This window comes from Pantoea sp. Ap-870 (assembly GCF_011752515.1).
Classification (GTDB): Bacteria; Pseudomonadota; Gammaproteobacteria; order Enterobacterales; family Enterobacteriaceae; genus Pantoea; species Pantoea dispersa.
The window spans coordinates 57,672-114,442 of sequence record NZ_VWXG01000004.1 but is presented as its reverse complement, the minus strand read 5'-3'; the positions used below and the strand labels follow the sequence as shown (position 1 = coordinate 114,442).

At 57.9% G+C, this 56,771-nt stretch carries 53 protein-coding genes (2 of these 53 cut by a window edge); 24 read left to right on the top strand and 29 right to left on the bottom strand.

The window, feature by feature from the left end:
* The 6 genes from ftsQ to secA form a co-directional block, all read left to right on the top strand.
* Positions 1 to 704 carry the 3' portion of a cell division protein FtsQ gene (gene ftsQ, locus F3J41_RS11720; protein ID WP_104094005.1) on the top strand. 136 nt of this gene lie to the left of the window's left edge, so the window shows 704 of its 840 coding nt (coding positions 137–840); the start codon falls outside the window, past its left edge; the stop codon is at positions 702 to 704.
* Complete coding sequence (gene ftsA / locus F3J41_RS11715) at positions 701 to 1,957, top strand: cell division protein FtsA (RefSeq protein ID WP_013507861.1); 1,257 nt, start codon at positions 701 to 703, stop codon at positions 1,955 to 1,957. The genes ftsQ and ftsA overlap by 4 nt, the downstream gene beginning before the upstream one ends.
* A 71-nt stretch (positions 1,958 to 2,028) precedes the next feature.
* Positions 2,029 to 3,183, top strand: a complete 1,155-nt coding sequence (gene ftsZ / locus F3J41_RS11710) for a cell division protein FtsZ (protein WP_021507556.1) — start codon at positions 2,029 to 2,031, stop codon at positions 3,181 to 3,183.
* Between the two features lie 101 nt (positions 3,184 to 3,284).
* Positions 3,285 to 4,202 (top strand): UDP-3-O-acyl-N-acetylglucosamine deacetylase, encoded by a 918-nt coding sequence (gene lpxC, locus F3J41_RS11705; RefSeq protein ID WP_031279703.1) that lies wholly within the window; start codon positions 3,285 to 3,287, stop codon positions 4,200 to 4,202.
* Positions 4,203 to 4,474: 272 nt separating this feature from the next.
* Positions 4,475 to 4,981 carry a secA translation cis-regulator SecM gene (gene secM, locus F3J41_RS11700; RefSeq protein WP_058774823.1) on the top strand — a complete coding sequence of 169 codons (507 nt, stop codon included), beginning with the start codon at positions 4,475 to 4,477 and terminating at the stop codon, positions 4,979 to 4,981.
* Between the two features lie 71 nt (positions 4,982 to 5,052).
* Positions 5,053 to 7,758, top strand: a complete 2,706-nt coding sequence (gene secA / locus F3J41_RS11695) for a preprotein translocase subunit SecA (RefSeq protein WP_058780441.1) — start codon at positions 5,053 to 5,055, stop codon at positions 7,756 to 7,758.
* A gap of 40 nt (positions 7,759 to 7,798) precedes the next feature.
* Here the strand turns inward: secA and F3J41_RS11690 are convergent, their stop codons facing one another.
* The gene (locus tag F3J41_RS11690) at positions 7,799 to 8,185 is read right to left on the bottom strand and encodes a transcriptional regulator (RefSeq protein ID WP_021507552.1); all 387 of its coding nucleotides are present in this window, start codon (positions 8,183 to 8,185) and stop codon (positions 7,799 to 7,801) included.
* A gap of 185 nt (positions 8,186 to 8,370) precedes the next feature.
* Here F3J41_RS11690 and mutT point away from each other — a divergent pair, with 185 nt between their 5' ends.
* Positions 8,371 to 8,766 carry an 8-oxo-dGTP diphosphatase MutT gene (gene mutT / locus F3J41_RS11685; RefSeq protein WP_058774821.1) on the top strand — a complete coding sequence of 132 codons (396 nt, stop codon included), beginning with the start codon at positions 8,371 to 8,373 and terminating at the stop codon, positions 8,764 to 8,766.
* A gap of 26 nt (positions 8,767 to 8,792) precedes the next feature.
* Here mutT and yacG read toward each other — a convergent pair whose 3' ends face one another.
* Genes yacG through coaE form a run of 3 tightly spaced genes read right to left on the bottom strand, consistent with a single transcriptional unit; the run spans position 8,793 to position 10,355 of the window.
* Complete coding sequence (gene yacG, locus F3J41_RS11680) at positions 8,793 to 8,990, bottom strand: DNA gyrase inhibitor YacG (protein ID WP_058770616.1); 198 nt, start codon at positions 8,988 to 8,990, stop codon at positions 8,793 to 8,795.
* An 8-nt stretch (positions 8,991 to 8,998) separates the two neighbouring features.
* Positions 8,999 to 9,742 (bottom strand): cell division protein ZapD, encoded by a 744-nt coding sequence (gene zapD / locus F3J41_RS11675; RefSeq protein WP_058759493.1) that lies wholly within the window; start codon positions 9,740 to 9,742, stop codon positions 8,999 to 9,001.
* A gap of 4 nt (positions 9,743 to 9,746) precedes the next feature.
* Positions 9,747 to 10,355 (bottom strand): dephospho-CoA kinase, encoded by a 609-nt coding sequence (coaE, locus tag F3J41_RS11670; protein ID WP_021507549.1) that lies wholly within the window; start codon positions 10,353 to 10,355, stop codon positions 9,747 to 9,749.
* A 208-nt stretch (positions 10,356 to 10,563) separates the two neighbouring features.
* Between coaE and F3J41_RS11665 the strand changes: the two genes are divergently transcribed.
* Positions 10,564 to 11,604 (top strand): GMP reductase, encoded by a 1,041-nt coding sequence (locus F3J41_RS11665; RefSeq protein WP_021507548.1) that lies wholly within the window; start codon positions 10,564 to 10,566, stop codon positions 11,602 to 11,604.
* Positions 11,605 to 11,634: 30 nt separating this feature from the next.
* Here the strand turns inward: F3J41_RS11665 and hofC are convergent, their stop codons facing one another.
* The 4 genes from hofC to nadC all read right to left on the bottom strand — a co-directional run bounded on the left by hofC (position 11,635) and on the right by nadC (position 15,730).
* Complete coding sequence (hofC, locus tag F3J41_RS11660) at positions 11,635 to 12,834, bottom strand: protein transport protein HofC (RefSeq protein ID WP_021507547.1); 1,200 nt, start codon at positions 12,832 to 12,834, stop codon at positions 11,635 to 11,637.
* Complete coding sequence (gene gspE, locus F3J41_RS11655) at positions 12,827 to 14,215, bottom strand: type II secretion system protein GspE (RefSeq protein ID WP_058770613.1); 1,389 nt, start codon at positions 14,213 to 14,215, stop codon at positions 12,827 to 12,829. Before gspE ends, hofC begins: the two co-directional genes overlap by 8 nt.
* On the bottom strand, positions 14,208 to 14,657 hold the full coding sequence (gene ppdD / locus F3J41_RS11650) for a prepilin peptidase-dependent pilin (protein ID WP_058759497.1): 450 nt from the start codon (positions 14,655 to 14,657) through the stop codon (positions 14,208 to 14,210). The genes gspE and ppdD overlap by 8 nt, the downstream gene beginning before the upstream one ends.
* Before the next feature lie 176 nt (positions 14,658 to 14,833).
* Entirely contained in the window at positions 14,834 to 15,730 is an 897-nt protein-coding gene (nadC, locus tag F3J41_RS11645) for a carboxylating nicotinate-nucleotide diphosphorylase (RefSeq protein ID WP_059010285.1), read from the bottom strand.
* A gap of 182 nt (positions 15,731 to 15,912) precedes the next feature.
* On the opposite strand from nadC, the gene ampD reads away from it, so the two are divergent.
* Together ampD and ampE are read left to right on the top strand one after the other, a co-directional pair.
* Entirely contained in the window at positions 15,913 to 16,464 is a 552-nt protein-coding gene (gene ampD, locus F3J41_RS11640) for a 1,6-anhydro-N-acetylmuramyl-L-alanine amidase AmpD (protein ID WP_010618114.1), read from the top strand.
* A gap of 16 nt (positions 16,465 to 16,480) precedes the next feature.
* On the top strand, positions 16,481 to 17,335 hold the full coding sequence (ampE, locus tag F3J41_RS11635) for a beta-lactamase regulator AmpE (protein WP_058780446.1): 855 nt from the start codon (positions 16,481 to 16,483) through the stop codon (positions 17,333 to 17,335).
* Here ampE and F3J41_RS11630 read toward each other — a convergent pair.
* The 3 genes from F3J41_RS11630 to aroP all read right to left on the bottom strand — a co-directional run bounded on the left by F3J41_RS11630 (position 17,317) and on the right by aroP (position 21,183).
* Positions 17,317 to 18,270 carry a family 43 glycosylhydrolase gene (locus F3J41_RS11630; RefSeq protein ID WP_058770611.1) on the bottom strand — a complete coding sequence of 318 codons (954 nt, stop codon included), beginning with the start codon at positions 18,268 to 18,270 and terminating at the stop codon, positions 17,317 to 17,319. The two genes, ampE and F3J41_RS11630, sit on opposite strands and share 19 nt — an antisense overlap.
* A complete protein-coding gene (locus tag F3J41_RS11625; protein WP_058780448.1) occupies positions 18,267 to 19,673 on the bottom strand; it encodes a glycoside-pentoside-hexuronide (GPH):cation symporter in 1,407 nt (468 codons plus the stop codon). The genes F3J41_RS11630 and F3J41_RS11625 overlap by 4 nt, the downstream gene beginning before the upstream one ends.
* 154 nt (positions 19,674 to 19,827) lie before the next feature.
* Complete coding sequence (gene aroP, locus F3J41_RS11620; protein ID WP_058759500.1) at positions 19,828 to 21,183, bottom strand: aromatic amino acid transporter AroP; 1,356 nt, start codon at positions 21,181 to 21,183, stop codon at positions 19,828 to 19,830.
* Between the two features lie 512 nt (positions 21,184 to 21,695).
* On the opposite strand from aroP, the gene pdhR reads away from it, so the two are divergent.
* The 4 genes from pdhR to lpdA all read left to right on the top strand — a co-directional run bounded on the left by pdhR (position 21,696) and on the right by lpdA (position 28,759).
* A complete protein-coding gene (gene pdhR / locus F3J41_RS11615; protein ID WP_021507539.1) occupies positions 21,696 to 22,460 on the top strand; it encodes a pyruvate dehydrogenase complex transcriptional repressor PdhR in 765 nt (254 codons plus the stop codon).
* 126 nt (positions 22,461 to 22,586) lie between these two features.
* On the top strand, positions 22,587 to 25,253 hold the full coding sequence (gene aceE, locus F3J41_RS11610) for a pyruvate dehydrogenase (acetyl-transferring), homodimeric type (protein ID WP_021507538.1): 2,667 nt from the start codon (positions 22,587 to 22,589) through the stop codon (positions 25,251 to 25,253).
* A gap of 14 nt (positions 25,254 to 25,267) precedes the next feature.
* Positions 25,268 to 27,160 carry a pyruvate dehydrogenase complex dihydrolipoyllysine-residue acetyltransferase gene (gene aceF / locus F3J41_RS11605; RefSeq protein ID WP_166711224.1) on the top strand — a complete coding sequence of 631 codons (1,893 nt, stop codon included), beginning with the start codon at positions 25,268 to 25,270 and terminating at the stop codon, positions 27,158 to 27,160.
* A gap of 174 nt (positions 27,161 to 27,334) precedes the next feature.
* Positions 27,335 to 28,759 (top strand): dihydrolipoyl dehydrogenase, encoded by a 1,425-nt coding sequence (gene lpdA / locus F3J41_RS11600; protein ID WP_021507536.1) that lies wholly within the window; start codon positions 27,335 to 27,337, stop codon positions 28,757 to 28,759.
* Between the two features lie 149 nt (positions 28,760 to 28,908).
* Here lpdA and F3J41_RS23655 read toward each other — a convergent pair whose 3' ends face one another.
* Complete coding sequence (locus tag F3J41_RS23655) at positions 28,909 to 29,055, bottom strand: Hok/Gef family protein (RefSeq protein WP_021314460.1); 147 nt, start codon at positions 29,053 to 29,055, stop codon at positions 28,909 to 28,911.
* Positions 29,056 to 29,823: 768 nt separating this feature from the next.
* On the opposite strand from F3J41_RS23655, the gene acnB reads away from it, so the two are divergent.
* Both acnB and yacL read left to right on the top strand, forming a co-directional pair.
* On the top strand, positions 29,824 to 32,421 hold the full coding sequence (acnB, locus tag F3J41_RS11590; RefSeq protein ID WP_088516643.1) for a bifunctional aconitate hydratase 2/2-methylisocitrate dehydratase: 2,598 nt from the start codon (positions 29,824 to 29,826) through the stop codon (positions 32,419 to 32,421).
* Between the two features lie 168 nt (positions 32,422 to 32,589).
* On the top strand, positions 32,590 to 32,952 hold the full coding sequence (gene yacL / locus F3J41_RS11585) for a protein YacL (RefSeq protein ID WP_031279698.1): 363 nt from the start codon (positions 32,590 to 32,592) through the stop codon (positions 32,950 to 32,952).
* Positions 32,953 to 32,991: 39 nt separating this feature from the next.
* On the opposite strand, the gene F3J41_RS11580 is transcribed toward yacL, so the two are convergent.
* From F3J41_RS11580 to F3J41_RS11565, 4 genes are all read right to left on the bottom strand, one after another.
* Positions 32,992 to 34,311: an MFS transporter gene (locus tag F3J41_RS11580; RefSeq protein WP_058780450.1), complete on the bottom strand. Its 1,320-nt coding sequence runs from the start codon at positions 34,309 to 34,311 to the stop codon at positions 32,992 to 32,994.
* 41 nt (positions 34,312 to 34,352) lie between these two features.
* The gene (locus tag F3J41_RS11575) at positions 34,353 to 35,306 is read right to left on the bottom strand and encodes a phosphoglycerate dehydrogenase (protein WP_166711222.1); all 954 of its coding nucleotides are present in this window, start codon (positions 35,304 to 35,306) and stop codon (positions 34,353 to 34,355) included.
* 171 nt (positions 35,307 to 35,477) lie between these two features.
* Positions 35,478 to 36,362: a dihydrodipicolinate synthase family protein gene (locus tag F3J41_RS11570; protein WP_166711220.1), complete on the bottom strand. Its 885-nt coding sequence runs from the start codon at positions 36,360 to 36,362 to the stop codon at positions 35,478 to 35,480.
* Positions 36,363 to 36,373: 11 nt separating this feature from the next.
* Complete coding sequence (locus tag F3J41_RS11565) at positions 36,374 to 37,528, bottom strand: iron-containing alcohol dehydrogenase (protein WP_166711218.1); 1,155 nt, start codon at positions 37,526 to 37,528, stop codon at positions 36,374 to 36,376.
* 188 nt (positions 37,529 to 37,716) lie between these two features.
* On the opposite strand from F3J41_RS11565, the gene F3J41_RS11560 reads away from it, so the two are divergent.
* The 3 genes from F3J41_RS11560 to F3J41_RS11550 are packed head-to-tail and all read left to right on the top strand — an operon-like array spanning position 37,717 to position 40,729.
* The gene (locus F3J41_RS11560) at positions 37,717 to 38,988 is read left to right on the top strand and encodes a four-carbon acid sugar kinase family protein (RefSeq protein ID WP_166711216.1); all 1,272 of its coding nucleotides are present in this window, start codon (positions 37,717 to 37,719) and stop codon (positions 38,986 to 38,988) included.
* Positions 38,981 to 39,961, top strand: a complete 981-nt coding sequence (locus tag F3J41_RS11555) for a D-threonate 4-phosphate dehydrogenase (protein ID WP_166711214.1) — start codon at positions 38,981 to 38,983, stop codon at positions 39,959 to 39,961. The genes F3J41_RS11560 and F3J41_RS11555 overlap by 8 nt, the downstream gene beginning before the upstream one ends.
* 6 nt (positions 39,962 to 39,967) lie before the next feature.
* Positions 39,968 to 40,729 (top strand): DeoR/GlpR family DNA-binding transcription regulator, encoded by a 762-nt coding sequence (locus F3J41_RS11550; RefSeq protein ID WP_022547144.1) that lies wholly within the window; start codon positions 39,968 to 39,970, stop codon positions 40,727 to 40,729.
* Between the two features lie 78 nt (positions 40,730 to 40,807).
* On the opposite strand, the gene speD is transcribed toward F3J41_RS11550, so the two are convergent.
* The 3 genes from speD to F3J41_RS11535 all read right to left on the bottom strand — a co-directional run bounded on the left by speD (position 40,808) and on the right by F3J41_RS11535 (position 42,948).
* Positions 40,808 to 41,617, bottom strand: a complete 810-nt coding sequence (speD, locus tag F3J41_RS11545; protein ID WP_058770602.1) for an adenosylmethionine decarboxylase — start codon at positions 41,615 to 41,617, stop codon at positions 40,808 to 40,810.
* A gap of 19 nt (positions 41,618 to 41,636) precedes the next feature.
* Positions 41,637 to 42,491, bottom strand: coding sequence for a polyamine aminopropyltransferase (gene speE / locus F3J41_RS11540; RefSeq protein ID WP_166711212.1), 855 nt, complete (start codon positions 42,489 to 42,491; stop codon positions 41,637 to 41,639).
* A 109-nt stretch (positions 42,492 to 42,600) separates the two neighbouring features.
* Positions 42,601 to 42,948, bottom strand: a complete 348-nt coding sequence (locus F3J41_RS11535; protein WP_021507525.1) for a YacC family pilotin-like protein — start codon at positions 42,946 to 42,948, stop codon at positions 42,601 to 42,603.
* 177 nt (positions 42,949 to 43,125) lie between these two features.
* Between F3J41_RS11535 and cueO the strand changes: the two genes are divergently transcribed.
* Positions 43,126 to 44,739: a multicopper oxidase CueO gene (gene cueO / locus F3J41_RS11530; protein WP_166711210.1), complete on the top strand. Its 1,614-nt coding sequence runs from the start codon at positions 43,126 to 43,128 to the stop codon at positions 44,737 to 44,739.
* Here cueO and F3J41_RS11525 read toward each other — a convergent pair.
* Positions 44,726 to 46,021 carry a cystathionine gamma-synthase family protein gene (locus F3J41_RS11525; protein ID WP_166711208.1) on the bottom strand — a complete coding sequence of 432 codons (1,296 nt, stop codon included), beginning with the start codon at positions 46,019 to 46,021 and terminating at the stop codon, positions 44,726 to 44,728. The genes cueO and F3J41_RS11525 overlap by 14 nt on opposite strands.
* A gap of 154 nt (positions 46,022 to 46,175) precedes the next feature.
* On the opposite strand from F3J41_RS11525, the gene hpt reads away from it, so the two are divergent.
* The 4 genes from hpt (at position 46,176) to F3J41_RS11505 (ending at position 49,810) form a co-directional block, all read left to right on the top strand.
* A complete protein-coding gene (gene hpt, locus F3J41_RS11520; RefSeq protein ID WP_021507522.1) occupies positions 46,176 to 46,712 on the top strand; it encodes a hypoxanthine phosphoribosyltransferase in 537 nt (178 codons plus the stop codon).
* Between the two features lie 245 nt (positions 46,713 to 46,957).
* Positions 46,958 to 47,884, top strand: coding sequence for an ABC transporter ATP-binding protein (locus F3J41_RS11515; RefSeq protein WP_021507521.1), 927 nt, complete (start codon positions 46,958 to 46,960; stop codon positions 47,882 to 47,884).
* Positions 47,881 to 48,651: an ABC transporter permease gene (locus F3J41_RS11510; protein WP_021507520.1), complete on the top strand. Its 771-nt coding sequence runs from the start codon at positions 47,881 to 47,883 to the stop codon at positions 48,649 to 48,651. The genes F3J41_RS11515 and F3J41_RS11510 overlap by 4 nt, the downstream gene beginning before the upstream one ends.
* Before the next feature lie 151 nt (positions 48,652 to 48,802).
* Positions 48,803 to 49,810, top strand: a complete 1,008-nt coding sequence (locus F3J41_RS11505; RefSeq protein ID WP_058780458.1) for an acyltransferase — start codon at positions 48,803 to 48,805, stop codon at positions 49,808 to 49,810.
* 36 nt (positions 49,811 to 49,846) lie between these two features.
* Here the strand turns inward: F3J41_RS11505 and panD are convergent, their stop codons facing one another.
* From panD to thpR, 9 genes are all read right to left on the bottom strand, one after another.
* Positions 49,847 to 50,227: an aspartate 1-decarboxylase gene (gene panD, locus F3J41_RS11500; protein ID WP_021507518.1), complete on the bottom strand. Its 381-nt coding sequence runs from the start codon at positions 50,225 to 50,227 to the stop codon at positions 49,847 to 49,849.
* Between the two features lie 85 nt (positions 50,228 to 50,312).
* Complete coding sequence (gene panC, locus F3J41_RS11495) at positions 50,313 to 51,167, bottom strand: pantoate--beta-alanine ligase (RefSeq protein ID WP_021507517.1); 855 nt, start codon at positions 51,165 to 51,167, stop codon at positions 50,313 to 50,315.
* Between the two features lie 15 nt (positions 51,168 to 51,182).
* Entirely contained in the window at positions 51,183 to 51,977 is a 795-nt protein-coding gene (gene panB, locus F3J41_RS11490; protein WP_058780480.1) for a 3-methyl-2-oxobutanoate hydroxymethyltransferase, read from the bottom strand.
* 82 nt (positions 51,978 to 52,059) lie between these two features.
* Positions 52,060 to 52,545 carry a 2-amino-4-hydroxy-6-hydroxymethyldihydropteridine diphosphokinase gene (gene folK / locus F3J41_RS11485; protein WP_021507515.1) on the bottom strand — a complete coding sequence of 162 codons (486 nt, stop codon included), beginning with the start codon at positions 52,543 to 52,545 and terminating at the stop codon, positions 52,060 to 52,062.
* Positions 52,542 to 53,957: a polynucleotide adenylyltransferase PcnB gene (gene pcnB / locus F3J41_RS11480; protein WP_206099480.1), complete on the bottom strand. Its 1,416-nt coding sequence runs from the start codon at positions 53,955 to 53,957 to the stop codon at positions 52,542 to 52,544. The genes folK and pcnB overlap by 4 nt, the downstream gene beginning before the upstream one ends.
* 38 nt (positions 53,958 to 53,995) lie before the next feature.
* Positions 53,996 to 54,931, bottom strand: coding sequence for a tRNA glutamyl-Q(34) synthetase GluQRS (gluQRS, locus tag F3J41_RS11475; RefSeq protein WP_371815467.1), 936 nt, complete (start codon positions 54,929 to 54,931; stop codon positions 53,996 to 53,998).
* Positions 54,932 to 55,001: 70 nt separating this feature from the next.
* A complete protein-coding gene (gene dksA / locus F3J41_RS11470) occupies positions 55,002 to 55,457 on the bottom strand; it encodes an RNA polymerase-binding protein DksA (RefSeq protein ID WP_021507512.1) in 456 nt (151 codons plus the stop codon).
* 239 nt (positions 55,458 to 55,696) lie between these two features.
* A complete protein-coding gene (gene sfsA, locus F3J41_RS11465; RefSeq protein ID WP_058770595.1) occupies positions 55,697 to 56,413 on the bottom strand; it encodes a DNA/RNA nuclease SfsA in 717 nt (238 codons plus the stop codon).
* Positions 56,414 to 56,771, bottom strand: the 3' portion of a protein-coding gene (thpR, locus tag F3J41_RS11460) for an RNA 2',3'-cyclic phosphodiesterase (RefSeq protein ID WP_058770594.1). The gene runs 182 nt beyond the window's last position; 358 of the gene's 540 nt are visible here — the last part of the coding sequence; the start codon falls outside the window, past its right edge — the gene reads right to left on this strand; it ends in the stop codon at positions 56,414 to 56,416.

Here is a 56,771-nt window from a genome sequence, read left to right as displayed (position 1 = left end):
TGGTGCTGAAGTGGATGAATGATGCGTCGCGTCTGCCGCTGTCGAAGCTGGTGGTGACGGGCGAAACCCACTACACCACGCACGATGATATTCGTCAGGCGATTTTATCGCTCGGCGCGCCGGGAACGTTCATGTCGCAGAACGTGGACATTATCCAGCAGCAGATCGAGCGTTTACCGTGGATTAAACAGGTTAGCGTGCGCAAGCAGTGGCCTGATGAGCTGAAGATAAACCTGGTGGAGTACGTCCCGGTGGCACGCTGGAATGACTCGCACATGGTGGACGCCGATGGCGTCTCCTTCAGCGTCCCGGCCAGCCACATCGGCAAAGAGACGTTGCCGATGCTGTATGGTCCGGAAGGCAGTGAGAAAGAGGTATTGGCTGGCTATCACACCATGAGTGATGTGCTGCGGGCCAGTAAGTTTACCCTGAAGGTCGCGTCGATGACGGCGCGGCGCTCGTGGCAGCTGGTGACCAGTGACGATGTGCGCATCGAACTGGGGCGCAGCGACACCATGAAGCGTCTGAACCGTTTTATTGAGCTCTATCCGGAGTTGCAGCAGCAGGGCCAGAGTCAGAACCACCGTATCAGCTATGTTGATCTACGCTATGACTCCGGCGCCGCAGTAGGCTGGGTACCGGCACCGATTGAGCCACAGGACAGTAATCAGCAACAAAACCAGGCACAGGCTAAACCACAATGATCAAGGCAACGGACAGAAAACTGGTAGTAGGACTTGAAATCGGCACTGCGAAGGTCGCCGCCCTGGTTGGGGAAATTCTGCCCGATGGTATGGTCAACATTATTGGCGTCGGCAGCTGCCCGTCCCGCGGTATGGACAAAGGCGGCGTGAACGATCTGGAGTCGGTGGTGAAGTGCGTTCAGCGCGCCATCGACCAGGCGGAATTGATGGCAGACTGCCAGATTTCGTCGGTATACCTTGCTTTATCGGGCAAACATATTAGTTGTCAGAACGAAATCGGGATGGTTCCGATTTCCGAAGAGGAAGTCACTCAGGATGATGTGGAAAACGTGGTGCATACGGCGAAATCCGTTCGCGTGCGCGACGAACATCGTATTCTGCATGTGATTCCACAGGAATACGCCATCGATTATCAGGAAGGCATCAAAAATCCGGTTGGCCTTTCCGGCGTGCGTATGCAGGCCAAGGTGCATCTCATCACCTGCCACAACGATATGGCAAAAAATATCGTGAAAGCCGTTGAACGTTGTGGCCTGAAAGTTGACCAACTGATTTTTGCCGGACTGGCATCCAGTTTTTCGGTGCTGACCGAAGATGAACGTGAGCTGGGAGTCTGTGTTGTTGACATCGGTGGCGGTACAATGGATATCGCGGTGTACACCGGCGGCGCGCTGCGTCATACCAAAGTGATTCCCTATGCCGGGAACGTGGTGACCAGCGATATCGCCTATGCCTTTGGCACACCGCCAACCGACGCCGAAGCGATTAAAGTGCGTCATGGTTGTGCGCTGGGTTCGATTGTCGGCAAAGACGAAAACGTCGAGGTGCCGAGCGTGGGTGGACGTCCGCCGCGCAGCCTGCAGCGCCAGACGCTGGCAGAAGTGATTGAGCCGCGTTACACCGAACTGCTGAATCTGGTGAACGACGAGATTCTGCAACTGCAGGAACAACTGCGTCAGCAGGGCGTGAAGCACCATCTGGCAGCCGGTATTGTGCTGACCGGCGGTGCGGCGCAGATTGAAGGTCTGGCGGCCTGTGCACAGCGGGTGTTCCACACCCAGGTGCGCATCGGTCAGCCGCTTAACATCACCGGCCTGACGGATTATGCGCAGGAGCCGTACTACTCGACGGCGGTTGGCCTGCTGCATTACGGCAAAGAGTCACACATGAACGGTGATGCAGAAACGGAAAAACGTGCTTCAGTGGGCAATTGGTTTAAACGCATCAACAGCTGGCTGAAGAAAGAGTTTTAATTTTTTGAAAAAGGAGATCATCAGGCAATGTTTATGATCTCCAGGCGACAGGCACATAACGGAGAGAAATCATGTTTGAACCTATGGAATTAACCAATGACGCGGTGATTAAAGTCATCGGCGTCGGCGGTGGCGGTGGCAACGCCGTAGAGCACATGGTACGCGAGCGTATCGAAGGTGTGGAATTCTTCGCTGTGAATACCGACGCGCAGGCGTTGCGTAAAACGGCGGTCGGCCAGACGATTCAGATCGGGACCAATATCACCAAAGGTCTCGGTGCGGGTGCTAACCCGGAAGTCGGCCGTACCTCGGCGGAAGAGGATCGCGAAGCACTGCGTTCTGCGCTGGAAGGGGCAGACATGGTGTTTATCGCCGCGGGCATGGGTGGCGGTACCGGTACCGGTGCAGCTCCTGTGGTGGCTGAAGTAGCCAAAGATTTAGGTATCCTGACGGTTGCAGTGGTGACGAAGCCCTTCAACTTCGAAGGGAAAAAACGCATGGCGTTTGCTGAGCAGGGTATCGCTGAGCTGTCTAAGCATGTTGATTCACTGATCACCATTCCTAACGACAAGCTGCTGAAAGTGCTGGGCCGTGGTATCTCTCTGCTGGATGCCTTCGGTGCGGCTAACGACGTGCTGAAAGGTGCGGTGCAGGGTATCGCAGAACTGATTACCCGTCCGGGTTTGATGAACGTCGACTTCGCCGACGTGCGTACCGTGATGTCAGAAATGGGTTACGCGATGATGGGTTCTGGCGTTGCCTGTGGTGAAGACCGTGCTGAAGAAGCGGCCGAAATGGCGATCTCCAGCCCGCTGCTGGAAGATATCGATCTGTCGGGTGCGCGTGGCGTGCTGGTCAACATCACGGCGGGCTTCGACCTGCGCCTGGATGAGTTCGAAACCGTGGGTAACACCATCCGCGCCTTCGCCTCGGACAACGCGACCGTGGTTATCGGTACTTCGCTGGATCCAGAGATGAACGACGAGCTGCGCGTCACCGTGGTGGCGACCGGTATCGGCATGGACAAGCGTCCGGAAATCACTCTGGTGACCAACAAGCCTGCGACTCAGCCGGTCATGGATCATCGCTACCAGCAGCACGGCATGGCGCCGCTGCCGCAGGAGCAGAAACCGGCCGCGAAAGTGGTGAATGACCAGCCAGCGTCATCCAGCAAAGAGCCTGACTATCTTGATATTCCAGCCTTCCTGCGTAAACAGGCAGACTAAGAATATCCTGAGAATTGGGATTCTCCGCTCTTTGTGCTAAAGTATTCGCCCGCCGGTAATTTATACTGGCGGTCGGATGGGTAATATTGCGAGATAATGCGATGATCAAACAAAGGACATTAAAACGTATTGTTCAGGCGACTGGCGTCGGTTTGCATACCGGCAAAAAAGTCACGCTGACTTTACGCCCTGCGTCGGCTAATACCGGGGTCATCTATCGTCGCACTGACTTGAATCCACCGGTTGATTTTCCGGCTGATGCAAAATACGTGCGCGACACCATGCTGAGTACCTGCCTGGTGAATGATGAAGGCGTGCGTATTTCGACGGTTGAACACCTGAATGCTGCATTGGCAGGTCTGGGTATCGACAACATTATTGTTGAAGTCGATGCGCCAGAAATTCCGATTATGGATGGCAGTGCCGCGCCTTTTGTTTATTTGCTGATGGATGCCGGTGTCGAAGAGCTGAACAGCGCGAAGAAATTCGTGCGCGTGAAGCAAACGGTACGGGTAGAAGATGGCGATAAGTGGGCCGAGATTAAACCGTACAACGGTTTTTCACTCGACTTCACCATCGACTTCAAACATCCGGCGATCGACTCAAGCTCGCAGCGTTACCAGCTCAATTTCTCGGCTGAATCCTTTGTGCGTCAGATTAGCCGTGCGCGCACCTTCGGCTTTATGCGTGAAATCGAATATCTGCAGTCTAAAGGCCTGTGCCTGGGCGGTAGTTTAGATTGTGCGATTGGCCTCGATGACTTCCGCGTATTGAATGAAGATGGCCTGCGCTTTGAAGATGAGTTCGTGCGTCACAAAATGCTGGACGCCATCGGCGACCTGTTCATGTGTGGTCATAACGTGATTGGCGCATTCTCTGCGTTCAAGTCCGGCCATGCGCTGAACAACAAACTGTTGCAGGCGGTGCTGGCGAAACAGGAAGCCTGGGAATGGGCGACCTTCGAAGACGAAGCTGAACTGCCACTGGCCTTCAAAGCGCCAAATTTAGTGCTGGCTTAATTAGTCAGCCATCAAACGGCGGGCTTCCCTGACACCCTCTCCGGTCAGTGGAACCCGCCGTTTTTTATTGCCTGCCGCTGGCGCTGTAATCCCGCTCGCAAAACCCTGTTGTCAGCGACCAAACCCTGCGCAAAAAAACGTGAAATCCGCCGTAAGCCCTTTAATCCCTGATGTCGAAGCCCCACATAAGTGCTATTATCTGGCGCTCATGTAAGCAGGGTGCGTAACGCAACTCTGGCTTAGCGCTTAATGACTGGCATGATGGACGAAAGGTGATCGGGATTTTCTCACGCTGGCGACAACTCGGCAGACGCTATTTCTGGCCTCATCTCCTGTTGGGAATGGTGGCGGCCAGTCTCGGCCTGCCTGCCTGTGCACAAAGCGCAGAGCCCACCAGCAGCGATTCGCCGGTCAGCAGCCTGTTTACCGGCAAGGTGGTGCGGTTTGATCACCTGATTCGCCTGCAGGAAAGCGCGCGCCGTCCCAGTTTCAACGTTGATTACTGGCATCAGCACGCCATCCGCACCGTCATTCGCCATCTCTCATTCAGCATGACGCCGCCCGCAACAGCGGAAGCGGAACATGCATTGCCGCTGGCGGCGCAAAAGCTGGCTCTGATTGACTCGCTGCAGGCGCTGCTGACTTCACCCGCGCAACCTTTAGCCACGATGGCACCGCCGTCGCGAGCGCATCATGTTTCGCCCAACGTTCACTCTTCTGCTGACTGGCAGGCTGCTATTCATGGCATCCGCGCCGGACCTTTCATTGCTCAAAGCTAACGTTATTTTCCTGTTTCTGTTTTTTGCCTTTGCAGCCCGTATTGTTACGGCTGAATTGAGATAAATTTATTATGTTAATCAAATTGTTAACGAAAGTTTTTGGTAGCAGCAATGATCGTACTCTGCGCCGCATGCGTAAAGTGGTCGATGTCATCAACAAGATGGAGCCGGAGTTCGTCAAACTGTCTGACGACGAACTGAAAGCGAAAACCGATCAATTCCGCGAGCGCCTGAAAAAAGGTGAAACGCTGGAGAGCCTGATTCCCGAAGCCTTCGCCACCGTGCGTGAAGCCAGTAAGCGCGTGTTTGGCATGCGCCACTTTGACGTGCAGCTGATCGGCGGCATGGTGCTCAACGAACGCTGCATCGCGGAGATGCGCACCGGTGAGGGTAAAACCCTGACTGCGACGCTGCCGGCTTACCTGAACGCGCTGAGCGGCAAGGGCGTGCACGTTGTGACCGTCAACGACTATCTGGCGCAGCGTGACGCCGAAAACAACCGCCCGCTGTTTGAGTTCCTTGGTCTGACAGTCGGTATCAACCTGCCGGGCATGCCGGCAGTGGCTAAGCGCGCTGCCTATGCAGCCGATATCACCTACGGCACCAACAACGAATACGGCTTCGATTATCTGCGCGACAACATGGCCTTCAGTCCGGAAGAGCGCGTACAGCGTAAACTGCACTATGCGCTGGTGGATGAGGTGGACTCGATCCTGATCGATGAAGCGCGTACGCCGCTGATTATCTCGGGTCCGGCCGAAGACAGCTCCGATCTCTACATCAAGGTTAACAAAATCATCCCACACCTGGTGCGCCAGGAAAAAGAAGACTCGGATAACTTCCAGGGCGAAGGTGACTTCTGGGTAGATGAAAAAGCCCGTCAGGCGCACATGACCGAACGCGGTCTGGTGAAAGTGGAAGAGCTGCTGGTCAGTCAGGGCATCATGGATGAGGGCGAATCACTCTACTCGCCGACCAACATCATGCTGATGCACCACGTGACGGCAGCACTGCGCGCCCATGCACTGTTCACCCGCGACGTTGACTACATCGTGAAGGACGGCGAGGTGATCATCGTTGATGAACACACCGGTCGTACCATGCAGGGACGTCGCTGGTCTGATGGCCTGCACCAGGCGGTCGAAGCCAAAGAGGGTGTGGAGATCCAGAATGAAAACCAGACGCTGGCTTCCATCACCTTCCAGAACTACTTCCGTATCTACGAGAAACTGGCCGGTATGACCGGTACCGCTGATACTGAAGCGTTTGAATTCAGCTCCATCTACAAGCTCGATACCATCGTGGTGCCGACCAACCGTCCGATGGTGCGTAAAGATATGGCCGATCTGGTCTACATGACCGAGAAAGAGAAGATTGACGCCATTATTGAAGATATTCGTACCTGTACGGCTAACGGGCAGCCGGTACTGGTGGGCACCATCTCGATTGAAAAATCGGAAGTGGTATCCCAGGAGCTGACGCGCGCGGGTATCAAGCACAGCGTACTGAACGCCAAATTCCACGCCAGCGAAGCGGATATCGTGGCGCAGGCAGGTCAGCCAGCCGCGGTAACCATCGCGACCAACATGGCCGGTCGTGGTACGGACATCATGCTCGGCGGTAGCTGGCAGGCGGAAGTGGCCGCGCTGGAAAACCCGACGGAAGAGCAGATTGAAGTCATCAAGGCGGCGTGGAAACTGCGCCATGATGCGGTGCTGGCGGCAGGCGGTCTGCACATTATCGGTACCGAACGCCACGAATCACGCCGTATCGATAACCAGCTGCGCGGCCGTGCGGGCCGTCAGGGTGACGCCGGTTCTTCGCGCTTCTATCTGTCGATGGAAGATGCGCTGATGCGTATTTTTGCCTCCGATCGTGTGTCCAACATGATGCGTAAGCTGGGTATGAAGCCGGGTGAAGCGATTGAGCATCCGTGGGTAACCAAAGCAATTGCTAATGCGCAGCGCAAAGTGGAAAGCCGCAACTTCGATATCCGTAAACAGCTGCTGGAATACGATGACGTCGCTAACGATCAGCGCCGCGCCATTTACAGCCAGCGTAACGAACTGCTGGATGTCTCTGACGTTTCGGACACCATCAACAGCATCCGCGAAGATGTGTTCAAAGCCACTATCGACACTTACATTCCGCCGCAGTCGCTGGAAGAGATGTGGGATGTTCCGGGGCTGGAAGAGCGTCTGCGCAATGATTTCGATCTGGATCTGCCGATTGCTGAGTGGCTGGATAAAGAGCCGGATCTGCATGAAGAGACGCTGCGTGAGCGCATCATGAGCCGCGCCAGCGAAAACTATGCGGCGAAAGAAGAAGTGGTCGGCGCAGAAATGATGCGCAACTTCGAAAAAGGCGTGATGCTGCAAACGCTCGACTCGCTGTGGAAAGAGCATCTGGCGGCGATGGACTATCTGCGTCAGGGTATCCATCTGCGTGGCTATGCGCAGAAGGATCCGAAGCAGGAGTACAAACGTGAATCTTTCGCCATGTTTGCCGCGATGCTGGAGTCGCTGAAGTACGAAGTGATCAGCACCCTGAGCAAAGTGCAGGTGCGGATGCCGGAAGAAGTGGAAGCGATGGAGCAGCAGCGTCGTGAAGAAGCAGAGCGCCTGGCACAGCAGCAGCAGCTCAGTCACGTCGATGACGACACCGCAGCGGCCGCTGCACTGGCGGCACAGGGCGGTGAGCGGAAAGTGGGACGTAACGATCCGTGCCCATGCGGCTCAGGTAAAAAATACAAACAGTGTCACGGTCGTCTGGCCTGATAACAAAAAGGAGCCCGCGGGCTCCTTTTTCTTTGGCTGATTAGCGGGTAATCGCCATCAGCTTCTCCTCATTCAGCCGCACGCCATGATAGGGCAGCGTAACCAGCAGCCCATCCGGCAAACCATAGCGTTTCAGCAACGCCCGGCTCTGAAACAGCAATTGGTGATAGTTGTTGTCGCTGATCCCCGGATAGCTCTCATTCCATACCGTGGCAATAATCTGCCGTTTCGACGTGATGCGCAGCAGCAGGCAGGAGAAGAAGCGCTTCTGCGCTTCATTAAGCGGGATGGTCTTCTGTTCTGGCCACCAGGTTAAGGTGTTTTGCGCGCTGTCGAGCGTCAGGATGTCGTGAAAAACCAAATGGCGTAAGGTATTCATCTGTTTCTGTGCGTCTTGCGCCAGAAACGTTGTTAGTTTGCGTTCCATGTGTAGTCGGCCTGGCTAGAGTAAAGTGGCTGCGAGTATTCCCAACATGGCGCCGTGCGATCATTACGACCTGTCTTAATAACTGGAATCTGTGCGACAGGATCGCGGTGAAGCCGACAGCAGTTAACATCGTCCGGCGTCTGCTTTAAAATCAGCGCTCACTCACTACAAGCGGAATCCAGCTTATGAAACACCTGCAGGTTGCGGTGGGCATCATTCGCAATGCCAGTCGTCAGATCTTTCTTGCCCAGCGCGCAGCAAGCTCGCACATGGCCAACAAATGGGAGTTCCCGGGCGGAAAAATTGAACAGCACGAAAGCGCAGAACAGGCGTTAAAACGTGAGCTGATGGAAGAAACCGGTATTGAAGTGACGGCGGCGAAAGCGATTGGTCAGGCCGACCACAGTTACGATGACCTGCGTGTTACGCTGCATTTCTTCCTGGTGGAGGGCTGGCAGGGTGAGCCGTGGGGACGCGAAGGTCAGCCGCAGCGTTGGGTCGAGCAGCGTGATTTGCTGGCCGATGAATTTCCACCTGCCAACCACGCCCTGATTGCCCGCTTAGTGGCGGGCGAGATTTAAACTCAGGGGCTGCGTGCCCCTGCCGATTACGGCTGCTCTTCACTCCAGTCGTCACTCTCCGTCATGTCTCCGCTGCTGGGAATGCGTTTCTCTTCAGCGGCCCACTCACCCAGATCGATCAACTGACAGCGTTTGCTGCAAAACGGGCGCCACGGGCTGAGTTCATCCCACATCACGGCTTTACCGCAGTTGGGGCAAGGTACGGTAATCATCTCTTCCTGCATAACATCCTCTAACAACAGGCTAATTCAAAATTCAGTCGCGCCGGCACTTCACCGCGTTCGCTATCGAGCGGTAAAAAGCGGATGGCATAGCGGCTTTTATGACCAGAGACCTGCGGATAGAGCGCATCTTCCAGCGTCAGCTGCAGGCGCAGCAGGTCGGACCCTTCGGCGTTATCCTGATAAAAGCCGTTGAGGCTGGTCTGATGGCGAAACACGCCTGACTGACGAATCAGGTTGAGGATCATCGTCAGGCTGTTGCGCAGCGGATCGAGCGAGGCCAGCCAGCTATTCACCAGGGTATCGCGCAGCGCCTGTGGCTGGTGCAGCCAGATGTGTAAACCCGGCAGATCAAAACTGCAGCAGCCGCCGGGAATGCTCAGGCGCTGACGTACGGAGGCAATCAACCGGTCTTCGCGCAGCTGCTGACCCATGCGCGGCGCGGCCATCAGCTCGCTGGATTGCTGCTTCAGCTGTTCGCGCAGCTGGCTGACGGTGTGTTCATCGACACCCGGCACATCCAGCCAGGCACGCAGTTTTTGCTGCTGACGCTCCAGCTCTTTTAACAGCTCGGTGCGCATATCGCCGCGTTCGAAGATATCCAGCAGGTCGCCAATAATACGAAACACACCCAATGCCGCAACCGAGCTGTTGACCGGCAGCGTTTCGTGCAGCTGGTTGATCAAAAACTCCACGCGCAGCCAGGTGCGCATTTTCTCATTCAATGGGTGTTCAAACAGAACCACTGTGCTCATGATATTAATCCCGTCCGGTTGCTGCCAGGCGCAAATAGCGCTGGTGAAGTTCAGCAACGCGCGGCAAAGCCTGTTCCGGCGTGCCACTGTTATCAATGATGTCATCCGCGCAGGCTAAACGCTGCTGACGGCTGGCCTGCGCGGCAAGAATCCGTTGCGCCTGGCTGAGAGAGATACCATCACGCTGGCGGGTGCGCTGCAGCTGCGTGGCCTCATCGACATCCACGACTAATACCCGATCAGCCTGATGCTGCAGACCATTTTCTACCAGCAGCGGCACTACCCACATGACGTAAGGCGAAGCTGCCTGCGCCTTCAGCTGCTGGGTACGGGCGTTAATCAGCGGATGCAACAGTTGATTGAGCCAGTTTTTCTCTTGCGGCTGCTGGAAAATAATTTCCCGCAAACGCGCGCGATAAAGCGTGCCTTCTGCGGTCAGAATCGATTCTCCGTGGCGTTTCACAATCGCACTGAGCGCAGGTGTGCCCGGTTCAACCACCTCGCGGGCAATCACATCGGCATCTATGATGTCGACGTTCAGCGCGGCAAAAGCATCAGCAATGGTGCTTTTACCACTACCAATGCCGCCGGTCAGTGCAACGGTAAAAGGCATAGCGTTCTCTCAACATTTTTCTCATCTGCCGCAGCGTGATGAGAGCCCGATCACAATCGGTTTTCTCAGCTAAATTTAACGGATTGTAGCTTAAATAAAGTGAAATTCGCAGTCTTGTCGCGGAACGAATGGCGCGTATGATAACGACACTGGAGCCGTGAGCGCTACCCGAACTGCGGTTCGTCGTCACTAACCAGGACACTCTGCTATGCGTATCGAAGAAGATGTAAAACTGGGCTTTAAAGATGTATTGATCCGCCCGAAACGCTCCACGCTGAAAAGCCGTTCCGAGGTTGAGCTGGAACGCACGTTCACCTTCAAACATTCAGGCCTCGCCTGGTCCGGCGTTCCGGTGATTGCCGCCAACATGGATACCGTCGGCACCTTTACCATGGCCGAAGCGCTGGCAGGCTTTAACGTGCTGACCGCCGTTCACAAGCACTACAGTGTTGAAGCGTGGCAGACCTTTATCCAGCGCGTACCGGCTACAGTGCTCAGCCACGTGATGGTCTCCACCGGGACCTCAGAAGCAGATTTCACAAAGTTAAGCGCGATCCTCGCGCTGTCGCCCCAGCTCAATTTTATCTGTATTGATGTGGCAAACGGCTACTCCGAGCACTTTGTTGCCTTCCTGCAGCGCGCGCGGGAAAGCTTCCCGGGGAAAACCATTTGTGCCGGGAATGTGGTGACCGGTGAAATGGTCGAAGAGCTGATTCTGTCCGGTGCCGACATTGTGAAGGTGGGAATCGGCCCGGGATCGGTCTGCACCACGCGCGTCAAAACCGGCGTTGGCTATCCGCAACTCTCTGCGGTGATTGAGTGTGCTGATGCGGCGCACGGCCTCGGTGGGCAGATTGTCAGTGACGGCGGTTGCGCCGTGCCGGGCGATATCGCCAAGGCGTTCGGCGGCGGCGCTGACTTCGTGATGCTCGGCGGCATGCTGGCGGCACACGATGAGTGCGAAGGCACTCTTGTTGAAGAGCAGGGCGAGCAGTTCATGCTGTTCTACGGCATGAGCTCCGAATCCGCGATGAAACGTCATGTAGGCGGTGTGGCGGGCTACCGCGCCGCAGAAGGTAAAACCGTTCGTCTGCCGCTGCGTGGACCGGTCGCGGAGACGGTGAAGGATATCCTCGGCGGGCTGCGTTCGGCCTGTACTTACGTCGGCGCAGAGCGCCTGAAAGAGCTGACCAAACGCACCACCTTTATTCGTGTGGCAGAGCAGGAAAACCGCGTCTTTAACCGCTGATGTGCCGCAACGGGCGCCGCGTGCGCCCGTTTAACGTATGGCGTCTCCCAGACCAAATACCGGCAGATACATGGCAATCACCAGCGTGCCGACAATGCCGCCAATCACCACCATCATTAATGGCTCCAGCGAAGCGGCGAGGCTGTCTGCGCGCGTCAGCGTTTGCGCTTCGTGCCACTCCGCCAGCCGCGCCAGCATCACATCAAGCGCACCGGCCTCTTCACCGACGCGGATCAGCTGAGCGCACAGCGGCGTAAACAGCGGATGTCCCTGTAGCGCCTGATGCAGCGGTGCGCCAGCGGCAATATGCTGCTGTAATGCCACGATGGCATCGCGCCACAGTCGCGCGGCCAGCGTCACTTCCACCGCCTGCAGGCTTTGCAGCAGCGTCAGTCCGGCCTGCTGCGTCAGTTGCAGAATCGCATATATCTGGCTGAGCTGACCGCCGCGCCACAACGGGGCCAGCAGCGGAAGCCGCAGCAGCCACTGCTGGCAGCGCTTTTGCCACGCAACGGATCGTCGGTAGGTCAGACGCGCCAGCCACCCGGACGCCACACCGCACAACAGCAGCGGCAGCGCCGCCTGCTGCAACAGCGCCGACAGCGCCATCACGCCGGCGGTAAAGGCCGGCAGCGGTGCGTCAAAACTGGCGTACACCGCAACAAATTCCGGCAGTACAAACAGCAGCATCCCGGCGCTGACCGCCAGCGCCACCAGTAGGATGAACAGCGGATAGCGCAACGCTTTCACTACCTTCTGGCGCAGAAACTGTTGCCTGCTCTGCTGTAGTGCCAGCTGGCGGCAGCACTCGTCCAGTTGCCCGGTCAGCTCACCCACCTGCATCAGTGCCGGAAACAGCGGCGGGAAGATATCCGGCCAGGCGCGCAGCGCCTGAGAAAACGGCTCTCCGGCCATGACCCGCTGTTGCAGAAGGCTCAGCAGCACGCGCCAGCCTGCATGGGGATGGCCGCTGGCCAGCAATGTCAGACTCTCCGCCAGCGGCAGCCCGGCTTTCAGCAACGTCGCCAGCTGGCGCATCAGGTCAATTTTCTGCTGCCACTTCCAGTCGCGCGCGCGCCAGCATTTCCCGCGCTGCCAGCTCACCACCAGCATGCCGCGATCGCCCAGCTGGCCGAGCAGGGCATCCTGCGTGGGCTGCAGCGACTCGCCCTCCTGCAGCAGGCCCATGCTGTCCAGTGCCTGCCAGTGAAACTGGTAGCGATTAGCCATTGCCAAGGCCCACCACGCGCTGCATCTCCTCGAAAGAGGTGTCGCCGCGGCTCACCGCCTCCAGCCCGGCGGTCAGCAGCGTTTTCATTCCCTGCTCCGCGGCCAGCGTCAGCAGGTGCTCCAGCGGCATATCAGCCGAGATGGCGTTCTGCAATCTGCTGCTCATCGGCAGGATTTCAAACAGCGCCAGGCGGCCGTAATAACCAGAGAAGCAGTGATCGCAGCCGGGGGCACGCCAGGTTTGCAGCGTGCCGGGCCACATGTCGCCCGGCAGATGGGCAATCGCCTGGCCCGGCTGACGGCAGTGCACGCACAAACGGCGCACCAGCCGCTGCGCCACCACCAGCTGTAACGCCGGGCCAAGCAGATAGCCGGGAATGTCCATCTGCCGTAAGCGGGTCAGGGTTTCGGCCGTCGAGTTGGTGTGCAAGGTTGAGAGCACCAGGTGTCCGGTCTGCGCCGCTTTTACGGCGATGCTGGCGGTTTCAGCATCACGGATTTCGCCGATCATAATGACGTCCGGATCCTGCCGCAGCAGCGCGCGCAATACGCGGTTAAAATCGAGACCGCTCCGTGGCTGTACCTGTGTCTGGTTAATCCCCTGTAGCGGAATTTCCAGCGGGTCCTCCACGCTGCAGACGTTTTTCTCCGGCACGTTGAGGGCGCTTAGGCTGCTGTACAGCGTAAAGGTTTTGCCGCTGCCGGTTGGGCCGGTGACCAGAATCAGCCCCTGCGGTTTGGCCAGCGCGTTTTTCAGCAGGCGCAGCTGTGGTACTGGCATGCCCAGCTTATCGAGCGCAATGGCGCTGTTTTCGCTTTGCAGCAGGCGCACCACCGCTTTTTCCCCCTGGCTGACCGGCAGGGTCGACAGGCGGAACGCCGCCGGTTTGTCATCCATCTCCAGACTGAACTGGCCATCCTGCGGCAGCCGACGCTCCGCGATATCCAGACCGCCGAGAATTTTCAACCGTGCCAGCACGGCGGCGGGTGGGGCATCCGGTAACTGCGGCAGCGGATGCAGCACGCCGTCAATCCGCAGCCGTACGCGCAGCCCGTGACGCTGCGGTTCAAAGTGCACATCGGAGGCGCGTCGCTGTATGGCCTGGCGCAGAATCTGATCCACCGCGTGAATGGCGGACTCGGCGCTGGCCTGTTCGCGCGGTGCCGCACTGCTTTCTGGCTGGTGCAGCAGCTGCTCCAGCCGTGCGGCGGGCCAGCATTCGACCTCGACTGCGCACTGGCTGGCAAACTGCAGCGCCTCTAACAACAGCGGGTCTGGCGCGTCCGCGACCGCCACGCGCAAGTGCGTGGCGTCGTGGTGCAGTATCACGGCCTGATAGCGGGCACACAGCGCCTGCAGGGTGCTATCCGGCTTATCCATTGTTTTCTTCCTTGTCGGCAAAGCGGAACTGCTCGAGACAGCTGTCGCGCAGGCTGGTGTTGTCGCTGGTGCAGCTGCGTTGCCAGCTGAGTGCGCCTTCCGCCGCATTCCATATCGGCAACATTGCAACGGTTAACCCCGTCAGGCTCTCCTGGCCGGTCAGCGTAATGGCACCATTCACCACGCTCAGGTTCGCCACATAGCGTGAGCCTTTGGCGGCGGGAATACCGCGCTCGCCGGCCTGACACTGCGCCGGTCCGCCGCGCTCAATGGCGCACAGCTCCACGGCAGTTTTATAGGGCACCATGGTTTGCAGCATGTCGGTCAGCGCGGCACGTTGCAGATAATTTTGGTAAGCGGGCAGGCCAATGGCGCTGAGGATGGCGACGATACCGATAACAATCATCAGCTCGATCAGGGTAAAACCGCGTTGTTTATCCATAATGAGGCTCCTTGTTGTGGAGCCGCAACGGTAAGAAAGGGCGGGCAAAAGCGGAAGGGGGCGCGTTTCAATCCCGGAAAGGGGCGCGCAGACAATGTAGCGCGTTACAGGCGAAGCCACATGATGATGGAAGCCGGCTCGCAAACTGCCGCCAGCACCGGCGGCATGGCCAGACGTCAGACTTCGCGAAAACGCATCGACAGATCGAGTGCCTGCACGTGCTTAGTCAGCGCGCCCACCGAGACATAATCCACTCCGGTGGCGGCGATCTGCGGCAGCGTCGTCTCCGTCACGTTGCCGGACACCTCCAGCAGTGCGCGCTTCGCAGTCAGCGTAACCGCCTGCTGCATCATCGCCAGCGTGAAGTTATCCAGCATGATGATGTCGGCGCCGGACGCCAGCGCCAGCTGCAGTTCGCTGAGACTTTCCACTTCCACCTCGACCGGCACATCCGGGTGCAGCCACAGGGCTTTCTCCACCGCTTTACTGACCGAACCGCTGGCAATGATGTGGTTTTCTTTAATCAGGAAAGCGTCGGACAGGCCCAGGCGATGATTCTGCCCGCCGCCGCACAGCACCGCATACTTGAGCGCGGTGCGCAGGCCAGGCAGGGTTTTGCGCGTATCCAGCAGCTGGGTATTGCTGCCAGATAAGAGCGCCACATAGCGGTTCACGGCTGTCGCTACGCCGGAGAGCGTCTGCACAAAGTTTAACGCGGTGCGTTCTGCCGTCAGCAGCAACCGCGCCGGTCCCCGTAATTCAAACAGCAGCTGATCGGCCACCAGCGGTTGGCCGTCTTCGACGTGCCAGGTAATGGAAACGTTATTGCCCAGCTGGGTAAACACCTCTTCCACCCAGCGTTTACCACAGAAAACACCGGCTTCGCGGGTGATAACGCGCGCTTCAGCCTGCGCCGCCTGCGGCAACAGCTGGGCGGTGATGTCGCGGTCCGCGTCAACGTCACCGCCTAAATCCTCCTGAAGCGCGCGCGCCACGGTTTCCGGGATATCCAGCTGAATACGTTTAAGCAGTTCCTGACGACGATGTTCGGGATTATAACGACGCGACACCATGATTTTGCGGCTCCACCCTGCGGATTACGTGCGCTCACCTTAGCCTGATTTTGCAGCTATTGCCAGACACGCCAGGTGAAATGTTTAGTATCCTTAACTTGCTGATGCCATAACGCATTAAGTCACAAGCAGTGAGGTGGAATCATGGTATTCTCAGCCAGATTTTGTTCAGGATAACAGGCATGAAACTGGAACACGGCTGGATCACGAGCGCACGCAAGGTGCCGTCGCCGCACTTCAATGCGCGGCCGGATAACGAAGCGCCGTCGCTGCTGATCATTCATAACATCAGTCTGCCGCCGGGCGAATTTGGCGGTCCGTGGATTGACCGGCTGTTCACCGGTACGCTACCGGCTGATGCGCATCCCTATTTTGCGGATATCGCCCAGTTACGCGTGGCGGCGCACTGTCTGATTCGCCGTGACGGTGAGCTGGTACAGTATGTTTCCTTTGACCAGCGCGCCTGGCACGCCGGCATTTCGCAGTTTGCCGGACGGGAAAACTGCAACGATTTTTCCATGGGTATTGAGCTGGAAGGCACTGATACGCTGCCCTACACCGATGCCCAGTACGCTACGCTGCAGCAGGTTACCCGCCTGCTGATGCAGCATTATCCGCTGACGCCGCAGCGTATCACCGGTCACAGCGATGTTGCGCCGGAACGCAAGACCGATCCCGGTCCGGCATTTGACTGGATACGCTATAAACAGGCTATCGGGCAGGAGCACCCCTGACACCGCAGGAGCAGGTATGACGTTGTTTAGTTTGTTGTTAGTTTTGGGTTGGGAACGCCTTTTTAAATTAGGTGAACACTGGCAGCTGGATCATAGGCTTGAGCCGCTGTTTCGCGGTCGCCAGCGCTTCTCGTTGCTGCGTACGCTGCTGATGACCGTGATCGCCATGCTGCTGGTCTGGGTGGTGGTGTGGAGCCTGAAGGGCATTCTGTTTGGCGTGGCGCAGCTGCTGTTCTGGATTGTGGTCGGTTTGCTGTGCATTGGTGCCGGCTCGGTGCGGTTGCATTACCACCAGTATCTTAAAGCGGCGAGCCACGATGATGAAGCGGCCCATCAGGCGATGGCGGCAGAGCTGACGCTGATTCACGGCGTGCCGGTTGACTGTAGCGAGCGCGAATTTCTGCAGGCGCTGCAAAACGCGCTGATCTGGATTAATTTCCGCTTCTATCTTGCGCCGCTGTTCTGGTTTGTGGTCGGTGGCCCTTACGGGCCAGTGTTGCTGGTGGGGTATGCGTTTCTGCGCGCCTGGCAGAGCTGGCTGGCAAAACACCGTTCCCCGCTGGAACGCGCACAGTCCGGCATCGATCGCATTCTGCACGTGCTGGACTGGATTCCTGTGCGGCTGGCCGGTGTGGCTTATGCGCTGCTCGGCCACGGCGAGCGTGCGCTGCCGGCATGGTTTGCTGCGCTCAGCGATGTGCATCGTCCACAGTATCAGGTGCTGACCAGCCTGGCGCAGTTCTCGCTGGCGCGCGATCCGCATCTGGATAAAGTGGAAACGCCACGGGTCGCCGTGGCGCTGGCCAAACGCGTTTCGCTGGTACTGGTCGTGGTAGTGGCGCTGCTGACCATCTACGGCACGTTAGTGTGATCGGCAGGCGGCACGCCGAAATCCGGTGTGCCGTCTTCGCGCCAGGCAAAATATTTAAGCCGCGTATGGCGGTTGGGATCCCACAGCGGATCGCCCTCAATTTCGGTGTAATTCCGCGCGTGATACACCAGCACATCCTGTCCTGCTTCATCCACGGTAAAACTGTTATGCCCCGGACCGTACTGGTGATTATCCCAGCTGGTGGCAAATACCGGCCGCGCCGATTTGTGCCATGCACTGATGTCGAGCGGATCGGCCTGCGCGTCAATACTCAGTATGCCGAGGCAGTAATTTTCGTCTGTGGCGCTGGCTGAGTAGGTGACAAACAGCCGCTCGCCATGGCGAATCACCGCCGGTCCCTCATTGACGCTAAAGCCGGCACACTCCCACTCATACTCCGGCCGGCTGAGCATCAGCGGCTGGGTTTTCAGCGTCCACGGATTCAGTAACTCCGCCAGATACAGGTTGGAGTTACCGGGAATCGCCGGGTCTTTTTGCGCCCACAGATACCAGTTTTTACCCTGATGCACGAAGTGGGTGGCGTCGAGGGCGAAGGTATCGAGGTGGGTTTGCACGCGGCGGCACGGCTGCCAGTGACCGCTGAGCGGATCGGCATCATCACATACCAGCGCGTACATACGGTGCTGAAACAGCCCCTCTTTAATTTCGCGGGACGGCGCGGCGGCGAAGTAAATCACCCACTGGCCATTAATCAGGTGCAGTTCCGGTGCCCAGATCAGGGCGCTGCAGGGACCGCTGTCCGGTTTACGCCACACGGTAGTGGCTGGGGCGGTAATCAGACCGTTGAGCGTGCTGGCATAGCGCAGCTCCAGCCGATCGTACTCGGGCACCGACGCGATAAAATAATAGCCATCGCCGTGGCGCAATATAAACGGATCGGCACGTTGCGTAATAAACGGGTTAGGCCAGCTCATTTAATTTCTCCTGGTTGTGAGGTCGCGCGGCGAACAGGGGCGGACAGGTCATGGAAGTTGGCGCGACGCAGGGCGAGATCCTGCTGGATGGTGCGCATCAGCGCGCGGTCCACTTTCAGCAGGCGCACCACGCCGGCGGTGATCAGATAGCCGACGCCGGGGATCAGGGTAAACAGCAGCACAATGCCGTTAAGCGCGCTGGCAGACTGCTGCTTCGCCGCTGCGTCATAGCCATACATCGACAATAAAAACCCGACCATGGCCCCCGCTACCGCCAGTCCGACCTTGAGGAAAAACAGGTTGCCGGAGAAGCTGATCCCGGTGATGCGTTTACCGGTTTTCCATTCGCCGTAGTCATCGACATCAGCCATCAGCGACCAGTGCAGCGGCGACGGAATTTGGTGCAGGATGTTCAGCAGGAAATAAGCAATTACCACGGTGACGGTGGCGTGTGGATCGATCCAGTAAAAGCCGCTGGAGAACAGCGCCAGCGCAATGTTGGTCCAGAAAAACACCTTGAGCTTGCACCAGCGGTCGGTGAGGACTTTCGCCAGTGTGCTGCCCAGCATCATGCCGATGACGCCCAGGCTGATAAACAGCGTGGCAAAGTGCGTCGACTGGCCCATCACCCAGGTGACGTAATACATGGTGGCGGCCATGCGAATAAAACCGGGACAGACATTACAGAACGTCAGCAGCAGAATGCGCACCCACTGATCGTTCTTCCATACATCGCGCAAATCTTTCTTCAGATCATCGTTGCTCGGTACCGCCGGGCGAATACGCTCGCGCACCGTGGCAAAACAGAACAGAAACATCACCAGGCCAATCAGCGCCAGCACGCTCATCGCCAGCTGATAGCCGCGCGCTTTGTTGTCGCCGCCAAACCACTCGGCCATCGGCAGCAGCGACAGCGAGAGGATCAGCGTGGCGATGCCCACCATGACAAAGCGGTATGACTGGCAGGAGACGCGTTCACCGGGATCGTTAGTGATGACGCCGCCCAGCGAGCAGTAAGGAATATTGATGGCGGTGTAGGTCAGCGACATAAGGAAATAGGTGACAAATGCCCAGATCACCTTGTTTTCATAACTCCAGTCCGGGGTGGTAAACATCAGCACGCTGAACAGCACGTAGGGCAGCGATATCCACAGCAGCCACGGGCGAAAGCGTCCCCAGCGGCTCTGCGTGCGGTCGGCAATCGCGCCCATTATCGGGTCGGTCACCGCATCCAGCACCCGTACTGACAGCAACAGCGTGCCGACCAGCGCCGGAGCAAGGCCAAATACGTCGGTGTAGAAGTAGTTGAGGAACAGCATTATGGCACCGCCGATCATGTTGCATCCGGCGTCACCCATGCCGTATCCCAGTTTTTCTCTGAACGAGAGGGCTGCTCCTTTCATCAGTCGTCTCCTGCGACAAGTGGAGCAAAAATTATCAGCGTTAAATCAGTAACCTGGTGGGGAACAATCGGTCAGGATGATGGACAAAATACGCGGGCGGGGAAAAGTGTGAAGCGGATCGGCCCGGCAGCAGCGTGCCGGGCCCGGTGAAGCATCAGGCTTTCTGTACCCGATTTTTAACGGTATAACCCACGGCCAGCACCAGCAGCCACACCGGAATCAGCCACACTGAAATCGCCATGCCCGGCGTCATCAGCATGATCACCAGAATGGCCGCCAGGAACAGCAGGCAGATCCAGTTACCCAGCGGATACAGCACCGCCCTGAAACGGGTTGTCACGCCCTGCTGGTCTTTTTTCTTGCGGAATTTCAGGTGCGCGAGGCTGATCATCGCCCAGTTGATGACCAGCGCGGAGACCACCAGCGACATCAGCAGGCCGAAGGCTTCGCCCGGCATCAGATAGTTAATCAACACGCACAGCGCAGTGGCTACCGCCGAGACCAGAATGGTCGCCACCGGCACACCACGACGGTCCACTTTCAGCAGCGCTTTTGGCGCGTTGCCCTGCTGCGCGAGGCCGAACAGCATGCGGCTGTTACAGTAAACGCAGCTGTTATACACCGACAGCGCGGCGGTCAGGATCACCACGTTGAGCGCATTTGCCACCAGCGCATCACCCAGTTCGTGGAAGATCAGTACAAACGGGCTGGTCTCTTCGGTGACGCGCGTCCATGGCAGCAGGGACAGCAGCACCGCCAGTGAGCCGATGTAGAAAATCAGGATACGCCACAGCACCTGGTTGGTGGCTTTAGGGATGCTCTCTTGTGGATTGTCGGCTTCTGCGGCGGTGATCCCCACCAGTTCAAGGCCGCCGAAGGAGAACATGATGATCGCCATCATCATCACCAGCCCGCTGACGCCGTGCGGCAGGAAACCGCCCTGGTTCCACAGGTTGCTGACGCTGGCCTGTGGGCCGCCGTTGCCGCTAAACAGCAGCCAGCCGCCAAACAGGATCATGCCGATGACCGCCACCACTTTGATAATCGCGAACCAGAACTCCATCTCTCCGAACACTTTGACGTTGGTCAGGTTGATGGCGTTGATCACCACAAAGAAGATAGCCGCAGTGGCCCAGGTGGGGAATTCCGGCCACCAGAACTGAATATATTTGCCGACGGCGGTGAGTTCAGCCATCGCCACCAGCACATACAGCACCCAGTAGTTCCAGCCGGAGGCAAAGCCGGCAAAGTTGCCCCAGTATTTATAGGCGAAGTGGCTAAAGCTGCCGGCCACCGGCTCTTCCACCACCATTTCGCCGAGCTGGCGCATGATCAGGAAGGCAATAAAACCGGCGATGGCATAGCCGAGAATCACGGCCGGACCGGCCGATTTAATCACTGATGCGCTGCCCAGAAACAGACCGGTACCGACGGCACCGCCCAGCGCAATCAGCTGAATATGGCGATTTTTCAGGCCGCGATGCAGCGTTTCGCCATGCTGTTGTTCCATACAAACCTCATGATGTTGTTATTGTGCACCTGCAGTGCGCGCACTGTAAGGCTGTTCTATCTGTGTACGTTTTTCTTTACGGTATCCGGCGGGCTGTGTGCTAGCCTGAGCTACCCTGGCGACCAGAATAGTGATAAGCGCGCCGCTTTGCACCTGCTTTTGCTTTTTGTGCTGAGAGATGGCTGAAAAAGCAGCAGCATCCTCTGCGCTTCCCTTGCGCTATTTCTGCCATGAATAAGGCTTAAACACGAATAGCATTCGCTTATGGCTACGCAGCCTGGTGCGCGCTAATGCAGTGTAAGGTTTGGTAAAAGTGAAATCTGTTAACATTTGCCGGGCTGAGACGCTTTTCTGCCAGATCCCGGTAAGTTAGCGCACGGTAACCGGTGTCTGCGGTGAAAGTGTGCGGGGGGCCATATAGACACAAGGTGAATACTTTGTTACTTTACGGGCACCATTTTTCAATTGGTATTACCAATTTACTCCGGACGTTTGGCTCATAAGAAGGGATGATGGCCTACAGTAAAATTCGCCAACCCAAGCTCTCCGATGCAATCGAGCAGCAGCTGGAATCCCTGATTATGGAAGGGACGCTCCAGCCGGGTGAAAAACTGCTTCCCGAGCGTGAACTGGCCAAACAGTTTGATGTCTCACGTCCATCGCTGCGCGAAGCGATCCAGAGTCTGGAAGCCAAAGGCCTGCTGCTGCGCCGTCAGGGTGGTGGCACCTTCGTACAGCAGAACCTCTGGCAAAGCCTGAGCGACCCGCTGGTCGGCCTGCTTGCTGAACATCCTGAATCCCAGTTTGACCTGCTGGAAACCCGCCATGCGCTGGAAGGCGTTGCGGCCTACTACGCTGCGCTGCGCGGCACCGATGAAGACCTGCAGCGTATTCGCGACTGTCACGTCAACATCCAGCAGGCGCAGGACAGCGGCGATTTAGATGCTGAGGCCGATGCGGTCATGAAGTATCAGATCGCTGTCACAGAAGCCGCCCATAATGTGGTGCTGCTGCATTTGCTGCGTTCGATGGGCCCTATGCTGGAACAGAACGTCCGTCAGAATTTCGAATTGCTCTACGCTCGCCGCGAAATGCTGGCGAAAGTGAGCGGTCACCGCGCCAGTATCTTTGAGGCGATTGTGGCTCGTGAGCCAGAACAAGCACGCGAGGCATCCCATCGTCACCTGGCGTTCATTGAGGAAATCTTGCTGGACAGAAGTCGGGAGCAGAGCCGTCGTGAACGCTCCCTGCGTCGTTTACAGCAACGTAAGGAATAACGCACGGCAATGAACGTGCGACATAAACGACGGGCCTGTCTTCTTGTGCTGTGAATCAGAAGCAAAGCACAAGCAGACAGGCTCCTGATAATTCAACGTATTAGACACAGATAAGGAATACACCCCATGTCAGAACGTTTACAGAATGACGTGGATCCGATCGAAACTCGTGACTGGCTACAGGCGATCGAATCGGTCATCCGTGAAGAAGGTGTTGAGCGCGCGCAGTATCTGATTGATCAGGTATTGAGTGCTGCACGCAAAGGCGGTGTGAAAGTGGCAGCGGGCGGCAACGCCGTCAGCAACTACATCAACTCCATTGCGGTCGAAGATGAGCCGGAATATCCGGGTAACACCTCTCTTGAACGTCGTATCCGTTCCGCAATCCGCTGGAACGCCATTATGTCGGTTCTGCGTGCGTCGAAGAAAGATCTGGAGCTGGGTGGTCACCTGTCGTCTTTCCAGTCTTCTGCCACCATTTATGAAGTGTGCTTCAACCACTTCTTCCGCGCGCGTAGCGAGCAGGATGGCGGCGATCTGGTCTATTTCCAGGGCCACATTTCTCCGGGCATCTACTCGCGTGCGTTCCTTGAAGGACGCCTGACTGAAGAGCAGATGAACAACTTCCGTCAGGAAGTCCACGGCAACGGTCTCTCTTCCTATCCGCATCCAAAACTGATGCCGGACTTCTGGCAGTTCCCGACCGTGTCGATGGGTCTCGGCCCACTGAACGCCATCTATCAGGCGAAGTTCCTGAAATATCTGGAACACCGCGGCCTGAAAGATACCTCTAAGCAGACCGTTTACGCCTTCCTTGGCGATGGCGAGATGGACGAACCAGAATCCAAAGGGGCGATCACCATCGCTACCCGTGAGAAGCTGGATAACCTGGTGTTCATCATCAACTGTAACCTGCAGCGCCTCGACGGTCCGGTCACCGGTAACGGTAAGATCATCAACGAGCTGGAAGGCATCTTTGCCGGTGCTGGCTGGAACGTGATCAAAGTGATCTGGGGCGGACGCTGGGACGAGCTGCTGAAGAAAGATACCAGCGGCAAGCTGATTCAGCTGATGAACGAAACCGTTGACGGCGACTATCAGACCTTCAAATCACGCGACGGTGCGTACGTGCGCGAGCACTTCTTCGGTAAATACCCGGAGACCGCAGCGCTGGTGAAAGACTGGTCAGACGAAGAGATCTTCGCCCTGAACCGTGGTGGTCACGATCCGAAGAAAATCTACGCGGCACTGAAGAAAGCGCAGGAGACCAAAGGTCAGCCAACGCTGATCCTGGCGCATACCATTAAAGGCTATGGTATGGGTGACACTGCGGAAGGTAAAAACATCGCGCACCAGGTTAAGAAGATGAACATGGATGGCGTTCGCTACATCCGCGATCGCTTCAACGTGCCAGTGGCTGACGACAAGATCGAACAGCTGCCGTATGTGACCTTCGAAAAAGGCTCAGAAGAGTACAACTACCTGCACGGCCAGCGCGAGAAGCTGGGTGGCTATCTGCCAACCCGTCAGGCTGAGTTCAGCGAAAAGCTGGAAATGCCGGCGCTGGAAGAGTTCAGTGCGCTGCTGGAAGAGCAGAGCAAAGAGATCTCTACCACCATCGCCTTCGTGCGTGCGCTCAACGTGATGCTGAAGAACAAGTCGATCAAAGATCGTCTGGTGCCGATCCTCGCAGACGAAGCGCGTACCTTTGGTATGGAAGGTCTGTTCCGTCAGATTGGTATTTACAGCCCGAACGGCCAGCAGTATACGCCGCAGGACCGTGAGCAGGTTGCGTACTATAAAGAAGACGAGAAAGGCCAGATTCTGCAGGAAGGGATCAACGAGCTCGGCGCAGGGTCTTCCTGGCTGGCGGCGGCGACCTCTTACAGCACCAACAACCTGCCGATGATTCCGTTCTACATCTATTATTCGATGTTTGGTTTCCAGCGCATCGGCGATCTGATGTGGCTGGCAGGCGACCAGCAGGCGCGCGGCTTCCTGGTGGGCGGCACCTCTGGTCGTACCACGCTGAACGGCGAAGGTCTGCAGCACGAAGATGGTCACAGCCACATTCAGTCGCTGACTATCCCGAACTGTATCTCTTACGATCCGTCTTACGCGTACGAAGTGGCAGTCATCATGCATGACGGTCTGGTACGTATGTACGGCGAAGCGCAGGAAAATATTTACTACTACATCACCACGCTGAATGAAAACTACCACATGCCTGCGATGCCGCAGGGTGCGGAAGAGGGTATCCGTAAGGGTATCTACAAGCTGGAGACGGTAGAAGGCAGCAAAGGTAAAGTGCAGCTGCTGGGCTCAGGTTCTATCCTGCGTCACGTGCGCGAAGCGGCACAGATCCTGGCGAAGGATTACGGCATCGGTTCTGACGTCTACAGCGTGACCTCGTTCACCGAGCTGGCACGCGACGGTCAGGATTGTGAGCGCTGGAACATGCTGCACCCAACGGAAACTCCACGCGTACCGTACATCGCTCAGGTGATGAACGACGCGCCGGCGGTGGCATCGACCGACTACATGAAGCTGTTCGCAGAGCAGGTTCGCAGCTACGTGCCAGCCAGCGATTATCGCGTGCTGGGTACCGATGGTTTCGGCCGTTCAGACAGCCGCGAAAACCTGCGTCACCACTTCGAAGTGGATGCGTCATACGTAGTGGTTGCAGCCCTGGGTGAACTGGCTAAACGCGGCGAAATCGAGAAGAAAGTGGTGGCGGATGCGATCGCGAAATTCAACATCGATGCCGATAAAGTTAACCCGCGTCTGGCTTAAGAGGTAAGAGAGTAATGGCTATCGAAATTAACGTACCGGATATCGGGTCAGACGAAGTTGAAGTCACCGAGATTCTGGTCAAGGTGGGCGACAAGGTTGAAGCCGAACAGTCGCTGATCACCGTGGAAGGCGATAAAGCCTCGATGGAAGTGCCTTCGCCGCAGGCCGGCGTGGTCAAAGAGATCAAAATCGCGACCGGTGACAAAGTGAATACCGGTTCACTGATCATGATTTTCGACGCCGAAGGTGCAGCTGCTGCGGCACCGGCCGCCGAAGAGAAACCAGCGGAAACCGCACCTGCTGCGGCCGCCGCCAGCGAAGCGAAAGACGTTAACGTACCGGATATCGGCGGCGACGAAGTAGAAGTCACCGAAATTCTGGTTAAAGTGGGCGACAAAGTGGCGGCTGAGCAATCGCTGATCACCGTCGAAGGCGACAAAGCCTCCATGGAAGTGCCTGCACCGTTTGCCGGTGTGGTGAAAGAGATCAAAATCGCCACAGGCGACAAGGTGAACACCGGTTCACTGATCATGATCTTTGAAGCCGAAGGCGCGGCGCCAGCAGCGGCTGCCAAACCTGCCGTGAAAGAAGCGGCGGCCTCCGCGCCAGCCGCGGCTGCGGGTGCCAAAGACGTTAACGTCCCGGATATCGGCGGCGACGAAGTGGAAGTCACCGAAGTGCTGGTCAAAGTAGGCGATAAAGTTGAGGCTGAGCAGTCACTGATCGTGGTGGAAGGCGATAAAGCGTCAATGGAAGTTCCGGCGCCGTTTGCCGGTACGGTTAAAGCGCTGAAAGTGGCTACCGGCGATAAAGTCAGCACCGGTTCGCTTATCATGGTGTTCGAAGTAGAAGGCGCTGCGCCGGCTGCTGCGGCACCGGCAGCGAAACAGGAAGCCGCACCCGCTGCAGGAGCCAAACCGGCTGCTGCACCTGCGCCAGCAGCGGCGAAAGCCGATGCGAAGAGCGAATTTGCTGAAAACGATGCTTACGTGCACGCCACGCCGGTGATTCGTCGCCTGGCGCGCGAGTTCGGTGTTAACCTGGCGAAAGTCAAAGGCACCGGCCGTAAAGGTCGCATCCTCAAAGAGGACGTGCAGGCTTACGTGAAAGACGCGGTGAAACGCGCTGAAGCGGCACCGGCTGCGGCCGCAGGCGGCGGTATTCCGGGCATGCTGCCATGGCCGAAAGTGGACTTCAGCAAGTTCGGTGAAATCGAAGAAGTGGAACTGGGTCGTATCCAGAAAATCTCGGGCGCTAACCTGAGCCGTAACTGGGTAATGATTCCGCATGTGACCCACTTCGACAAAACCGATATCACCGATCTGGAAGCGTTCCGTAAGCAGCAGAATGCGGAAGCCGAGAAGCGCAAGCTGGATGTGAAGTTCACCCCGGTGGTGTTCATCATGAAAGCGGTCGCCGCGGCACTGGAGCAGATGCCACGTTTCAACAGCTCGCTGTCGGAAGATGGTCAGAAGCTGACGCTGAAAAAGTACATCAACATCGGTGTGGCGGTGGATACGCCAAACGGTCTGGTGGTTCCGGTGTTCAAAGACGTGAACAAGAAAGGCATCACTGAACTGTCGCGTGAGCTGATGGCGACGTCGAAAAAAGCGCGTGATGGCAAACTGACCGCCAGCGATATGCAGGGCGGCTGCTTCACCATCTCCAGCCTTGGCGGCCTCGGCACCACGCACTTCGCGCCAATTGTTAACGCGCCGGAAGTGGCTATCCTCGGGGTGTCTAAGTCGGCGATGGAGCCGGTGTGGAACGGCAAAGAGTTCGCTCCGCGCCTGATGATGCCGATTTCACTGTCGTTCGACCACCGCGTCATCGACGGTGCGGATGGTGCGCGCTTCATCACCATCATTAACAATATGCTGTCTGATATTCGCCGTCTGGTGATGTGACGTTAATCAAGGCCGGCAAATGCCGGCCTTGTTGTAAGCATTCGGAGTTGCCGCGGTTGGCAGTTTGTTAACAATTCTGTAAACTCTCGCGGTGAAATGTCCCGGTGGAGATAGGGCATCAAGAGCCTGGGAAAGGGTCGCTTTTGACCGCCGGCAATCTAACAAGAGGTCATGATGAGTACAGAGATTAAAACTCAAGTCGTGGTACTTGGGGCAGGTCCTGCAGGTTACTCTGCAGCCTTCCGTTGCGCTGATTTAGGTCTGGAAACCGTACTGGTAGAGCGCTACAGCACCCTCGGCGGTGTCTGTCTGAACGTCGGCTGTATCCCGTCAAAAGCGCTGCTGCACGTGGCGAAAGTCATCGAAGAAGCTAAAGCTCTGGAAGAGCACGGTATCGTGTTTGGCCAGCCGCAGACTGACATCAACAAAATCCGTACCTGGAAAGAGAAAGTCATCACTCAGCTGACCGGCGGTCTGGCTGGCATGGCAAAAGGCCGCAAAGTGAAAGTGGTCAACGGTCTGGGTAAATTCACCGGCGCCAATACGCTGGTGGTAGAAGGGGAAGGTGGCGCAACCACCATCAACTTCGATAACGCCATCATCGCTGCAGGCTCGCGTCCTATCGAACTGCCTTTCATTCCACATAACGATCCGCGCGTGTGGGACTCTACCGATGCGCTGGAGCTGAAAGAAGTTCCGAAGCGTCTGCTGGTTATGGGCGGTGGCATCATCGGTCTGGAGATGGGTACCGTCTACCATGCGCTGGGTTCAGAGATCGACGTGGTCGAGATGTTTGACCAGGTGATCCCGGCCGCCGATAAAGACGTGGTGAAAGTGTTCACCAAGCGTATCAGCAAGAAATTCAACCTGATGCTGGAAACCAAAGTCACCGCGGTAGAAGCGAAAGACGACGGTATCTACGTATCCATGGAAGGTAAAAAAGCGCCGGCTGAACCACAGCGTTACGACGCAGTGCTGGTGGCGATTGGCCGTGTACCTAACGGTAAAGGTCTGGATGCTGGCAAAGCAGGCGTGGAAGTGGACGATCGCGGCTTTATCCGCGTCGACAAACAGATGCGCACCAACGTGCCACACATCTATGCTATCGGTGACATCGTCGGTCAGCCAATGCTGGCGCACAAAGGCGTGCACGAAGGTCACGTGGCGGCAGAAGTCATTTCCGGTCTGAAGCACTACTTCGACCCGAAAGTGATCCCTTCTATCGCTTATACCGAGCCAGAAGTGGCCTGGGTGGGTCTGACCGAGAAAGAAGCCAAAGAGAAAGGCATCAGCTACGAAGTGTCCACCTTCCCGTGGGCGGCATCGGGCCGTGCTATCGCGTCTGACTGTGCAGACGGTATGACCAAACTGATCTTCGACAAAGAGACGCACCGTGTTATTGGTGGCGCAATTGTCGGTACTAACGGCGGCGAGCTGCTGGGTGAAATCGGTCTGGCTATCGAGATGGGTTGTGATGCCGAAGATATCGCGCTGACCATCCACGCGCACCCAACCCTGCACGAATCGGTTGGCCTGGCGGCGGAAGTGTTTGAAGGTAGCATTACTGACCTGCCAAATCCGAAAGCGAAAAAGAAATAAGTTCGCCTTAGGCTTAGGTTAATTAACGGCTCCTGTAAGGAGCCGTTTTTGTATTAATTGAAAACGTAAGTTGAATAGATAAAAACGGGCGCAGGAGCAACACGTTAAACGTTGCCGGAATAGCGGAGGAGACCCTCCGCTATTGAAGTTTACTGTTGTGCTTCGTAAGCCATGACAGCCGATAATTCAGCCGCGAATATCCGCAATCGTAATTCACACAGTGAACTGCGATTTGCCAGGCATAAACCTAACAGGATGAGCCCGCTGATAATCAGCGTGCTGAATTTCACCTTCATAGTCACTTACTCCTTGCATTAGCACGAGCAAGCCACTACCCTGACACTGTCTGGGTGTTTTGGGTAGTGGCTCACCCGTGCGGTTAATGAAAATTAATCGCACGGTTCACCTTCCACCATCCACCCCAATTTCTTTTGCAGATCTTAAGGCAGATAGCCTCAAGCGCCCGCAGGCAGTCTACGCTATTTATTTATCATTTCCTCTTTTATTTTTTTATCTCTTTTTTAAATCGCAGTTATTTTTTAAGGGTGTATTTTAATTGAGTGACTAAGTTTAAAGGTTAATTTAAACCGGCACTGCGTTGATAATTAATTAAATACGCGCAAGGCATCACGTTCAATATTTATCAGGTGATGTGGTATTAATTTTTCCTCAGGAAAACGTGTGCGGGAAGCTGAAGGGTAGCCGTTTAGTGCAAGCGCATTAGCACATAACCAAAAGTGAATGAACCGGCCTGAAAGGGGATTGCAGGTTATGGATTCGCTGCATGAAGGCCGGATGCAATAAATTACTCGCTACAACCTGGGTCCATTGGCTACCGGCACAGGCGCGAACAGGCACTATTAGAGCCGCTCTGGCTTCTCTCCTGGCGCAAAGCGCAGACAAATCTGCTAAATAACGCGCGGATGTTGCTTTTTTGTAAACGGATTAACAATCAGCCGAAATCCTGCTATGCTGGCCGACGCAGAACCGGGCACCTCACCCTACTGTTTGACAGCATCAACAGGTGCACCGGAAAGCTATACAATGAGAGCGAGGAGAACGTCGTGCTAGAAGAATACCGTAAGCACGTTGCCGAGCGTGCTGCCCAGGGAATTGTACCTAAGCCGTTAGATGCTTCCCAAATGGCCGCGCTGGTTGAACTGCTGAAAAACCCGCCAGCGGGTGAAGAAGAATTCCTGACTGACCTGCTGGTCAACCGTGTCCCGCCGGGTGTTGATGAAGCGGCGTATGTAAAAGCCGGATTCCTGGCAGCTATCGCAAAGGGCGAAGCCCACTCTCCTCTGGTCACTCGTGAAAAAGCAGTCGAACTGCTGGGCACCATGCAGGGCGGCTACAACATCCATGCGCTGATCGAGGCGCTTGACGATGAGGCCCTGGCACCGATTGCCGCTGAAGCACTGTCCCACACGCTGCTGATGTTCGATAACTTCTACGACGTCGAAGAGAAAGCCAAAGCGGGTAATCCCCACGCGAAGAAAATCCTCCAGTCCTGGGCTGATGCAGAATGGTTCCTTAAGCGTCCTAAGCTGGCAGAAAAAATCACCACCACCGTGTTCAAAGTGACCGGCGAAACCAACACCGACGACCTCTCTCCGGCGCCGGATGCATGGTCACGTCCGGATATTCCACTGCACGCGCTGGCGATGCTGAAAAACCCACGTGACGGCATCGAACCCGACGATGTTGGCAACGTTGGCCCGATCAAACAGATTGAAGCTTTGCAGCAGAAAGGCTTCCCGCTGACCTACGTCGGTGACGTGGTTGGTACCGGTTCTTCACGTAAGTCCGCGACCAACTCAGTGCTGTGGTTCATGGGTGACGACATTCCGTATGTGCCGAACAAAAAAGGCGGCGGTCTGTGCCTCGGCGGTAAAATCGCGCCGATCTTCTTCAACACCATGGAAGATGCCGGCGCGCTGCCGATCGAACTCGACGTTGAGCGCCTGAACATGGGCGATGTGATTGACGTTTACCCTTACAAGGGTGAAGTACGCAATCACGAGACCAATGAACTGCTGGCGACCTTTGCGCTGAAAACTGACGTGCTGCTGGATGAAGTGCGCGCCGGTGGCCGTATTCCACTGATTATCGGTCGCGGCCTGACCACCAAAGCGCGTGAGTCGCTGGGTCTGCCGCACAGCGATGTGTTCACCAAAGCCAAAGATGTGGCCGAAAGCAACCGTGGTTACTCGCTGGCGCAGAAAATGGTGGGCCGCGCCTGCGGCGTGGCAGGGATTCGTCCTGGCGCCTACTGTGAACCGAAAATGACCTCGGTCGGCTCTCAGGACACCACCGGTCCGATGACCCGTGATGAACTGAAAGATCTGGCGTGTCTGGGCTTCTCCTCCGATCTGGTGATGCAGTCCTTCTGTCACACCGCCGCTTATCCGAAGCCGGTTGATGTCACCACACACCACACGCTGCCGGACTTCATCATGAACCGTGGCGGTGTTTCGCTGCGTCCGGGCGATGGCGTGATTCACAGCTGGCTGAACCGTATGCTGCTACCGGATACCGTCGGCACCGGCGGTGACTCGCACACCCGCTTCCCGATTGGCATCTCGTTCCCGGCCGGTTCTGGTCTGGTGGCATTTGCCGCCGCGACGGGCGTAATGCCTCTGGATATGCCGGAGTCAGTGCTGGTGCGCTTCAAAGGCGAAATGCAGCCGGGCATCACGCTGCGCGATCTGGTGCACGCGATTCCGCTGTACGCCATCAAGCAGGGCCTGCTGACCGTTGAGAAGAAAGGCAAGAAAAACATCTTCTCCGGTCGCGTGCTGGAAATCGAAGGTCTGCCGAAGCTGAAAGTTGAGCAGGCGTTTGAGCTGACCGATGCCTCGGCCGAGCGTTCTGCGGCGGGTTGTACCATCAAGCTGGATAAAGAGCCGATCATCGAGTATCTGAACTCCAACATCGTGCTGCTGAAGTGGATGATCTCCGAAGGCTACGGCGACCGTCGTACGCTGGAGCGCCGTATTCAGGGCATGGAAAAATGGCTGGCCGATCCGCAACTGCTGGAAGCCGATGCCGATGCGGAATACGCAGCGGTGATCGAAATCGATCTGGCGGAAATCAAAGAGCCAATCCTGTGTGCGCCGAACGATCCGGACGACGCGCGCTGGCTGTCTGACGTGCAGGGCGAGAAGATCGACGAAGTGTTCATCGGTTCGTGCATGACCAACATCGGTCACTTCCGTGCGGCAGGTAAATTGCTGGACGCGCACAAAGGCCAGCTGCCAACCCGCCTGTGGGTGGCGCCGCCAACCAAGATGGATGCCGCGCAGCTGACAGAAGAAGGCTACTACAGCGTCTTTGGTAAGAGCGGTGCGCGTATCGAGATTCCGGGCTGTTCACTGTGCATGGGTAACCAGGCGCGCGTGAAAGACGGCGCGACGGTGGTTTCCACCTCGACCCGTAACTTCCCGAACCGTCTGGGTACCGGTGCCAACGTGTTCCTGGCGTCAGCCGAGCTGGCCGCGGTCGCTTCCCTGCTGGGTAAACTGCCTACGCCGGACGAGTATCAGCAGTTTATGGTGCAGGTGGATAAAACCGCTGCCGACACCTACCGCTACCTGAACTTCGATCAGCTGGGCCAGTACACTGAAAAAGCGGACGGAGTGATTTTCCAGACCGCGGTGTAAAATACGCCTGCCAGTGAAAAAGGGACGAGCGCATCGTCCCTTTTTTTATGCGCTTTTTTCCCTCGCCGTCTCCAGGCATAATGCGAGCGCGATCCCACTTTCTTGCGCGCGCTGCGCACAAAATGCACGAAAGCGTGCCGTCTGGCGCGCCACTGGTATGAGGCCAACATGGAATATGAATTTCTGCGTGACGTGACCGGTCAGGTCCGGGTGCGTATGTCGATGGACCACGAAGCGGTGGGGCACTGGTTCAATGAAGAGGTGAAAGAGAACTTTGCGCTGCTGGATGAAGTCGAAGCCGCGGTGCGTGCAGTCAAAGGCACACAGCAGCAGTGGCAGCGCGTCGGGCACGAATATACGCTGTGGCTGGATGAGGAAGAGGTGATGATCCGCGCCAATCAGCTGGCGTTAGAGGATGACGGCCTGGAAGAGGGCATGACTTATTACGATGAGGAGAGCCTGTCGTTCTGCGGCGTGGAGGATTTTCTTGCGGTGATTGCTGCTTATCGCCGGTTTATGGCCGGCCGTTAACGGGCGCCCGCAGCCGGGGCGCCACTGCCGTTGCGCAGGTTACACGCCGTTAATGGCGGAACGGGCGTGGGATAAAGGTTCCTCATCCACAATCGGTTCGACCTTGCCGAGCAGGAACAGGTAGTTAAGGATTCCGATCACCACCAGCACCGCCGAGAACACCAGCGCCCAGGTAAAGTGGCCGGTGGCACCGACGATAGCGCCGGTAATGATTGGTCCGACCGCGCCGCCCATATTGGAGACGGTATTCTGCAGCCCGGCAACAATTGACACGCTGTTGGTGGGCGCAACATCGCCCGGCAGCGCCCACACCTGAGAGGCCGCGACGGTGGTGCCGGACTTAGCAATACACAGCAGCAGTACCGTCATGAACACGGAATCGGTGAACGGCGCGAACCCGATGCACAGCGCCATCAGCAGGCCAATCGTCAGGAACAGCTTGCGTGTGGCGGTCAGCGACAGCACTTTTTTATGCACCATACGGTCCGACGCCCAGCCCGCCAGCACCTCAATCACCATACCGCAGATCAGCGGCAGCGCCGCCACCATGCCCATTTTCAGGAAATCCATCCCTTTGTCTTTCACCAGGTAAGTTGGCAGCCAGGTGATAAAGAAGTAGGAGGTGTAATTGATGGTGAAGAAGCCAATACACATTGCCCAGATGTTGCGGTAGCGCAGCAACTTGTACCACTTCATCGGCCGCACGTTCTTATCGCCGTGCTTCTGCGCCTGGCCATCGCGGATCAGGCGCACTTCATCGGTGCTAATCGCTTTGTGGTCTTCCGGGTTCTCGGCATAAATGAAGTACCAGGCGATGACCCAGATCAGCCCGACGGCACCAATCGCCAGAAAGGTCAGACGCCAGTCGAACAGCGCGATCATAAAGACGATCAGCGGCATGGCGACGGCCCCGCCAAATTTTGATGCGCTGTCGAACAGGCCTGAGACGGTGGCGCGCTCGCGATCCGGGAACCAGCGCGCGGTAATACCGGCGTTGCTGGGATAAGCCGCTGCTTCACCCACGCCGAGCGCCAGACGCAGCGCCAGCAGCGATTTAAAGCCGGTGGCGAGCCCCATCGCCATGGTGGCAATCGACCACCAGCCGACAGCGATACCGAGGCCTTTTTTCTGGCCGAAGCGGTCGGCAAACCAGCCTGCCGGGATCTGCAACAGCGCGTAGGACCAGAAAAATGCTGCCATGATAAAGCCCATCATCTCCGGATTGATGTCGAGCTCGGTGATCAGGTGCGGTGCGGCGGCAGAGAGTACGGTACGATCAATATAGTTAATGGCAATGGCCAGCCACATCAGGCCAGCGATCCACCATCTGATGCGTGTTGAGCGTGCGGTGTTGGTCATAATCATTATCCACGCGAAAAGGGTGACAGAGGAGGGCGGCGTCAGGCCAGCCCGTTCATGATATTCATCGGGCGTTCGCCCTGTTTGATACACTGCACAATCTGCGTCACGCAGCGTTCGCCGATGGCGCTGATAGCACCGTCGGTATAACCGGCAAGGTGCGCCGTGGGGATAAAGTTGCTCAGGGTGAACAGCGGATGCTGCGCCAGCGGCTCCTGCACAAAGACATCCGCCGCCGCACCGGCAATCACGTTATCCTGCAATGCCTGGTAGAGATCCTGCTCATTCACCACGCCACCGCGTGACGCGTTGATGAGAAACGCGCTCTTCTTCATGCGCTTCAGGCGCGCGGCGTCGAACAGGTTTTGCGTCTGGTCGGTGAGCGGCATATGTAAGGTGATGAAGTCGCTGTGCTCCGTCAGCTGATCGAGGCTGACAAACGTCACGCCGTGTTCGGCGGCGAAGGCGTCATCGGGATAAAAATCGAAGGCGAGGATGCGCATATTGAAGCCTTTAGCGCGCAGTGCCACCTGCTTACCGATATTGCCCAGGCCGATGATGCCGAGCGTTTTGCCGTAGACGTCGGTGGCAAAAATGCGTGGCCAGTGGCCGGCGCGGGTCTCTATTGCGGCGGTGGTGATCTGGCGCGCGCTATTGAGAATCAGCGCAAAGGCGAAATCGGCAACCGCGTGTTTGTTCGCGTCCGGCACGTTCGTCACGTAAATACCGCGCGCACGCGTTGCGTCGAGGTCGATGTTATCGACGCCTACGCCGTGCTTGCAGACAATTTTCAGCTGCGGTGCCAGCGACAGCAGCGCATCGTTGACCTCGGTGAAGGCCACGATCAGGGCGACGGTGTCGGCGAGATGCGGCGCCAGCGCGCTGAGCGGCGCGTCGGCGGGCAGCGTAATCAGCTCAAAGCCCTGCTGGTGAAGTGTGTCGATCGGCGCGGCGTCGTAGCGGGCGAACGAAGGTGAAGTACAGATGACTTTCATAGCAAATGCGTCCCGGTGTTAATAACAGCAGCCATCGCTGCCTGAATCCGCCCCGCCACCGTCAGATTAACCCTAACCCTGATGGCGGCAGGGGGTAGCGGCGCCTGTATTGCGCGATGAATCGCGCCGCTACCACAGCTGCGTGCGGTAAGTGCTTTGAATTACCTGGCTTTACTGCAAATACTGATTCACGATCTGGTAGATCTTCTGCTCTTCCTCCGCAGAGAAGCGCACCGCATAGCGGCTGTCGCCGACCTCATAGCCGAGCAGCGCCACGGCTTTTTTCACCGCCGCCGGGGAAAAACCAATGCTGTAGAGATCGGTACGCAGGCCGGTGACGTTCTCCTGAGCGGCGCGCGATCCGGCGATGTCACCGGCATGGAAGCGCGCCCAGATGGCGTTAATCTCTTTCGGCGCCACGTTAGCCAGCCCGGAAATACAGGCGGAACAGCCATCGACGAAGCCCTGATGAATCAGTGAATCCGGCCCGTTCAGCACGTTGAAATGCGCAATACCTGCCGCTGCCTGCAGAAAGCCGCTCAGGCTTTCGTAGCTGCCGGCGCTGTCTTTGATGCCAATGATGTTGGGATGCGCTGCCAGCGTGCGCACGGTTTCCGGCAGCAGCGTATTACCGGTGCGCGCCGGAATGTTGTAGAGAAACAGCGGGACGTCGATAGCGTCGGCCACGGCGCGGTAGTGATCAATCAGCTCTTCCTGTTTAAGCGGGACAAAGTAAGGGGTGATCACCGAGACGGCATCCACGCCCAGCTTTGCTACCTGCCTGCCCAGCCGGATAGTGTCACGCGTCGAGATCTCGCCAATGTGCGCCACCACCGGTGCGCTGCCGTTTACTTCGTCGACGCAGGTCTCGGTCACCGCCAGCTTCTCCTGCTCGTTCAGCACGAAAAACTCCCCGTTGGTGCCGCCGCAGAAAATACCGTTACCGGCGCTTAGCTGACGCCGAATCTGTTCACGCTGCGCGGCAGGATTGTAGGCTCCGTCGCGATCAAAAGTGGTGACGATGGCGGTCAGTACGCCCTGAATGGTGTTGCTCATGATTTCCCCGCTCATGCTGAGTGATTTAACGCCGGAAACAGCGTCAGGTAGACGTTGCGCACATCGTCGGCGCTGACTTTCATCGGTACATTCTTCATCAGGCGCTGCACGTCCAGCGCGGCTTCGACCAGATACGGCAGATGATCCGGCCCGATGCCCAGTGCTTCCAGGCTGGCCGGCAGTTTAAGGCGCTGCACCAGCGCGGCTAAATAGGCCACCAGCGCGTGCGATTTGGCCTCTTCATCCAGTGAGCTATCGGCATCTGGCAGCAGATCGTAGGCCTGCGCGAACTTGCTCACCGCCGCCGGACGCACAAACTGCATGCACGGCGCCAGCAGAATGGCGTTGGCCACGCCGTGTGGCAGATGATACTTGCCGCCCAGCGGATACGACATGGCGTGCACCAGGTGTGTCCCGGCATGGGCGATCGCCGCTCCGCCGTAGTAGGACGCCCACAACATATTCAGCCGTGCTTCCAGGTTGTCCGGTTCGGCAAGGGTCTTTTCGAGGCTGGCGAACAGCTTTTTCATGCCGATCAGCGCATAGTTATCACTCACCGGATTGGCCACGGTGGCGGTGAAGCACTCAATCAGGTGGCACAGCGCATCAATTCCGGTCGACGAGGCGATGTGCGCCGGCATGCTGGTGGTCAGTTCCGGAATCAGCGCCACGTAGTCCGGCAGCATCACCGGCGAAATAATACCGACCTTGGTCTCTTTCTCCGGGATGGCAAGGATGGCATTGGGCGTGGCTTCCGAGCCGGTGCCGGCCGTGGTCGGGATCAGTAAAGAAGCGGTACGCGTGTGCGGCTTCTCACCGGCCAGCAGCGCCGTCAGGGTTGGCGCATCGGCCACGCACAGCACGGACAGCAGCTTCGCCACATCCAGCACGCTGCCGCCGCCAATGCCTATCACCAGATCGACGTCGCCGTGCGGCAGCGCCGCAACAATCGCCGCCACATCATGCTGGCTCGGCTCGGGCGGCACCGTATCAACCAGGCTCAGGCTGGCGATCTGCTGCTGCAGCCGGGCGATAAGCGCCTGCACCGCCGGAATACCCAGAATGTTTTTATCCGTGACCAGCAACGCCTTCTGCTTATCCTGCAGTAAATAGCTGAGATCGTTCAGAGCCTGATAGCCACTGATCACGGTGCTGTTGATATTCATGTCATGCCCTTATAACGGTTTTGCACATTATGATTAGGTTTGCTCAATGCTGTGCGGGGTGTATCCCTTTCTGAGGCTAAATTTATAGGCGATATCGATTTCAATTAATTTGATCTTGCTCACATATAATCAATCATGATTGAATATAATCAAATGCAGCACGGCAAGGGGCCGTGACAGGAGAGAGAATGACTTCATCGCCATGGAAAACGCCCGTTCTGGTGATTGCCGACGATTTTACCGGCGCCAACGACGCAGGCAGCGGCTTCGCGCTGGCCGGCGCGCGCGTCCACGTGCTGTTCAATAACCTGACACCCCCGGAGGCTGGCGCTGCGAATGTGCTGGTGATCAGCACCGATAGCCGCGCGGTCAGCGCAGCGGAAGCCGCCAGCCGCACGCATGCCGCCATGCAGCCGCATCAGCAGATAGCGCAACACGGCTGGCTGTTTAAGAAGATTGACTCAACGCTGCGCGGCAATCCAGGCGCTGAGGTGGCTGCCGCGCTGCAGGTCAGCGCGAAACGGCTGGCGCTGGTGGTGCCGGCGGTGCCTAAGCTGGGCCGCATCACGCGCGGCGGGGAAGTGTGGATCCATCAACAGCGCCTGATCGACACCGAATTTGCCAGCGATCCTAAAACCCCGGTGACCAGCAGTAACGTGCTGACGCGCCTGCAGATGCAATGCGATCTGCCGGGCGAGCAGATCGATCTTGCCACGGTACGCAGCGGCACGCTGGCCGCACGGCTGGCGACCAGTCAGGGCCTGCTGGTACTGGACGCGGAACACCAGGCGGATATCGACGCCATTATCGCGGCTGCCGCGACGCTGCCGGAACGTCCGCTGCTGGTCGGCGCGTCCGGGTTAAGCGATGCGCTGGGTGCGCATCTTGCTGCGCGGCCCTCTCGCCCGGTGCTGGCGATAGTCGGTTCGATGAGCGCCATGGCGCAGCAGCAAATCGCCCGGCTCGCCAGCCAGCGTGACATTCGCTTGATTGATATTGATATTTGCCAGCTGTTTGCCACACCGGCATGGCCGCAGGCGGCGGCCTGGCAGCAGGCGATGGTCCAGGCGCTGCGCGAGGGTGTGCACTGTGTGGTGCGCACTACGCAACAGGCTGAGCAGCGCCACGCGATTGCGCAGCTGTGTCAGCAGCAGCAGATTACGCGCCAGCAGCTCGGCGAGCGCATCTGCCAGTTTCTGGCGCAGCTGACGCGCGCCGTCTGTGCACACATTCAGCCTGCCGGCCTGTTTCTTTCCGGCGGTGACGTGGCCATCGCAGTGGCGCAGGCATTCGGGGCCAGCGGCTTTCAGATTCAGGGCCAGGTAGCGGGCTGTGTGCCGCACGGGGTTCTGCTTAACAGTGAATTACACCTGCCGGTGATGACCAAAGCGGGTGGCTTTGGTGATGAAAACACCCTGGCAGAAGCCATTCGTTTTATTGAGGAGAAGTCGAGTGAATAACACTATTGCGGTGACCATGGGCGATCCGGCGGGCATCAGCCCGGAAATCATCATTAAAGCGCTGGCAGAAGGGGAGCTGGCGGGCATTCCGGCGGTGGTGGTCGGCTGTGCCGCGACGCTGCGTCGGGTGCTGGCGTTGAATATTACGCCGCACGCCGAGCTGCGCGTGCTGGACAGCGTGCAGGATGCGCATTTCGCACCGGGCATCATTAACGTTATCGATGAGCCGCTGGCCGATCCTGACGCGCTGCAGCCGGGCAAGGTACAGAAGCAGGCCGGCGATCTGGCCTGGCGCTGCGTGAAGCGCGCCACCGAACTGGCGCTGGCGGGCGACGTGCAGGCGATTGCCACCGCTCCGCTGAACAAAGAGGCGCTGCACGCGGCGGGCCACCTTTATCCCGGCCACACTGAACTGCTGGCACAGCTGACCAATACCAAAAATTACGCCATGGTGCTGTATACCGACCATCTGAAAGTGATCCACGTGACCACGCACATCGCGCTGCGCAAATTCCTCGACACGCTGAACGGCGAACGTATTCAGACGGTGATCGGCATGGCTGACAGCTTCCTGCGCCGCGTGGGCTATGACCAACCGCGCATCGCGGTCGCCGGGGTCAATCCGCACGCGGGCGAGAATGGCCTGTTTGGCGATGAAGAGATCACCACGGTGACGCCAGCAATCAAGGCAATGCAGCAGCAGGGCATTGATGTTTATGGTCCGTGTCCGCCGGATACGGTGTTTTTACAGTGCCAGCAGGGGCAGTACGATATGGTGGTGGCGATGTACCACGATCAGGGGCATATCCCGTTGAAACTGCTTGGATTTTACGATGGCGTCAACATCACGGCGGGACTGCCGTTTATCCGCACTTCCGCCGACCACGGCACGGCATTTGATATCGCCTGGACAGGTAAAGCGAACTCTGCGAGCATGGCGATCTCGATTAAACTCGCGATGCAGCTTGCATAGGGAAATATGAAGGGACAAAGCCGTCTCGACCAGATTATGGACTATCTCAAAAGTCATAATCTGGTCACTGTTGAACAGCTGGTGAGCGCCATTTCTGCTTCGCCAGCCACCATTCGCCGCGATCTGATTAAGCTGGACAAGGAAGGGGTGATTAGCCGCAGCCACGGCGGTGTCACGCTGAACCGCTTTATCCCGACGCAGCCGACCACGCTGGAGAAGATGCAGCGTAACCTGGCGGAGAAGCAGGCCATCGCGCAGTTCGCCGCCAGCTATGTGCAGTCCGGCGATGCGGTGGTGCTGGATGCCGGCACCACCATGCTGGAACTGGCACGACAGCTGACCCATTTGCAGCTGCGGGTGATCACCGCCGATCTGCACATCGCGCTGTTTCTGTCGGAGTTTAAACAGATTGAGACCACCATCATCGGCGGCCGCATCGACGACTCCAGCCAGTCGTGCATTGGTGAGCACGGCCGGCGCCTGCTGCGCAGCATCAATCCGGACATTGCGTTTGTCAGCTGTAACTCATGGAGTATTGAGCGCGGTATTACCACGCCGACCGAAGACAAAGCCGGGCTGAAGATGGATCTGCTGGCCAACGCGCGCCGGCGCATTCTGCTGGCCGACAGCAGTAAATATGGCTCATGGTCGCTGTACTGCGCGGCACCGATTGATAGCCTGACCGATGTGGTGACAGATTCCCGCCTTGATGAAGCGGTATGCCGTGATTTGCGCGAGCGCGGCATTGGCCTGCAGCTGACCGCGTAAATGTGCCGCCCGCATCAGCGGGTGAATGACGTGCGCTGCGCTACCGCGGCGCAGCCTTCACCCACTGCTGGCGCTGAGTTATAACAACTTCAATCCCGTCGCCGGAATATTGCGCCCGTAATAAATCTCACGCATCTCCTTCCACAACAGATTGGTAATGCGCTTGTGCTCCTGCGGGCTCAGCTCTTCAGGTTTGGTGTTGAACAGGTAATACTTCAGATCAAATTCCTTCAGCAACATCTTGGTATGAAAGATGTTTTCCTGATAAACGTTAACGTCCACCATGTCGTACATCGCTTTCATATCCTCGGACATGAAGTTCTGAATGGAATTGATCTCATGGTCGATGAAATGCTTCACGCCATTGACGTCGCGGGTGAAGCCGCGCACGCGGTAATCCACGGTTACGATATCCGACTCCAGCTGGTGGATGAGATAATTCAGCGCCTTCAGGGGCGAAATCACGCCGCAGGTCGAGACTTCAATGTCGGCGCGGAAGGTACATAAACCGCCTTCCGGGTGACTCTCCGGATAGGTGTGCACGCAGATGTGACTCTTGTCGAGGTGCGCCACCACCGAATTGGGCAGCGGGCCGGGATGCTCGGAATTATCGATATCCTGCGGATTGATCGGCTCTTCGCTGACCAGAATCGTCACGCTGGCACCCTGCGGCTCATAATCCTGGCGCGCGATATTCAGCACGTTAGCACCGATAATAGAGCAGGTCTCAGTGAGGATTTCCGTCAGGCGGTTGGCGTTATATTGCTCATCAATATAGGCGATATAGCCATCACGTTCGGCTTCGCTATTGGCATAGCAAATGTCGTAGATACAAAAACTCAGGCTTTTGGTCAGATTATTGAAGCCATGTAGTTTTAGCTTTTGCAATTGGGTTCACCTCCTGAGGTCAGCTGAGCGCGTTTAAAAGGTATTGCGGCAGGGCAAAGCTGCCGATGTGCAGCTGTGGCGTGTAGTAACGGCAGGGCAGTCCGGCCGCGGCAAAACGTGACTGCAGCGTCGCAAGGTCCGGCTGGCGCAGCGCCGGATCGTCGCTCGCCCAGGCGAAGGTCATGATGCCGCCGTAGTAGGTCGGAATCGCCGCCTGATAAAAGCTGACGTCAGCGAAATAGTGGCTGAGTTTGCGGTGGCTGTTGACCGCTTCATCCTGCTGCAGGAAGCAGACGCCGTTCTGCGCGACAAACACGCCACCGGGATTGAGCGCCTGTTTGCAGCCGGCATAAAACGCCGAGGTGAACAGACTCTCGCCGGGACCGATTGGATCGGTACAGTCGGAGATGATCACATCAAACCGTTCCTGCGTCTGGCTGACGAAGTTAACGCCATCGTCGATCACCAGATGCAGACGCGGATCGTCGTAAGCGCCGGCGCTGTGGTTAGGCAGATAGGTTTGACAGAAATTCACCACGCCGGCATCAATTTCCACCATGGTGATGTGCTCAACGCGCTGATGCCGGGCGACCTCGCGCAGCATCGCGCCGTCACCGCCGCCGATAATCAATACGCGCCGGGCATTGCCGTGCGCCAGAATCGGCACGTGCGTCATCATTTCGTGATAGATAAACTCATCGCGCTCGGTGGTTTGCACCACGCCGTCCAGCGCCATCACGCGGCCAAACGCGGCGTTCTCAAAGATCACCAGATCCTGATGCGCGGTTTTATCGCGGTATAGCAGATTGTCTACGCTGAAATATTGGCCAAAGCCGCTATGCAGCGTCTCATGCCAGGTCTCTTTTTCGGCCATGCCGGAGCGCTCCTTATGCTGTTAACGCGCAATAATGCCAGAAAAAAGCATAACGAATTATGACCGTGCTTGCACGGTCAGGGCGTTAACAGCAGCGCAGGGCGGAGGATTATTTCACGTAGGCAAGCAGGCTGAGGGAATCGCGCGCCAGCGACTTACACTTTTTGTCGTTGGTGATGGCGATACCGCTCAAATCTTTGTAGCTCTCTTCACCGAGGGATTTCATGTTGTAAGCGCTGTAATTGCTCAGATCCCAGCGGTTTTGCTGGGCAAAAAACACCAGTGCTTTACGAATCTGCGCGTCGGGCAGATCCTGATAGCCGCAATCATTTTTCAGATAGACAAACACGGCGGTGAGGTCAGCCAGATCTTCTGCTTCGGATTCGCTCAGGGCAAAACTGGTGGAGGAGAAGCCAAGGAGTCCCGCCAGCAGCAGGATCTTGATGCTTTTCGTCATAATCGTTCTCAACAAGGGACAATTTAATGACGTTAGCACAGTTATTGCCGGGATTCCGCTAAATTTGGCTAAATGGGCCACTGGCGCGCTTTTTATCCCGGCGGGCGCTTTCATCGCTTGACCCTCCCGCAGGGGAAAGGTTTACGCTGTGCCCCTATTCACGATAAGGATATGAATATGCAACGTCGTCATTTTCTCAAGCTGACCGCCGCCCTCAGTGCAGCCGGCGCGCTGCCCTTCTGGAGCCGCTCGCTGATGGCCGCTACGCGCCCGCTGTTGCCCATTCCGTCGCTGCTGGAGCCCGATGCACACGGCCAGTACACGCTGACCGCCATGACCGGCAGCAGCCAGTGGAACGGCAAATCCGTCCCAACCTGGGGTTACAACGGTAGCCTGCTCGGCCCGGCGCTGCGCCTGCAGCGTGAGAAAAGCGTCACCGTCAATATTCATAATCGCCTGCCGGAAGCCACCACGCTGCACTGGCACGGGCTGGAAATTCCCGGCGCGGTGGATGGCGGTCCGCAGGCGCTGATTGCGCCCGGCGCCACGCGTCAGGTGAGTTTTACCCCCGATCAACCGGCGGCGACCTGCTGGTTCCATCCGCATCAGCACGGCAAAACCGGCTATCAGGTGGCGCAGGGGCTGGCGGGGCTGGTACTGCTGGAAGATGAGGCGTCCGGCAAGCTGCGGCTGCCGATGCAGTGGGGCGAAGATGATGTGCCGCTGATTTTCCAGGATAAGCAGCTCACTCAGGACGGCACGCGTATCGATTATCAGCTGGATATCATGCGCGCCGCCGTGGGCTGGTTTGGCGATTTGATGCTGACCAACGGCGTGCCGTATCCGCAGCACGCGGTGCCGCGCGGCTGGCTGCGGCTGCGCCTGCTCAACGGCTGCAATGCGCGCTCGCTGCACATCGCCGCCAGCGATAAACGTCCGCTGTACGTGGTGGCGAGCGACGGTGGCCTGCTGGCTGAACCGGTGAAGGTGGAGAGCCTGCCGCTGCTGCCGGGCGAGCGCTTTGAAGTGCTGGTGGATACTTCAGACGGCAAAACCTTCGATATCGTAACGCTGCCGGTCACGCAGATGGGCATGACGCTGGCACCGTTCGATCAGCCGCTGCCGCTGGTACAGATTCTGCCGCTGCGCGTGATGGCCAGCGGTACGCTGCCGGACCAGCTGGTGGATGTGCCGCCGCTGCCGGCAACGGAAGGGCTGCAGAGCCGCTGGCTGCAGCTGATGATGGATCCGCAGCTGGATCAGCAGGGCATGCAGGCGCTGCAGCAGCGCTACGGTGCCAAAGCGATGGGCAGCCAGCACGGCGCGGGCAAAGCGATGGATCACGGCAGCATGAACATGGACCATGGCGCGATGGATCATGGCAACATGGATCACGGCGATATGGCGATGGATCAGGGCAACCCTGCCCGCAGCGCCGCATATGATTTCCACAACGGCAACAAAATCAACGGCCAGGCCTTTAACATGGAAAAGCCCATGTTTGCCGTGCCGCTGGGAAAATATGAAAAATGGACCATCTCCGGCGAAGGCGACGCCATGCTACATCCGTTCCACATTCACGGCACGCAGTTCCGCATTCTGTCCGAGAACGGCAAGCCGCCTGCGGCGCATCGCGCCGGCTGGAAAGATATGGTCAGCGTCAACGGCTGGCGCAGTGAAGTGCTGGTGCGCTTCAACTACGTCGCCGATAGCGAAAATGCCTATATGGCGCACTGCCATCTGCTGGAGCATGAGGATACCGGCATGATGCTGGGCTTTACGGTGAGCTGACGGCTGCTTCCAGCGCCAGGCGGATATCCTCAATCAAATCATCGGCATGTTCGATGCCGATCGACAGGCGCACCGTCGCGTCGGTGATGCCAATGCGCTCCCGCACCTCCTGCGGTACGCCGGAATGGGTGGTGCTGGCGGGATGGCTGGCGAGCGACTCGGTGCCGCCGAGGCTCACCGCCAGTTTGAACAGCGCCAGCGCGTTGAGAAAGCGGAATGCCGCAGCCTGGCCGCCCTCGATATCAAAGGAGAAGGTGGAACCGGCGCCGCTGCACTGGCGCTGCCAGGTTTCTCCTGCCGGACTGCTGGCGTCGAGATAGGGCAGCCAGTGCAGTTTCGCCACCTGCGCGTGATCGCGTAGAAATGCCGCGACCTGTTCCGCATTGCTGGCGGCTTTCTCCATGCGCAGCGACAGCGTTTCCAGCGAGCGGCCAATCATCCAGCTGGAGTGCGGATCGAGCTGGGTGCCAATCGCGCTGCGCAGCGAACGCACTTTGTTGATTAACGCCCGGCTGCCCAGCGCGGCGCCGGCAATCAAATCGGAATGACCGCCGACATATTTGGTCAGCGAATAGAGCGAGATATCCGCGCCGTGCTGCAGCGGACGCTGAAACAGCGGGCCGAGCAGGGTGTTGTCGCAAGCGAGAATCGGCCGGGAGCCCTGCTGCTGGGTGATCACCTCTGCCACCTGACGCATCAGTTGGATATCTACCAGACTGTTGGTGGGGTTGGCCGGCGTTTCAATCAGAATCATCGCGACGCGCCCGCGCTGCCACGCCAGCTTCGCGGCTTCATACACTTTATTTTCGTCGGTGCCGTCGCTGAATCCCACTGCTTTGATCTCCAGATCGTGCAGCGTTTTGCTCAGCAGCGTTTCGGTGCCGCCGTACAACGGCTGCGAGTGCAGGATCACTTCGCCGGGACGGGCAAAGGTCAGCAGCGTGGTGGCAATCGCCGACATGCCGGATGAGAACAGCGCGGCGCTTTCGGCACCTTCATAAATGGCCAGCCGATCTTCGACGATCTCGCTGTTAGGGTGGTTGAAGCGGGAATAGACCAGCCCGCCGCTTTTGCCCGCCGGCGGTTGCTGGCGGCCGGCAACGAAATCGAAAAATTCTTTGCCCTCTTCGGCGCTGTTAAACACAAAGGTTGACGTCAGAAACACCGGCGGCTTCACCGCACCTTCTGACAGGCGCGGATCGTAACCGTAGTTGAGCATCTGCGTTTCCGGATGCAGTTCACGCGTGCCGATCTGCGTTTTTTTACCTGATGAAGCGGCCATAGGGATCTCCAGAGAGAGCGGGCAGGATGCTTACAGTTAACGCCAGCGCAATAAATTTCGCCACGATAACGTTTGCGTTCTGTGCGCGGCGTTAGCCTGTGCGTCGACTATGATAGAATGCGCGGCTTTCTGAAAACCTTCTTAGGCGAATGCAATGAAACACACCGTCGACGTGATGATCTCTGAGCAGGAGATCGCAACCCGTATTGCCGAACTGGGCAAGCAGATCAGCGAGCACTACCGCAACAGCGGCAGCGAAATGGTGCTGGTCGGCCTGCTGCGCGGCTCCTTCATGTTTATGGCAGACCTGTGCCGCGCCATTGATGTCGCGCACGAAGTCGACTTCATGACCGCCTCCAGCTACGGCAGCGGCATGTCCTCCACGCGCGACGTGAAAATCCTTAAAGATCTCGACGAAGACATTCGCGGCAAAGATGTGCTGATCGTCGAAGACATCATCGACTCCGGTAACACCCTAAGCAAAGTGCGTGAAATTCTGCAGCTGCGTGAGCCAAAATCGCTGGCGATCTGCACGCTGCTGGATAAGCCGGAGCGTCGTGAAGTTGAGGTGCCGGTCGAGTTTGTCGGCTTTACCATTCCGGATGAGTTCGTGGTCGGCTTCGGTATCGACTACGCACAGCGCTACCGTCATTTGCCGTATATCGGCAAAGTTACGCTGCTGGACGAATAACCGCACAATCTTCCAAGGCTGATTCCCTCCGCCTGCGATAAGATGCGCAGCCCGTAACTCAATGACTTACGGGCTCGGCACGCGTTTTCCTGCGGCACGCAGAGTGGTAGAGTGTGGTGGGTTATCACTCTGCGCAATTCCTTTGATTTCACAACCGTTATCGCTGAATAACCCCGCACGCTCGACGCGAGCGCACTATCATTTCATATGGCTATGATGTCACTACAACAGGGTACGGACTCGCAATGACTTATGCACTGGAACTTTCCGGGCTGACCAAGACCTATCCCGGCGGCGTACAGGCGCTGAAAGGCCTCGATCTCAACGTGGAAGCAGGCGACTTTTATGCCTTACTGGGCCCTAACGGTGCCGGTAAGTCCACCACCATTGGCATTATCAGCTCGCTGGTGAACAAATCCAGCGGCAGCGTGCGCGTGTTTGGCTACGACCTGCAGAAAGATGTGGTCAACGCCAAGCGGCAGCTTGGGCTGGTGCCACAGGAATTCAACTTTAACCCGTTTGAAACCGTAATGCAGATTGTGGTTAACCAGGCCGGTTATTACGGCGTGGAACGCGCCGAAGCGAACAAGCGCGCGGAAAAATACCTCAATCAGCTCGACCTGTGGGGCAAGCGTAACGAACGGGCGCGCATGTTGTCCGGCGGGATGAAGCGCCGGCTGATGATAGCCCGGGCGCTGATGCATGAACCGAAACTGCTGATTCTTGATGAGCCGACGGCTGGCGTGGATATCGAACTGCGCCGCTCGATGTGGGTGTTCCTGAAAGAGCTGAACGCCAAAGGCACCACCATCATCCTGACTACCCACTATCTGGAAGAGGCGGAAATGCTGTGCCGTAACATCGGCATCATCCAGAGCGGCGAGCTGGTGGAGAACACCTCAATGAAAGGGCTGCTGTCCAAGCTGCAGTCGGAAACCTTTATCCTCGACCTGGCGCCGCGCAGCCCGCTGCCGCAGCTGGAGGGCTTCCAGTATCGTCTGGTTGATACCTCAACGCTGGAAGTGGAAGTGATGCGTGAACAGGGGCTGAATAGCGTATTCAGCCAGCTGAGCGCGCAGGGCGTGCAGGTGCTCAGCATGCGCAATAAAGCGAATCGTCTGGAAGAGCTGTTCGTCAGCCTGACGCAGGGAAAAACAGGAGTAACCGCATGACGCATCTGTACTGGGTGGCGCTCAAGAGTATCTGGAGCAAAGAGATCAACCGTTTTGCCCGCATCTGGATTCAGACGCTGGTGCCGCCGGTGATCACCATGACGCTGTACTTCATTATCTTTGGCAATCTGATCGGCTCACGCATCGGCGATATGCACGGCTTCAGCTACATGCAGTTTATCGTGCCGGGCCTGATTATGATGGCGGTGATCACCAACGCTTACGCCAACGTCGCCTCGTCATTCTTCAGCGCCAAGTTCCAGCGCAACATTGAAGAGCTGCTGGTGGCGCCGGTGCCGACGCACATTATTATCGCCGGTTATGTCGGCGGCGGCGTAGCGCGCGGCGTGTGCGTGGGCGTGCTGGTGACGGCGGTGTCGCTGTTTTTTGTGCCGTTCCACGTATTCTCGTGGCCGATGGTGGCAATCACGCTGCTGCTGACGGCGATTCTGTTCTCGCTGGCGGGCCTGCTGAATGCGGTGTTTGCGCGCACCTTTGACGATATCAGCCTGATCCCGACCTTCGTGCTGACGCCGTTAACTTACCTCGGTGGCGTATTCTACTCGCTGGCGCTGCTGCCGCCGTTCTGGCAGGCGGTGTCGAAGCTCAATCCGGTGGTGTACATGATCAGCGGGTTCCGCTATGGCTTCCTTGGCATCAACGATGTTCCGCTGGTGTTGACGCTGTCAGTGCTGGTGGCGTTTATTGTGGTGTTTTACGTGCTGGTGTATGCGCTGATTCAGCGCGGACGCGGCTTGCGCACCTGAGGCGCAGCTCCGAATAAGAAGCCGCTGCCGGCGTCGTCCGGCGGCGGCTTTTTTTTACCCACTCTTCGCAATTCCAGACGCGTCTTGTGCTTTCAGTCTGTGGCTTTCCCCATAGTGGCCGCTGACCAAAAAAGCAGCGGGGAAGCGAAGAGTGAATCGGGTATCATGGATTGATAATTTACGCGGCATGAGCATTCTGGCGGTGATTTTTTTGCACTGCATGATTGCAGTGAACCAGCAGGCCGGGCACTTCACTGCCTTTAACGAGCTGGTAAATCAGCTGCTGGCGCCGGTGCGTATGGGGCTGATGTGCTTCGTCTCCGGACTGTTCGTCGCCAGCGGTTTACGCCACGGGCAGGCGCGCTATCTGCGAAACAAAGTCAGCAGCATTCTCTATCCGTTTGCCGTCTGGGCGCTGATCTACGGCGGTCTGAAGTGGACCTTCAGCGCGATGGCCAATCACCCACAGTCGCCGCTGGCTATCGCGCTCGGCCATCTGAGCGGCGGCGATATCACCTGGTTTCTGCACTCGCTGTTTCTGTTTTTTGTGCTGATTATCCCGGCGCGCCGCCTGCCTGCGGCGCTGGTGCTGACACTGTGCGTTGCCGGTGCGGTGCTGCTGCCGCCGGTGCCGCCTGACTCGCTGTTTGCCAGTTTCGACAACCTGCATCTGAACAAGTCGCTGGTGCTGTTTGCCTTCTTCTACAGTGCCGACTGGCTGGTGCGCCAGGATATTGATATTGCCGCGTTCGCGCAGCGTCGTACACCGCTGCTGCTGTCGCTGATCGCCTTTATGCTGCTCGCGGCGTTCAGCCTGTGGGGCGGGCTGCGTCAGCATTCGCCGTGGCTGCTGCCGCTGGCGCTGCCCTCAATCCCGCTGTTCGTTGCGCTGGCCTGTCGTATCAATCTGCGGGCGGTTAACTACGTTGGCCGCCATTCGATTGTGTTTTATCTGTCGCACTATCTGGCGATTCAGGTGTGCAGTAAATTGCTGCGCCACGACGGCCACTCTGCGTGGCTGGCTGACCTGCATTTTGTGCTGGCGTTCAGCGTCGCGCTGGCGTTGCCAACGGCGCTGTGCGTACTGCGGGCAAAAGGATGGTTTGACTGGTTGTTTACGCTGAAGCGCAAAGGGCAGCCGCAGCTGGCGGGCGTATAAGGGAAAGGCGCGCTGTCAGTACAGCGCGCGGGATGATCAGGCCACCTGTACCGGCAGCGCTTTAGCGATACGTTTCATCTCGTTATCGCCGTCGAAGTAGGCCACTTTGGGCTGCCAGCTGCGCGCCACTTCATCTTCCACCTGCACATAAGAACAGATGATCAGCAGATCGCCCTGACAGGCACAGCGCGCGGCTGCACCGTTGACCGAAATGATTTTTGAGCCACGCTCGGCGGCAATGGCATAGGTAGAGAAGCGCTGGCCGTTGGTGACGTTATAGATGTCGATGGCTTCGTATTGCAGAATGCCGGAGGCATCAAGAAAATCCTGATCGATGGCGCAGGAGCCTTCATAATGCAAATCCGCCTGCGTCACTTTTACGCGGTGCAGTTTGCCTTGTAATACGGTACGAATCATAGCGTGATACCTTTGTTATACCCGTGCGCGGCCGGTTTCCACCGCGCAGTGTGTAGCGGGTACATGCTGCCCATAAACGACGGCGTTAAACCGTCAGATCCACTTGCTGATTATCAATCAAACGCGCATTGCCGAGCCAGGCGGCCATCAGAATCACTGCGCGCTGGCTGTCGACCGTCAGCGGCTGCAGCGTATCGGCATCGCAGATGGCCAGGCCGTCGGGGCGCAGGCCCTGATCGCGCAGCGTCTGTTCGGCGTGTTCAATAATCTCATCCACGTGCCGCTCGCCGTTGCTGAGGCGCTGCGCCATGCTGTTCATCACCTGGCTGAGCACCGGCGCCAGCTTGCGTTCATCGGCAGTAAGATAGCCGTTACGTGAGCTGAGCGCGAGACCGTCTTTGGCGCGCACCGTCGGCACGCCAACGATGTCAATGTCAAAGCCCATGTCCGCCACCATCTTGCGGATGATCGCCAGCTGCTGAAAATCCTTCTCGCCAAAACAGGCGATATCCGGCTGTACCAGATTAAACAGCTTGCTGACGATGGTGGCCACGCCGCGGAAATGACCGGGACGACTGGCGCCCTCCAGCAGCGAGGAGAGGCCCGGGACTTCAACAAACGTCTGGCTGTCGAGACCCTGCGGATAGACATCGGCCGGCGCCGGGGCAAAGACCAGGTCGACGCTGTGGCGATTGAGTTTTTCACAATCGTCCTGCAGCGTGCGCGGATAGCGCGCCAGGTCGTCGGCGCGATCAAACTGCATCGGGTTAACGAAGATCGATACCACCACGATATCTGCGCGCTGGCGTGCTTCATCCACCAGCGTCAGATGCCCCTCATGCAGGTTGCCCATAGTGGGCACCAGCGCGATGCGTTTACCTGCCTGGCGCCAGCGTCGAATCTCACGGCGCAGCAGCGGCAGCGTTTCAATGATCAGCACTGCAAATCTCCTGATTTACTGGAAACTGTGTTCGGCAGCAGGGTAGGTGCCTGCTTCAACGTCGGCCATATACTGGCGAATTGCCGCACGAATGTCGCCGGTTTCCGCAAGGAAATTTTTAGCAAATTTTGGAATGTGGCCGCCGGTAATACCAAACGCGTCGTGCATCACCAGAATCTGGCCGTCGGTGACGTTACCGGCACCGATGCCGATCACCGGTACCGACAGCGCTTTTGTGACGCGCTCAGCCAGCGCGACCGGCACGCACTCCAGCACCAGCAGCTGCATACCGGCCGCTTCCAGCGCCAGCGCATCCGCCAGCAGGCGCTCGGCTGCCGCTTCATCGCGCCCCTGCACCTTGTAGCCACCGAAGATATTAACTGACTGCGGCGTCAATCCCAGATGACCACACACCGGCACGGCGCGCTCGGTCAGCATGCGCACGGTCTCTGCCAGCCAGGCGCCGCCTTCCAGTTTTACCAGGTTGGCACCGGCGCGCATCAGCTGCGCGGCACTGTCAAAGGTTTGCTGCGGCGTGGCGTAACTCATAAACGGCAGGTCGGCCATCACCAGCGCGTCAGGCGCACCGCGCCGCACAGCGGCGGTGTGATAAGCAATATCGTCGACTGTCACCGGCAGCGTGGAATCATGGCCCTGCACGGTCATGCCGAGCGAATCGCCAATCAGCAGCAGCGGAATGCCCTGGTCGGCAAACAGGCGCGCGAAGCTGAAATCGTAGGCGGTCAGCGTGGCGAACTTGCGGCCGCTGGCTTTCAGCTGGCGTAAGTGAGAGAGGGTGGTGGGTTTCATCGCAATCTCCAGCATTTTCTGATGCGCGCAGTGTACTGGATTGATTGCAAAGGCGATACGACGGGCGTGCGATTCTGCCGCGTCAGGCGGACCACAAGCGAATGCTGCTGCGGTCCAGCGTCGCCAGAATGCCGGCCAGCGGCTGGCCGTTCGGCAGGCGCAGCGCTGGCGCGATTTCCAGCAGCGGCACCAGCATGAAGGCGCGGTTGTGCATATCGTAGTGCGGCACCGTCAGGCGCGGCGTGTGGATCACTGCATTGCCGAACAGCATGATATCGAGGTCCAGCGTGCGCGGTCCCCAGCGTTCGGCTTTGCGCACCCGGCCATGCTCCAGCTCAATGCGCTGGGTGTGATCGAGCAGCGTTTCCGCGGCCAGTGTGGTCTCCAGTGCCACCACGGCGTTGAGGTAATCCGGCTGATCCGGCGGGCCGTACGGTGGCGTGCGATAAAACGCGGAGGTGGCTACGCGGTGGGTATCGGGAATGGCATCCAGCGCGGCCAGCGCTGCATCAACCTGATGCAGCGGATCGGCGAGATTACTGCCTAAGGCGAGATAGACCCGCGTCATGACGCGCTGTGGTTGCTGTCGCGGCGCGGGCCAGCAGGACGACGGCGTGGACGGCGTGGTTTACGGCGCGGAGCCGGATCGTCACCCAGGGTGTTGAGCATGGTCTTCTGCTGTGTCGGCACCGCCGACTGGAACTCGCCCCACCACTGGCTGAGGCGCAGCAGCTCGGCGTTGTTCTCGACTTCTGCGCGCAGCGCCAGCAGGTCGTAGGCGGCACGGAATTTAGGATGCTCCATCAGCTTCCATGCGCGCTTACCGTGACGGCGCGACATGCGCAGCTGCAGCTGCCAGATATCGCGAATCAGCGTGGTGATACGTTTCGGAATCGCCAGCGCACGGCAGGCTTCATCCAGCGTTTCGTTCATGGACAGCGCAAAGGCGTCGAAATAGGTCAGGCCGCTCTCCTGCGCAATCTGCTCGGCTGACTCCAGCTGCGGATACCAGAACATCGCCGCAAACAGGAACGCCGGATTCACGCGCATATCGTTGTGCAGGCGGGTATCGGTGTTTTTCAGCACCTGGGCCAGCATGCGCTCCATCGGGCTGTCGCCCTGTTCGGTGAAGTTGCGCGCCAGCGTCGGGAACAGCGGCTGGAACAGCTGGTATTCACGCATCATCAGATAGGTGCGATAACCGTAACCGGCCTGCAGCAGCTTCAGCGACTCTTCAAACAGGCGCGCCGGCGGAATGTCATTCAGCAGCGTGGCGAGGCGGGGAATCGGCTCGGCGGTTTCCGCCGCAATGCTCATGTCCAGCTTGGCGGCGAAGCGCACCACGCGCAGCATACGCACCGGATCTTCGCGGTAGCGCGTTTCCGGATCGCCAATCATGCGGATGATGCCTTCCTGCAGATCCTGCAGGCCACCGACGTAATCGCGCACGGTGAAATCAGCCACGCTGTAATAGAGGCTGTTGATGGTTAAATCGCGGCGCTGCGCATCATCTTCAATGTTGCCAAAAATGTTGTCGCGCAGCAGCATGCCGTTCTGACCGCGCTGCGAACCGTTGCGATCGTCGACGCTCTCTTCCTGATGGTGGCCGCGGAACGTGGCGACTTCGATCACTTCCGGACCGAACATCACATGCGCCAGACGGAAGCGACGCCCGACCAGGCGGCAGTTGCGGAATAGCTTACGCATCTGCTCCGGCGTGGCGTTGGTGGTCACGTCAAAGTCCTTCGGCTTTTTACCCAGCAGCAAATCGCGCACGCCGCCGCCAACCAGATAAGCCTCGTATCCGGCTTTATTCAGGCGATACAGCACTTTGAGAGCGTTTTCGCTGATATCTTTGCGTGAGATATTGTGGCTTTCCCGGGGGATAACGGTCATCAGACTTACGGTTTCCACCTCTTCAGGGGCCTCCTCATCACGCTTGAGGACTCTCCGGCAAAAATTAGCGACTCGGGTAAAAATGGGACACCTCGACAGTGAGAAAATGGGTGTGAATAAAATCAGCGGCTAATCATAGCCTGTTGCGAACCATTTAGGAATGGCGTTGTCGCCTCATCCGGTTGTTGCGCATCATGCCGCGGAATCAATGCGCTATCCCAGTGTGTAACGGCATGGTCCAGCAGCGCCCCCAGCCCATGGTCCTGCCAGCCAGGCAAAACCGACTGCCCCAGGAAGCTCAGCGCCTGCACCAGCACCGGTCGCGGATCGCCGTCCGGCAAAGCCGGCGCGTGGTTTTGCTTCGACAATTTATTACCGTCCGGGTTAATTGCCAGCGGCAGATGCAGATAAGCCGGCACCGGCCAGCCAAACTGCTGATACAGCGCAATCTGGCGCACCGTTGGCTCAATCAAATCCGCACCGCGCACTATCTCCGTCACGCCCTGAAAATGGTCATCGACCACCACCGCAAGGTTATAGGCGAACAGGCCGTCACGACGGTGAATAATAAAGTCTTCCTGCGCCAGACGCGGCTCCGCCTGCAGATGGCCGCGCAGGCGATCGTCAAAACCGTACACCGGCGCATGCTGACGCAGCCGCAGCGCGGCGCCGTCCGGCGGCAGATGTAAATCGCGGCAGTGACCGTCGTAAAAGCCGCCCAGCTGCTGAATGCGGCTGCGCGGGCAGGTACAGAAGTAGCTTTGACGATGTTCGCGCAGCCAGCTCAGCGCCGCGCGATAGGCCTCGTGGCGCTGCGACTGCCACAGCACGTCGCCGTCCCAGTGCAGCCCATAATGCGTCAGCTGACGCAGGATGCGCGTTGCGGCACCGGCGACTTCACGCGGCGGATCGATATCTTCAATGCGCACCAGCCAGCGGCCCTGCTGCGCGCGCGCGCTCAGGTAGCTGCCTAATGCGGCTATCAGCGAACCGAAATGAAGATCACCGGAAGGAGAGGGGGCGAAACGCCCGATGCAGGGAAGCGTGGCGGACATCATGCTGTGGTACACCGCACGGCGGGAAAACAGTGGTTTTCCCGGCTGTGCGGCGACAGTCTGTTAACGGCCATTAGCCTGCCATCTGCTTCTCGCGGATTTCTGCCAGCGTTTTGCAGTCAATGCAGAGATCGGCGGTCGGACGCGCTTCGAGACGGCGGATACCAATTTCGACCCCACAGGATTCGCAGTAGCCAAAGTCGTCGTCTTCCACTTTCTTGAGCGTTTTCTCAATCTTTTTAATGAGTTTGCGCTCACGATCGCGGTTACGCAGCTCCAGGCTGAACTCCTCTTCCTGGGCGGCACGGTCAACCGGATCCGGGAAGTTGGCAGCTTCGTCCTGCATATGCGACACAGTACGGTCTACTTCATCCCTGAGTTGGTTGCGCCAGGCTTCCAGAATCTTGCGGAAATGGCTCAGCTGGGCGTCATTCATATACTCTTCGCCCGGTTTCTCCTGATACGGCTCCACCCCAGCGATGGCGAGGATACTCAGGGACGATGTTTTACGGTTTTGCCCTTCTTGCATGTTGTTTCTCCTGGATAACACGCACTACCCGTTCTGTTTCAGATTGCGAAAGCCTTTGCCTGCAACCCGACGCATGCGGGGCATATCGATTCCCATCAGGGAAAAAAACAGGCCGCTATAAATAGCAGAAGCAATCAAGGTTGGCAATTATTCATGAACGCACCTTGACAAGCCTGTGAGGAACAGCGTATTTAGCGCACCGCTCAGAACATTCTTATCACAGCAAATAACGTTAAATATTACAACTGTGCGTTAATCGTTACCGTTAACGGCCGGGTAAGTAACATTTCTGCCGGTGAAATCTGAGCCTGATACGCCAACACTTCCACACCGCAGCGCTGCGCCTGTACCAGTAGTTCTGCGTATTGCGCATCGATATGGTGCGCCGGGGAAACGTCCTCAATCCCCGTGTGCAGAACAGCAAACAACAAAACGGCCCGGTGGCCTTCTGCCGCGATAGTGCTTAATTCGCGCAGATGTTTCTGTCCACGAGCCGTCACCGCATCCGGAAAATAGCCTTTACCATTTTGTAAAAGGGTGACGGACTTGACTTCAATATAGCAGTTGGCTTTGCCCTCCGCTTGCAACAGGAAGTCAATTCGGCTTTTTTCCGTGCCGTATTTCACCTCAGCCTGGCAGTGGCTATAAGCGGATAATTCCGGAATTGCGTCGCGCAGCAGCGCCTCGCGCACCAGTTGGTTAGCGCGCAGGGTGTTGACGCAAATCCAGTGGCCCTGCGCGGTTTGCGTTATTTCCCAGCTGTGCGGATATTTGCGCGTCGCGCTGGCCGAGGTGGAGTACCACACGGTGTCGCCTGGCGTGGCGCAGCCGGTCATTGCACCGGTATTGGCGCAGTGCAGAGTAAAGGTGTCACCTTGCGGCGTAATGACATCGGCTAAAAAACGTTTATAGCGGGTGATTAAGCGGGCTGATTGTAACGGCGGATCGAACTGCATTTATGCTCCTGCGGCAGATAACAGTGGCCAGCGCGCCAGCCGGCGATAGCGCGTGCGTCCCTGCGTGAAGCTGGACGCAAACAGCGCGAAATGACTCACCTCAACGCGCCAGTGAAAACCGCGCGGCGGCAGCGCCACGGCCTGCGCAGCGTGGCGCAGCAGGGTGATGTGGGGATGGAACGGCTGCGTACTCTGCGCACAGCCATGACGCGCGGCCTGGGCGCGCAGCAGGTTGGCCAGCTGCAGTAAACCGCGCGGCGCGCGCTGGCAGCCAAGCCACACCACGCCGGGACGCGGCCAGTGACCGGCGTCATCGAGATCCAGCGTAAAGCCCGGCTGGCGGATGCGTGCCGCCAGC

What these genes read in the sequence shown, in the direction of transcription:
- hpt (WP_021507522.1), top strand. Translation starts at nt 46,176, where the DNA reads ATGAAACACACCGTCGACGTGATGATCTCTGAGCAGGAGATCGCAACC.
- ppdD (WP_058759497.1), bottom strand. Translation starts at nt 14,657, where the DNA reads ATGGATAAACAACGCGGTTTTACCCTGATCGAGCTGATGATTGTTATC.
- ampD (WP_010618114.1), top strand. Translation starts at nt 15,913, where the DNA reads ATGAAACTGGAACACGGCTGGATCACGAGCGCACGCAAGGTGCCGTCG.
- coaE (WP_021507549.1), bottom strand. Translation starts at nt 10,355, where the DNA reads ATGCCTTTTACCGTTGCACTGACCGGCGGCATTGGTAGTGGTAAAAGC.
- folK (WP_021507515.1), bottom strand. Translation starts at nt 52,545, where the DNA reads ATGACGCGGGTCTATCTCGCCTTAGGCAGTAATCTCGCCGATCCGCTG.
- F3J41_RS11580 (WP_058780450.1), bottom strand. Translation starts at nt 34,311, where the DNA reads ATGACCAACACCGCACGCTCAACACGCATCAGATGGTGGATCGCTGGC.
- panB (WP_058780480.1), bottom strand. Translation starts at nt 51,977, where the DNA reads ATGAAACCCACCACCCTCTCTCACTTACGCCAGCTGAAAGCCAGCGGC.
- aroP (WP_058759500.1), bottom strand. Translation starts at nt 21,183, where the DNA reads ATGGAACAACAGCATGGCGAAACGCTGCATCGCGGCCTGAAAAATCGC.
- dksA (WP_021507512.1), bottom strand. Translation starts at nt 55,457, where the DNA reads ATGCAAGAAGGGCAAAACCGTAAAACATCGTCCCTGAGTATCCTCGCC.
- gluQRS (WP_371815467.1), bottom strand. Translation starts at nt 54,931, where the DNA reads ATGATGTCCGCCACGCTTCCCTGCATCGGGCGTTTCGCCCCCTCTCCT.
- secA (WP_058780441.1), top strand. Translation starts at nt 5,053, where the DNA reads ATGTTAATCAAATTGTTAACGAAAGTTTTTGGTAGCAGCAATGATCGT.
- F3J41_RS11515 (WP_021507521.1), top strand. Translation starts at nt 46,958, where the DNA reads ATGACTTATGCACTGGAACTTTCCGGGCTGACCAAGACCTATCCCGGC.
- panD (WP_021507518.1), bottom strand. Translation starts at nt 50,227, where the DNA reads ATGATTCGTACCGTATTACAAGGCAAACTGCACCGCGTAAAAGTGACG.
- mutT (WP_058774821.1), top strand. Translation starts at nt 8,371, where the DNA reads ATGAAACACCTGCAGGTTGCGGTGGGCATCATTCGCAATGCCAGTCGT.
- F3J41_RS23655 (WP_021314460.1), bottom strand. Translation starts at nt 29,055, where the DNA reads ATGAAGGTGAAATTCAGCACGCTGATTATCAGCGGGCTCATCCTGTTA.
- gspE (WP_058770613.1), bottom strand. Translation starts at nt 14,215, where the DNA reads ATGGATAAGCCGGATAGCACCCTGCAGGCGCTGTGTGCCCGCTATCAG.
- ftsZ (WP_021507556.1), top strand. Translation starts at nt 2,029, where the DNA reads ATGTTTGAACCTATGGAATTAACCAATGACGCGGTGATTAAAGTCATC.
- F3J41_RS11535 (WP_021507525.1), bottom strand. Translation starts at nt 42,948, where the DNA reads ATGACGAAAAGCATCAAGATCCTGCTGCTGGCGGGACTCCTTGGCTTC.
- lpdA (WP_021507536.1), top strand. Translation starts at nt 27,335, where the DNA reads ATGAGTACAGAGATTAAAACTCAAGTCGTGGTACTTGGGGCAGGTCCT.
- hofC (WP_021507547.1), bottom strand. Translation starts at nt 12,834, where the DNA reads ATGGCTAATCGCTACCAGTTTCACTGGCAGGCACTGGACAGCATGGGC.
- yacL (WP_031279698.1), top strand. Translation starts at nt 32,590, where the DNA reads ATGGAATATGAATTTCTGCGTGACGTGACCGGTCAGGTCCGGGTGCGT.
- zapD (WP_058759493.1), bottom strand. Translation starts at nt 9,742, where the DNA reads ATGAGCACAGTGGTTCTGTTTGAACACCCATTGAATGAGAAAATGCGC.
- ftsA (WP_013507861.1), top strand. Translation starts at nt 701, where the DNA reads ATGATCAAGGCAACGGACAGAAAACTGGTAGTAGGACTTGAAATCGGC.
- F3J41_RS11690 (WP_021507552.1), bottom strand. Translation starts at nt 8,185, where the DNA reads ATGGAACGCAAACTAACAACGTTTCTGGCGCAAGACGCACAGAAACAG.
- F3J41_RS11665 (WP_021507548.1), top strand. Translation starts at nt 10,564, where the DNA reads ATGCGTATCGAAGAAGATGTAAAACTGGGCTTTAAAGATGTATTGATC.
- speE (WP_166711212.1), bottom strand. Translation starts at nt 42,491, where the DNA reads ATGGCCGAAAAAGAGACCTGGCATGAGACGCTGCATAGCGGCTTTGGC.
- F3J41_RS11575 (WP_166711222.1), bottom strand. Translation starts at nt 35,306, where the DNA reads ATGAAAGTCATCTGTACTTCACCTTCGTTCGCCCGCTACGACGCCGCG.
- aceF (WP_166711224.1), top strand. Translation starts at nt 25,268, where the DNA reads ATGGCTATCGAAATTAACGTACCGGATATCGGGTCAGACGAAGTTGAA.
- F3J41_RS11630 (WP_058770611.1), bottom strand. Translation starts at nt 18,270, where the DNA reads ATGAGCTGGCCTAACCCGTTTATTACGCAACGTGCCGATCCGTTTATA.
- F3J41_RS11550 (WP_022547144.1), top strand. Translation starts at nt 39,968, where the DNA reads ATGAAGGGACAAAGCCGTCTCGACCAGATTATGGACTATCTCAAAAGT.
- aceE (WP_021507538.1), top strand. Translation starts at nt 22,587, where the DNA reads ATGTCAGAACGTTTACAGAATGACGTGGATCCGATCGAAACTCGTGAC.
- lpxC (WP_031279703.1), top strand. Translation starts at nt 3,285, where the DNA reads ATGATCAAACAAAGGACATTAAAACGTATTGTTCAGGCGACTGGCGTC.
- ampE (WP_058780446.1), top strand. Translation starts at nt 16,481, where the DNA reads ATGACGTTGTTTAGTTTGTTGTTAGTTTTGGGTTGGGAACGCCTTTTT.
- nadC (WP_059010285.1), bottom strand. Translation starts at nt 15,730, where the DNA reads ATGGTGTCGCGTCGTTATAATCCCGAACATCGTCGTCAGGAACTGCTT.
- yacG (WP_058770616.1), bottom strand. Translation starts at nt 8,990, where the DNA reads ATGCAGGAAGAGATGATTACCGTACCTTGCCCCAACTGCGGTAAAGCC.
- F3J41_RS11565 (WP_166711218.1), bottom strand. Translation starts at nt 37,528, where the DNA reads ATGAATATCAACAGCACCGTGATCAGTGGCTATCAGGCTCTGAACGAT.
- F3J41_RS11560 (WP_166711216.1), top strand. Translation starts at nt 37,717, where the DNA reads ATGACTTCATCGCCATGGAAAACGCCCGTTCTGGTGATTGCCGACGAT.
- pdhR (WP_021507539.1), top strand. Translation starts at nt 21,696, where the DNA reads ATGGCCTACAGTAAAATTCGCCAACCCAAGCTCTCCGATGCAATCGAG.
- cueO (WP_166711210.1), top strand. Translation starts at nt 43,126, where the DNA reads ATGCAACGTCGTCATTTTCTCAAGCTGACCGCCGCCCTCAGTGCAGCC.
- F3J41_RS11510 (WP_021507520.1), top strand. Translation starts at nt 47,881, where the DNA reads ATGACGCATCTGTACTGGGTGGCGCTCAAGAGTATCTGGAGCAAAGAG.
- F3J41_RS11570 (WP_166711220.1), bottom strand. Translation starts at nt 36,362, where the DNA reads ATGAGCAACACCATTCAGGGCGTACTGACCGCCATCGTCACCACTTTT.
- F3J41_RS11625 (WP_058780448.1), bottom strand. Translation starts at nt 19,673, where the DNA reads ATGAAAGGAGCAGCCCTCTCGTTCAGAGAAAAACTGGGATACGGCATG.
- sfsA (WP_058770595.1), bottom strand. Translation starts at nt 56,413, where the DNA reads ATGCAGTTCGATCCGCCGTTACAATCAGCCCGCTTAATCACCCGCTAT.
- F3J41_RS11525 (WP_166711208.1), bottom strand. Translation starts at nt 46,021, where the DNA reads ATGGCCGCTTCATCAGGTAAAAAAACGCAGATCGGCACGCGTGAACTG.